The sequence below is a fragment of the Pseudomonas sp. 18-147 genome, assembly GCF_051048045.1.
Lineage (GTDB): Bacteria > Pseudomonadota > Gammaproteobacteria > Pseudomonadales > Pseudomonadaceae > Pseudomonas > Pseudomonas aeruginosa.
On sequence record NZ_CP182296.1, the window covers coordinates 4,191,777 to 4,247,371 of the forward strand.

General features: G+C 66.7%; 50 protein-coding genes and 1 pseudogene (2 of these 51 cut by a window edge). 25 read left to right on the forward strand and 26 right to left on the reverse strand.

Going from position 1 to position 55,595, the window contains the following annotated elements:
- Positions 1 to 467, forward strand: partial view of a hypothetical protein gene (locus tag ACM0M4_RS19830; protein ID WP_023104229.1) — the 3' end only. It extends 1,123 nt beyond the left edge of the window; the window shows 467 of its 1,590 coding nt (coding positions 1,124-1,590); the start codon falls outside the window, past its left edge; it ends in the stop codon at positions 465 to 467.
- On the opposite strand, the gene ACM0M4_RS19835 is transcribed toward ACM0M4_RS19830, so the two are convergent.
- Positions 433 to 2,049 carry an ATP-binding cassette domain-containing protein gene (locus ACM0M4_RS19835; protein WP_079741965.1) on the reverse strand — a complete coding sequence of 539 codons (1,617 nt, stop codon included), beginning with the start codon at positions 2,047 to 2,049 and terminating at the stop codon, positions 433 to 435. The genes ACM0M4_RS19830 and ACM0M4_RS19835 overlap by 35 nt on opposite strands.
- 196 nt (positions 2,050 to 2,245) lie before the next feature.
- Between ACM0M4_RS19835 and ACM0M4_RS19840 the strand changes: the two genes are divergently transcribed.
- Positions 2,246 to 2,581, forward strand: coding sequence for a hypothetical protein (locus ACM0M4_RS19840; protein WP_003100463.1), 336 nt, complete (start codon positions 2,246 to 2,248; stop codon positions 2,579 to 2,581).
- Here the strand turns inward: ACM0M4_RS19840 and ACM0M4_RS19845 are convergent.
- The gene (locus ACM0M4_RS19845; protein WP_003082973.1) at positions 2,539 to 3,150 is read right to left on the reverse strand and encodes a tRNA-uridine aminocarboxypropyltransferase; all 612 of its coding nucleotides are present in this window, start codon (positions 3,148 to 3,150) and stop codon (positions 2,539 to 2,541) included. The genes ACM0M4_RS19840 and ACM0M4_RS19845 overlap by 43 nt on opposite strands.
- Before the next feature lie 295 nt (positions 3,151 to 3,445).
- Between ACM0M4_RS19845 and bdlA the strand changes: the two genes are divergently transcribed.
- Positions 3,446 to 4,699, forward strand: coding sequence for a biofilm dispersion protein BdlA (gene bdlA, locus ACM0M4_RS19850; protein ID WP_003082971.1), 1,254 nt, complete (start codon positions 3,446 to 3,448; stop codon positions 4,697 to 4,699).
- 3 nt (positions 4,700 to 4,702) lie between these two features.
- Here bdlA and ACM0M4_RS19855 read toward each other — a convergent pair whose 3' ends face one another.
- Entirely contained in the window at positions 4,703 to 5,596 is an 894-nt protein-coding gene (locus tag ACM0M4_RS19855; RefSeq protein WP_221345417.1) for a LysR family transcriptional regulator, read from the reverse strand.
- Positions 5,597 to 5,802: 206 nt separating this feature from the next.
- Here ACM0M4_RS19855 and speB point away from each other — a divergent pair, with 206 nt between their 5' ends.
- The 7 genes from speB (at position 5,803) to ACM0M4_RS19890 (ending at position 14,057) form a co-directional block, all read left to right on the forward strand.
- Complete coding sequence (gene speB, locus ACM0M4_RS19860; RefSeq protein WP_003082966.1) at positions 5,803 to 6,762, forward strand: agmatinase; 960 nt, start codon at positions 5,803 to 5,805, stop codon at positions 6,760 to 6,762.
- Positions 6,763 to 6,776: 14 nt separating this feature from the next.
- Positions 6,777 to 7,196 carry a YybH family protein gene (locus tag ACM0M4_RS19865; protein ID WP_093945166.1) on the forward strand — a complete coding sequence of 140 codons (420 nt, stop codon included), beginning with the start codon at positions 6,777 to 6,779 and terminating at the stop codon, positions 7,194 to 7,196.
- A gap of 18 nt (positions 7,197 to 7,214) precedes the next feature.
- Complete coding sequence (locus tag ACM0M4_RS19870) at positions 7,215 to 8,726, forward strand: purine-cytosine permease family protein (protein ID WP_034082616.1); 1,512 nt, start codon at positions 7,215 to 7,217, stop codon at positions 8,724 to 8,726.
- Positions 8,727 to 8,819: 93 nt separating this feature from the next.
- Entirely contained in the window at positions 8,820 to 10,211 is a 1,392-nt protein-coding gene (locus tag ACM0M4_RS19875) for a sodium:solute symporter (RefSeq protein ID WP_003100479.1), read from the forward strand.
- 75 nt (positions 10,212 to 10,286) lie between these two features.
- Entirely contained in the window at positions 10,287 to 11,888 is a 1,602-nt protein-coding gene (locus tag ACM0M4_RS19880) for a 5-guanidino-2-oxopentanoate decarboxylase (RefSeq protein WP_003082958.1), read from the forward strand.
- 13 nt (positions 11,889 to 11,901) lie between these two features.
- Entirely contained in the window at positions 11,902 to 13,284 is a 1,383-nt protein-coding gene (locus tag ACM0M4_RS19885) for an FAD-binding oxidoreductase (RefSeq protein WP_221345418.1), read from the forward strand.
- Between the two features lie 44 nt (positions 13,285 to 13,328).
- Positions 13,329 to 14,057 carry an MBL fold metallo-hydrolase gene (locus ACM0M4_RS19890; RefSeq protein ID WP_003118669.1) on the forward strand — a complete coding sequence of 243 codons (729 nt, stop codon included), beginning with the start codon at positions 13,329 to 13,331 and terminating at the stop codon, positions 14,055 to 14,057.
- Between the two features lie 59 nt (positions 14,058 to 14,116).
- Here the strand turns inward: ACM0M4_RS19890 and ACM0M4_RS19895 are convergent, their stop codons facing one another.
- Entirely contained in the window at positions 14,117 to 14,251 is a 135-nt protein-coding gene (locus ACM0M4_RS19895) for a PA1414 family protein (RefSeq protein ID WP_003087006.1), read from the reverse strand.
- A gap of 154 nt (positions 14,252 to 14,405) precedes the next feature.
- Positions 14,406 to 15,278 (reverse strand): putrescine utilization regulator PtrR, encoded by an 873-nt coding sequence (gene ptrR / locus ACM0M4_RS19900; RefSeq protein WP_003082949.1) that lies wholly within the window; start codon positions 15,276 to 15,278, stop codon positions 14,406 to 14,408.
- Positions 15,279 to 15,382: 104 nt separating this feature from the next.
- Here ptrR and ACM0M4_RS19905 point away from each other — a divergent pair, with 104 nt between their 5' ends.
- Positions 15,383 to 16,576: an MFS transporter gene (locus ACM0M4_RS19905; protein ID WP_003105421.1), complete on the forward strand. Its 1,194-nt coding sequence runs from the start codon at positions 15,383 to 15,385 to the stop codon at positions 16,574 to 16,576.
- Here ACM0M4_RS19905 and ACM0M4_RS19910 read toward each other — a convergent pair.
- From ACM0M4_RS19910 to aphA, 3 genes are all read right to left on the reverse strand, one after another.
- Positions 16,536 to 17,447, reverse strand: coding sequence for a DMT family transporter (locus tag ACM0M4_RS19910; RefSeq protein ID WP_034082619.1), 912 nt, complete (start codon positions 17,445 to 17,447; stop codon positions 16,536 to 16,538). The two genes, ACM0M4_RS19905 and ACM0M4_RS19910, sit on opposite strands and share 41 nt — an antisense overlap.
- 200 nt (positions 17,448 to 17,647) lie before the next feature.
- On the reverse strand, positions 17,648 to 18,739 hold the full coding sequence (locus tag ACM0M4_RS19915; protein WP_003082943.1) for an extracellular solute-binding protein: 1,092 nt from the start codon (positions 18,737 to 18,739) through the stop codon (positions 17,648 to 17,650).
- Between the two features lie 10 nt (positions 18,740 to 18,749).
- A complete protein-coding gene (gene aphA, locus ACM0M4_RS19920) occupies positions 18,750 to 19,790 on the reverse strand; it encodes an acetylpolyamine amidohydrolase AphA (RefSeq protein WP_003105417.1) in 1,041 nt (346 codons plus the stop codon).
- 209 nt (positions 19,791 to 19,999) lie between these two features.
- On the opposite strand from aphA, the gene ACM0M4_RS19925 reads away from it, so the two are divergent.
- The 3 genes from ACM0M4_RS19925 to ACM0M4_RS19935 all read left to right on the forward strand — a co-directional run bounded on the left by ACM0M4_RS19925 (position 20,000) and on the right by ACM0M4_RS19935 (position 24,225).
- A complete protein-coding gene (locus ACM0M4_RS19925) occupies positions 20,000 to 22,423 on the forward strand; it encodes a DUF3772 domain-containing protein (RefSeq protein WP_003105416.1) in 2,424 nt (807 codons plus the stop codon).
- Between the two features lie 66 nt (positions 22,424 to 22,489).
- A complete protein-coding gene (locus ACM0M4_RS19930) occupies positions 22,490 to 23,431 on the forward strand; it encodes a class I SAM-dependent methyltransferase (protein ID WP_003086994.1) in 942 nt (313 codons plus the stop codon).
- 35 nt (positions 23,432 to 23,466) lie between these two features.
- Entirely contained in the window at positions 23,467 to 24,225 is a 759-nt protein-coding gene (locus tag ACM0M4_RS19935) for a nucleotidyltransferase domain-containing protein (protein ID WP_019726022.1), read from the forward strand.
- 19 nt (positions 24,226 to 24,244) lie between these two features.
- On the opposite strand, the gene ACM0M4_RS19940 is transcribed toward ACM0M4_RS19935, so the two are convergent.
- The gene (locus ACM0M4_RS19940) at positions 24,245 to 25,837 is read right to left on the reverse strand and encodes a UvrD-helicase domain-containing protein (RefSeq protein ID WP_003133277.1); all 1,593 of its coding nucleotides are present in this window, start codon (positions 25,835 to 25,837) and stop codon (positions 24,245 to 24,247) included.
- A gap of 533 nt (positions 25,838 to 26,370) precedes the next feature.
- Between ACM0M4_RS19940 and ACM0M4_RS19945 the strand changes: the two genes are divergently transcribed.
- Positions 26,371 to 26,598: a hypothetical protein gene (locus tag ACM0M4_RS19945; protein WP_003082927.1), complete on the forward strand. Its 228-nt coding sequence runs from the start codon at positions 26,371 to 26,373 to the stop codon at positions 26,596 to 26,598.
- A 130-nt stretch (positions 26,599 to 26,728) separates the two neighbouring features.
- Here ACM0M4_RS19945 and ACM0M4_RS19950 read toward each other — a convergent pair whose 3' ends face one another.
- On the reverse strand, positions 26,729 to 27,361 hold the full coding sequence (locus ACM0M4_RS19950; protein WP_054375884.1) for a TetR family transcriptional regulator: 633 nt from the start codon (positions 27,359 to 27,361) through the stop codon (positions 26,729 to 26,731).
- 92 nt (positions 27,362 to 27,453) lie between these two features.
- Here ACM0M4_RS19950 and ACM0M4_RS19955 point away from each other — a divergent pair, with 92 nt between their 5' ends.
- Positions 27,454 to 28,119, forward strand: coding sequence for an O-methyltransferase (locus ACM0M4_RS19955; RefSeq protein WP_016561711.1), 666 nt, complete (start codon positions 27,454 to 27,456; stop codon positions 28,117 to 28,119).
- Between the two features lie 77 nt (positions 28,120 to 28,196).
- Complete coding sequence (locus ACM0M4_RS19960; protein ID WP_003112418.1) at positions 28,197 to 28,604, forward strand: ester cyclase; 408 nt, start codon at positions 28,197 to 28,199, stop codon at positions 28,602 to 28,604.
- A gap of 27 nt (positions 28,605 to 28,631) precedes the next feature.
- Here the strand turns inward: ACM0M4_RS19960 and ACM0M4_RS19965 are convergent, their stop codons facing one another.
- Complete coding sequence (locus ACM0M4_RS19965; protein WP_115288830.1) at positions 28,632 to 31,919, reverse strand: acetyl-CoA carboxylase family protein; 3,288 nt, start codon at positions 31,917 to 31,919, stop codon at positions 28,632 to 28,634.
- Between the two features lie 204 nt (positions 31,920 to 32,123).
- Between ACM0M4_RS19965 and ACM0M4_RS19970 the strand changes: the two genes are divergently transcribed.
- Positions 32,124 to 33,044, forward strand: a complete 921-nt coding sequence (locus tag ACM0M4_RS19970; RefSeq protein WP_003082907.1) for a LysR family transcriptional regulator — start codon at positions 32,124 to 32,126, stop codon at positions 33,042 to 33,044.
- Positions 33,045 to 33,059: 15 nt separating this feature from the next.
- On the opposite strand, the gene ACM0M4_RS19975 is transcribed toward ACM0M4_RS19970, so the two are convergent.
- The 8 genes and pseudogenes from ACM0M4_RS19975 to ACM0M4_RS20010 form a co-directional block, all read right to left on the reverse strand.
- A complete protein-coding gene (locus tag ACM0M4_RS19975; protein WP_003082903.1) occupies positions 33,060 to 33,401 on the reverse strand; it encodes a hypothetical protein in 342 nt (113 codons plus the stop codon).
- Between the two features lie 387 nt (positions 33,402 to 33,788).
- On the reverse strand, positions 33,789 to 36,026 hold the full coding sequence (locus tag ACM0M4_RS19980; RefSeq protein ID WP_054375883.1) for a lipase family protein: 2,238 nt from the start codon (positions 36,024 to 36,026) through the stop codon (positions 33,789 to 33,791).
- On the reverse strand, positions 36,023 to 36,814 hold the full coding sequence (locus tag ACM0M4_RS19985) for a hypothetical protein (protein WP_023086457.1): 792 nt from the start codon (positions 36,812 to 36,814) through the stop codon (positions 36,023 to 36,025). The genes ACM0M4_RS19980 and ACM0M4_RS19985 overlap by 4 nt, the downstream gene beginning before the upstream one ends.
- 143 nt (positions 36,815 to 36,957) lie before the next feature.
- Positions 36,958 to 37,749: a hypothetical protein gene (locus ACM0M4_RS19990; RefSeq protein ID WP_054379966.1), complete on the reverse strand. Its 792-nt coding sequence runs from the start codon at positions 37,747 to 37,749 to the stop codon at positions 36,958 to 36,960.
- Between the two features lie 143 nt (positions 37,750 to 37,892).
- Positions 37,893 to 38,683: pseudogene (locus ACM0M4_RS19995) on the reverse strand (hypothetical protein).
- Positions 38,680 to 39,528 carry a DUF4123 domain-containing protein gene (locus ACM0M4_RS20000; RefSeq protein ID WP_034039505.1) on the reverse strand — a complete coding sequence of 283 codons (849 nt, stop codon included), beginning with the start codon at positions 39,526 to 39,528 and terminating at the stop codon, positions 38,680 to 38,682. Before ACM0M4_RS20000 ends, ACM0M4_RS19995 begins: the two are co-directional and overlap by 4 nt.
- Positions 39,525 to 41,600: a type VI secretion system tip protein VgrG gene (locus tag ACM0M4_RS20005; RefSeq protein ID WP_023104221.1), complete on the reverse strand. Its 2,076-nt coding sequence runs from the start codon at positions 41,598 to 41,600 to the stop codon at positions 39,525 to 39,527. Before ACM0M4_RS20005 ends, ACM0M4_RS20000 begins: the two co-directional genes overlap by 4 nt.
- A gap of 305 nt (positions 41,601 to 41,905) precedes the next feature.
- Positions 41,906 to 42,538 (reverse strand): response regulator, encoded by a 633-nt coding sequence (locus ACM0M4_RS20010; protein WP_003449647.1) that lies wholly within the window; start codon positions 42,536 to 42,538, stop codon positions 41,906 to 41,908.
- A 145-nt stretch (positions 42,539 to 42,683) separates the two neighbouring features.
- On the opposite strand from ACM0M4_RS20010, the gene ACM0M4_RS20015 reads away from it, so the two are divergent.
- The gene (locus ACM0M4_RS20015; protein ID WP_014603138.1) at positions 42,684 to 44,306 is read left to right on the forward strand and encodes a two-component system sensor histidine kinase; all 1,623 of its coding nucleotides are present in this window, start codon (positions 42,684 to 42,686) and stop codon (positions 44,304 to 44,306) included.
- Positions 44,307 to 44,332: 26 nt separating this feature from the next.
- Here the strand turns inward: ACM0M4_RS20015 and ACM0M4_RS20020 are convergent, their stop codons facing one another.
- Complete coding sequence (locus ACM0M4_RS20020; protein ID WP_003082897.1) at positions 44,333 to 44,749, reverse strand: hypothetical protein; 417 nt, start codon at positions 44,747 to 44,749, stop codon at positions 44,333 to 44,335.
- Between the two features lie 15 nt (positions 44,750 to 44,764).
- Positions 44,765 to 45,019: a hypothetical protein gene (locus ACM0M4_RS20025; protein WP_025324820.1), complete on the reverse strand. Its 255-nt coding sequence runs from the start codon at positions 45,017 to 45,019 to the stop codon at positions 44,765 to 44,767.
- A 666-nt stretch (positions 45,020 to 45,685) separates the two neighbouring features.
- Here ACM0M4_RS20025 and ACM0M4_RS20030 point away from each other — a divergent pair.
- Complete coding sequence (locus ACM0M4_RS20030; RefSeq protein ID WP_054375768.1) at positions 45,686 to 46,540, forward strand: sulfurtransferase; 855 nt, start codon at positions 45,686 to 45,688, stop codon at positions 46,538 to 46,540.
- A 24-nt stretch (positions 46,541 to 46,564) separates the two neighbouring features.
- Here ACM0M4_RS20030 and ACM0M4_RS20035 read toward each other — a convergent pair whose 3' ends face one another.
- Positions 46,565 to 47,404: an alpha/beta hydrolase family protein gene (locus ACM0M4_RS20035; RefSeq protein WP_003158261.1), complete on the reverse strand. Its 840-nt coding sequence runs from the start codon at positions 47,402 to 47,404 to the stop codon at positions 46,565 to 46,567.
- A gap of 111 nt (positions 47,405 to 47,515) precedes the next feature.
- Here ACM0M4_RS20035 and ACM0M4_RS20040 point away from each other — a divergent pair, with 111 nt between their 5' ends.
- The 3 genes from ACM0M4_RS20040 to ACM0M4_RS20050 all read left to right on the forward strand — a co-directional run bounded on the left by ACM0M4_RS20040 (position 47,516) and on the right by ACM0M4_RS20050 (position 50,290).
- The gene (locus ACM0M4_RS20040; RefSeq protein WP_003158260.1) at positions 47,516 to 48,109 is read left to right on the forward strand and encodes a TetR family transcriptional regulator; all 594 of its coding nucleotides are present in this window, start codon (positions 47,516 to 47,518) and stop codon (positions 48,107 to 48,109) included.
- Positions 48,110 to 48,330: 221 nt separating this feature from the next.
- Entirely contained in the window at positions 48,331 to 48,810 is a 480-nt protein-coding gene (locus ACM0M4_RS20045) for a hypothetical protein (protein ID WP_003082640.1), read from the forward strand.
- 205 nt (positions 48,811 to 49,015) lie between these two features.
- The gene (locus ACM0M4_RS20050) at positions 49,016 to 50,290 is read left to right on the forward strand and encodes an outer membrane protein transport protein (RefSeq protein ID WP_003082638.1); all 1,275 of its coding nucleotides are present in this window, start codon (positions 49,016 to 49,018) and stop codon (positions 50,288 to 50,290) included.
- Between the two features lie 58 nt (positions 50,291 to 50,348).
- Here the strand turns inward: ACM0M4_RS20050 and ACM0M4_RS20055 are convergent, their stop codons facing one another.
- The 3 genes from ACM0M4_RS20055 to ACM0M4_RS20065 all read right to left on the reverse strand — a co-directional run bounded on the left by ACM0M4_RS20055 (position 50,349) and on the right by ACM0M4_RS20065 (position 52,790).
- Positions 50,349 to 50,903 carry a glutathione peroxidase gene (locus ACM0M4_RS20055; protein ID WP_003082631.1) on the reverse strand — a complete coding sequence of 185 codons (555 nt, stop codon included), beginning with the start codon at positions 50,901 to 50,903 and terminating at the stop codon, positions 50,349 to 50,351.
- Positions 50,904 to 51,067: 164 nt separating this feature from the next.
- Positions 51,068 to 52,267 carry an MFS transporter gene (locus ACM0M4_RS20060; RefSeq protein ID WP_003116033.1) on the reverse strand — a complete coding sequence of 400 codons (1,200 nt, stop codon included), beginning with the start codon at positions 52,265 to 52,267 and terminating at the stop codon, positions 51,068 to 51,070.
- Between the two features lie 73 nt (positions 52,268 to 52,340).
- On the reverse strand, positions 52,341 to 52,790 hold the full coding sequence (locus tag ACM0M4_RS20065; protein WP_010895547.1) for a MarR family winged helix-turn-helix transcriptional regulator: 450 nt from the start codon (positions 52,788 to 52,790) through the stop codon (positions 52,341 to 52,343).
- Positions 52,791 to 52,920: 130 nt separating this feature from the next.
- Between ACM0M4_RS20065 and ACM0M4_RS20070 the strand changes: the two genes are divergently transcribed.
- Positions 52,921 to 54,741 (forward strand): acyl-CoA dehydrogenase C-terminal domain-containing protein, encoded by a 1,821-nt coding sequence (locus ACM0M4_RS20070; RefSeq protein ID WP_003109278.1) that lies wholly within the window; start codon positions 52,921 to 52,923, stop codon positions 54,739 to 54,741.
- A 32-nt stretch (positions 54,742 to 54,773) separates the two neighbouring features.
- On the opposite strand, the gene ACM0M4_RS20075 is transcribed toward ACM0M4_RS20070, so the two are convergent.
- Positions 54,774 to 55,334: a TetR/AcrR family transcriptional regulator gene (locus tag ACM0M4_RS20075; protein ID WP_003124996.1), complete on the reverse strand. Its 561-nt coding sequence runs from the start codon at positions 55,332 to 55,334 to the stop codon at positions 54,774 to 54,776.
- A 118-nt stretch (positions 55,335 to 55,452) separates the two neighbouring features.
- On the opposite strand from ACM0M4_RS20075, the gene ACM0M4_RS20080 reads away from it, so the two are divergent.
- Positions 55,453 to 55,595 carry the 5' end (the start) of an MFS transporter gene (locus ACM0M4_RS20080; RefSeq protein WP_034012712.1) on the forward strand. 1,363 nt of this gene lie beyond the right edge of the window, so 143 of the gene's 1,506 nt are visible here — the first part of the coding sequence; the start codon lies at positions 55,453 to 55,455; its stop codon lies beyond the right edge, outside the window.

The window sequence follows — 55,595 nt, forward strand, 5'->3', positions numbered from 1 at the left end:
GCCTCGACCCGCAGACCTTCAAGACCCGCGAAGTGCTACGCCTGGAGCGCCACCCGGAGCACTTCAACAACCTGCACGGCTGCCTGCTGGGCAATCGCCTGCTGCTCAACGCCAAGGTCTACAACTCGCCGCATCACGCCTACGGTACCCAGCGCCTGACCTGCTACGACCTGGAGAGCCGCGGCACGCTCTGGGGCGCGACCCTGTCCGCCCAGGTCAGCGCCTTCGCGCCGTTGCCCGGCGGACAATGGATCGCACTGGCGCTGGTCGATGGTCAGGTCGAGGTACGCGACCTCGCCAGCGGCGAATGTCGCTGGCGCTACCGCACGGCAGACGCCATACCGCTGTGCCTGGCAGTCAGCGACAAACTCCTCGCCATCGGTTTCAGCCACGGCGGAGTCAGCCTCCTGCAGGTCGCGGCGGATGGCCAGCTCATCGGTCCTCCAGGCGCCAACCCGCGGCAGTAGCCCGCAGTTCGCCATCCAGCGCCAGTCGCCGGAGAAACACCGGGTCGTGGGACACCACCAGCAAGGCCCCACGGTACTGCCCGAGCATGCTTTCCAGGGCCTGCCGCGCAGCCAGGTCGAGGTGGTTGTCCGGTTCGTCGAGCAGTAGCAGCTGCGCCGGCCGGTCGGCGTAGAGCACCAGGGCCAGGGCCGCCTTCAGGCGTTCGCCGCCGCTCAGCGTCGCGCACGGCTGGGCGAGCCGTTCAGCCGGCAAGCCGAGTTGCGCCAGGCGCGTGCGCAGCCAGCTTTCGCCGCGACTGCGATTGACCTCCAGCAACTGCTCCAGCACGCCTCGCCCGTGGTCCAGCACGCTCAGCCGCTGGTCGAGATAGGCGGCGCCCACCGTCACCGCGCAGGTTCCCGCCAGCGGCGCCCGTTGCCCGGCCAGAAGCCGCAGCAGGGTCGACTTGCCGCTGCCGTTCGGGCCGACCAGTGCCAGCCGTCGCGGACCGCTCAGGAGCAGGTCGATTTCGCGCAACGGCCCGCGCAGATGCGGCAGGACCGCGCCCTTCAACTCGACGATCCGGCGCTGTGCCGCCAGTTCGGCATCGGGCGAATCGAGCAGCAGCGGCGACGCCTCCTCGACCTCCCGGGCAGCCTCGCGCACCTCGCGGTCGAGACGCTCGCGCTCCGCCTGGTGGGCGTTGCGCAGCTTGCCGGCGCTGACCTCGCTACGTTCCCTGAACCCACCGAGCAGGATCTTCGCCTGGTTCGCCGTCTTGCCTTCGCGCCGGCCGCTGGCCTGGCGCCGCTCCTGGCGCTGCTGCTGTTCGCGCATGGCCAGGGTCTGCCGCTTGCGCTCCAGACGACGCTGGTCCAGGCGACGTTCGGCGGCCTCGCGCGCCTCCTCCCGGCTCTGCGCGTAGAAAGAATAGCCGCCGCCATAGCTGCGCAGGCCGAGGGTCGACAGCTCGACGATCCGCTGCATGCCCTCCAGCAGTTCGCGGTAATGGCTGACCAGCAGCAGGCCGCCGTCCCATGCCGCCAGGCGCGCCCGCAGCAAAGCGCGTGCCGGCCCGTCGAGAGGGTTGCTCGGTTCGTCGAGGATGAGAAAGTCGGCGTCGTCGAGGAATGCGCCGAGCAGCGCCACGCGCATGCATTCGCCGCCGCTCAGGCGTTCGCTCGGGGTGTCCGCGCGGAGATGGCCGAGCCCCTCGGCGGCCAGGGCGTCGGCCAGGCGTTGGCGGATGTCCCAGCGCTCGCCCAGGCATTCGTAGTCGGCGGCGTCGAGGCTACCCGCCTCGATCCGCGCCAGCGCCTCCAGCCATGGGCGGACGCCGGCCAGATCGGCGACGGTCGGGTAGTCGGCCGGTTCGAGCTGCTGCGCCAGGTAGCGCACGCGCCCCTGGCGCCGGACGCTGCCGCTGGACGGCTGCAAGTGTCCGGCGAGCAGGCGCGCGAGCAGCGACTTGCCGACGCCGTTGCGTCCCACCAGCCCGGTGTGCCGGGTGTCGAAGGTTTCGTCGAGATCGGAAAACAGAAGGCTGCCGTCCGGCAGCTGGAAAGAGACGCCATCGAGCGTCAGGGTCGACGTATTCGTCATGGATACCCCCTTGATGCCATGCATTCCCCCGGGCCCTCGGGCCAGGGACGGAAAACCGGCCGTGCAGACACGGCAGCATCAATTGCGCATCGGACGAACACCTCGTACGGAAGGAAAGACCGCGGCAGTCTACTCCGCCCATGCGGCCCTGCCAATCGGGCATACTTTTCGTTTCCGACAGACACGACCGACCGACATGGCCAGACCGCGCATCTCCGAACTCTTCGAACAGGAACCCTCGCGCTGGGGCGGCCGTGGCGACCCCTACCTCTGGCAGGAAATGGCCGGGCAACTGGCGGACGCGTCCTGGCCGGCTTCCGCAGCGGCCCTGGAACACCTGCTCGGCGAGACCTTCGAGCGCCTCAGCGGCCATCCGCTGGAATACGATGCCTTGATCTACCTCGCGCGCCACGCCCACGGCGGCATGTCCAGCGGCATGGTCAGCCCGGAGTTCTGGCGCGAAACGGCAATCCCGGAACTGCTCGACCGCTATCGGCGGCGGCGCTCCTGGCTGAGATGGTTGCGCCGATAGGTGTCCTCGCCCATCGCCGCGATCTGCCCCTCGATCAGGGCATCGAAGGGTTTCAGCAAGGCTTCGTGGGTACGCGGCGCCTCCAGTTCGTCGAGCGCCGCAGCGATTGCTTCGATGGTCGACAGCGCGCCCTCTCCCGGCGCCTTGCGCAGGCGATAACGCGACGCCATGCCTTCGGCCAGGCTCACCCGCGGCAGGGCCGCCAGGGCCGGGTTCAGGTGCAGGAGCTTGCGCGCCTTGCGCCAGGTGCCGTCCGGCACCACCAGCAGGAGGGGCTCGCCGGCGGCCTCGGCGGCCATCTCTGCCAGCGCACGCGCCTGCTCGCCGGGAAACAGCAGGCAGGCCCGGTAGCCCGGTACCCGCCAGGTCTCCTCGGCGAAACGCTCGCCAACCCGCAGCTCCGCATTGCACAAGCCGAGGACGGCCAATCCTGCGGTATTCAACGCGTGCCCGACCTCGCTGGGGTGCTGCAGGACCAGCACCCGCGTACGCGACGGCAAGGAGGGAATCAGCGCGCAGAGGCAATGGCTGGCGGGGCGAGCGCAACGCTCGCAGCGGATACGTGGCATGGGACGACTCCTGGAAGGGGCCCAGTGTGCCACAGGCGGAGGGGCTTCCTCTCACTCGCAAAAACGTCATATTTCCGACGAATGGCGGTAATTTGTTTCACCCATTAAGAATAACGACGAATTTTTGTCGTTCGATGAAAAAATACAATCGTCCCACCCTCTCAACTCCCGCCCATCGGCGCCGAAGACAGGGATGAGCCCCTCTCTCTATCCAAGGATTTTTCTCATGTTCACTCGCAAGTACCGACAGATGAACGCCGACTTGCAACAGCAACTCGCCGCCGAGCGCCTGCACATGGCGGCCCTGGACCGCTCCATGGCGCGCGTGGAGTTCGATCCGGACGGCAATATCACCGATGCCAATGAGAATTTCCTGACCCTGCTGGGCTACCGCCGCGACGAGATCCTCGGCAAACCGCATCGCCAGCTTTGCGACGGCGCCTACGCGCAATCGGAAGACTACCGGCGCTTCTGGGAACGCCTGCGGCGCGGCGAACACTTTTCCGGCCGCTGCAAGCGCATTACCCGCGAGGGCCGGCCACTCTGGCTGGAAGCCACCTACAACCCCGTACGCGACGGGCAGGGTCGACTGCTCAAGGTGGTCAAGTACGCCAGCGACATCGATGCCATCGTCCACCAGGAACACGAGATGCAGAGCAAGCTGGATGCCCTGTCCCGCTCGATGGCGATGATCGAGTTCGACCTCGACGGCAATGTCCTCGCGGCCAACGACAACTTCCTCGCCACCATGGGCTATGGCCGAGCCGAGCTGGCCAGCGCCAACCACCGTCAGTTCTGCGAACCGGGCTACCGCGACGGCCCGCAGTACGCCGACCTCTGGCGCCGCCTGAACCGCGGCGAGTACGTTACCGGGCAGTTCCGCCGGGTCCACCGCAACGGCCAGCCGGTCTGGCTGGAAGCCAGCTACAACCCGGTCTACGACGCCGACGGCAAGCTCTACAAGGTGGTCAAGTTCGCCAGCGATGTCAGCGACCGCATGCGCCGCTACCAGGCCGAGGCGGACAACGCCCACCAGGCCCATACCCTGTCCACCGAGACCCGCACGGTCGCCGAACACGGCGCGCTGATAATCCAGAGCGCGGTGGAGGAAATGCTCAAGATCGCGAATACCCTGGATGCTTCCTCGCTGAACATCGGCGAACTGTCACAGCACTCGCAACAGATCACCTCGATCGTCAACACCATCCGCGAGATCGCCGAGCAGACCAACCTGCTCGCCCTCAATGCCGCCATCGAGGCCGCCCGCGCCGGCGACCAGGGTCGCGGCTTCGCCGTGGTGGCCGACGAGGTGCGGCAACTGGCGGAACGCACCAGCAAGTCGACCAAGGAGATCGCCGACATGATCGGTCGCATCCAGACCGGCACCCGCAGCGTCATCGACGACATGCAGCACAGCCAGGAACAGGCGCGGCGCGGCGTGGAGCTGGCCAACGAGGCCGGCGCGGCGATCCTCGGCATCCGCGAGAGCACGCACAAGGTGGTAGAAGCGGTGCAGCAGTTCTCGCGCACCCTCAACGCCGATCTCTAGGGCTCAGGCCAGGCTCATCTGCGTCCGCAACTGGTCGCGGAAGGCCTGGATCAGCGGCTCGCGCGAGCGGCCGCGACGGAGGATCAGGGAGAATGGCGCCTGGTAGCCGAAGGTCGCCGGCAGCAGGGCGTGCAGGCGCCCCTGCTCGACCCACGGGTGAGCGTAGTGCTCCGGCAGGTAACCGATGTAGCCGCCGGAAAGGATCAGGATCAGTTGCGCCTCCATGCTCTCCACCGTTCCCGCGCTGTGCTTGAATCCGTGCCGAGCCAGCTCGGCCTGGCTCCAGTAGCCGCGGCCGACCATGCGTTGCTGGGTGATCAGATCGGCGGGAATTCTCCGCCCGTCGAACAGCGGATGCCGGTCGCTGCAGTACAGCCAGTGCTGTTCGCGGTACAGCGGCTGGTAGACCAGTCCGTTCATGCGACTGGAAAAGGCGCCGATAGCCAGGTCCTGGCGGTTCTCCAGCACGCTCAGTTGCAGTTCGTAGGGGCTCTGCACCAGCAGGTGCAGGTGAACCGCCGGGTGTTCGCGGCTGAAGGCGCCGATCACCTCGGCCAGCGGCAGCGCCGGGTCGCTCACCGTGGAATCGAGCACGCCGAGGTTCAGGGTGCCGCGCAGCTCGCCCTTCAACGCCAGCGCGTAGCGTTCGAAGCCTTCCAGTTCGCCGAGGATGCGCAAGGTTTCCTGGTGGAACAGCTCGCCCTTGCTGGTCAGGCTGAAGCCACCGCGGCCACGGTGGCAGAGCACGATGCCGAGCTGGTTCTCCAGCTGGCTCATGTAGGTGCTGATCGCCGAGGTCGACAGGTTCAACTCCTGCTGGGCGGCGGCGAAGCCCTGGTGGCGCACCACCGCGGCGAAGATGCGCAACAGGCGCAGGTCGGGCAAGGCGTTGGACACGGCGACTCCGGTTTGCGGGCGAGGATTTCGGACTGCGGGCCGAGGCAAAGGCCGCCGTCCAGGCTCGGCGGCGAAGTCTAGCCGCTTCGCCGTTAGTTTAGAAATCTCTGAACTGATTATTTGTAGCCAGCGATTTGACTCGCTACCGGCTGTGAAGAGAATCCATCCGACCCCTAAAACAACCACAACGACCGTGAGGCCACCCCGTGGACAAGAATCTCCACCAGCCCCTGGGCGGCAATGAAATGCCCCGCTTCGGCGGCATCGCCACCATGATGCGCCTGCCCCATGTCCAGTCCCCCGCCGAACTCGACGCCCTCGATGCCGCCTTCGTCGGCGTGCCCCTCGACATCGGCACCTCCCTGCGCTCCGGTACCCGCTTCGGCCCCCGCGAGATCCGCGCCGAATCGGTGATGATCCGTCCCTACAACATGGCCACCGGCGCCGCCCCCTTCGACTCGCTGAACGTGGCGGACATCGGCGACGTCGCGATCAACACCTTCAACCTGCTGGAAGCCGTGCGCATCATCGAGCAGGAATACGACCGCATCCTCGGTCACGGCATCCTCCCGCTGACCCTCGGCGGCGACCACACCATCACCCTGCCGATCCTCCGCGCGATCAAGAAGAAGCACGGCAAGGTCGGCCTGGTCCACGTCGACGCCCACGCCGACGTCAACGACCACATGTTCGGCGAGAAGATCGCCCACGGCACCACCTTCCGCCGCGCGGTGGAAGAAGACCTGCTGGATTGCGACCGCGTGGTGCAGATCGGCCTGCGCGCCCAGGGCTACACCGCCGAGGACTTCAACTGGAGCCGCAAGCAGGGCTTCCGCGTGGTGCAGGCCGAGGAGTGCTGGCACAAGTCGCTGGAGCCGCTGATGGCCGAGGTCCGCGAGAAGGTCGGCGGCGGCCCCGTCTACCTGAGCTTCGACATCGACGGCATCGACCCGGCCTGGGCGCCCGGCACCGGCACCCCGGAAATCGGCGGCCTGACCACCATCCAGGCGATGGAAATCATCCGCGGCTGCCAGGGCCTGGACCTGATCGGCTGCGACCTGGTCGAAGTCTCGCCGCCCTACGACACCACCGGCAACACTTCGTTGCTGGGCGCCAACCTGCTCTATGAAATGCTCTGCGTCCTCCCGGGCGTGGTGCGTCGCTGAGCCGTAGCGCGACCATGACCGACGACCGCGTCGAACAGGTGCTGGAGGCCGCCCGCCGACTGGTGGCGGCCTTCGCCCGCAACGATGCCGAGGCCTATTTCGCCGCCTTCAGCGAGGACGCCAGCTTCATCTTCCACAACTGGCCTCAGCCGCTGCGCGCGCGCGCGGCCTACCGCAAGTTGTGGGAGCGCTGGCGACGCGAGGACGGCTTCGAAGTGCTGGCGTGCGAATCCAGCAATACCTGCGTCAGCCTGCAAGGCGACCTGGCGATCTTCAGCCACGATGTCGCCACCCGGCTGCGCCTCCAGGGAACGGAAAGCCTGAACCGGGAACGGGAAACCATCCTGTTCCGCCTAGAACAACAAGAAGGCCGTTGGCTGGCCTGCCATGAGCACTTGTCGGCGATGCCGGAGTACCTGCCATCGACTAGCTAGCTCTCCCGGGAGAACGTCATGGATAACAACAATAACCAACACGCAATCACACGCATCGAAACCTTCGGGGTCGAACAGATTCCCGACCACGAACGCAACGCCACGCCGGTCGATCTGTTCCGCATGATCTTCGGCGGCGCCAATACCTTCGCCACCGCCGTGCTCGGCAGCTTTCCGGTGCTCTTCGGGCTGTCCTTCCAGGCCGGGCTGTGGGCGATCCTGCTGGGCGTCACGCTGGGCGCGCTGATCCTCGCCCCGATGGGCCTGTTCGGCCCGCTCAACGGCACCAACAACGCGGTCTCCTCCGGCGCGCACTTCGGCGTGCACGGGCGCATCGTCGGCTCCTTCCTCTCGCTGCTGACCGCCATCGCCTTCTTCTCGCTCTCGGTGTGGAGTTCCGGCGATGCCCTGGTCGGCGGCGCCCGGCGCCTGGTCGGCCTGGAAGAGAGCGAACTGAACCTGGGCCTGGCCTACGGCCTGTTCGCCGTGCTGGTGCTGACCGTATGCATCTACGGCTTCCGCTTCATGCTGCTGGTCAACAGGATCGCCGTGTGGGCCGCCAGCCTGCTGTTCCTGCTCGGCCTGTTCGCCTTCGCCGGCCCCTTCGACGCCGCCTACGCCGGCAGCGTGCAACTCGGCCAGCCGGGCTTCTGGGCCGCCTTCATCGGCGCCACCCTGCTGGCCATGAGCAACCCGATCTCCTTCGGCGCCTTCCTGGGCGACTGGGCCCGCTACATCCCGCGCCAGACCTCGCAGGCACGGATCATGCTGGCGGTGATCGGCGCGCAGCTGGCGACCCTGGTTCCCTTCCTGTTCGGCCTCGCCACCGCGACCATCGTCGCCGTCCGCGCGCCGGACTACATCGCTGCCAACAACTACGTCGGCGGCCTGCTGGCCATCGCTCCCGGCTGGTTCTTCCTGCCGGTATGCCTGATCGCGGTGATCGGCGGCATGTCCACCGGCACCACTTCGCTGTACGGCACCGGGCTGGACATGTCCAGCGTGTTCCCGCGCCTGCTCTCGCGGGTGCAGGCCACGGTGCTGATCGGGGTCGCCTCGATCGGCTTCATCTTCGTCGGCCGCTTCGCCTTCAACCTGGTGCAGAGCGTCTCTACCTTCGCCGTGCTGATCGTCACCTGCACCACCCCGTGGATGGTGATCATGCTGATCGGCCTGCTGACCCGTCGCGGCTTCTACCGCCCGGACGACCTGCAGGTGTTCACCCGCGGCCAGCGCGGCGGCGCCTACTGGTTCGAGCACGGCTGGAACTGGCGCGGAATGGGTGCCTGGATTCCCAGCGCGGCAGCCGGCCTGGCCTTCGTCAACCTGCCGGGGCAATTCGTCGGTCCGCTCGGCGAACTGGCCGGCGGCATCGACCTCAGCCTGCCGGTCGCCCTCGGCCTGGCCGCCCTGCTCTACCTGGCACTGCTGCGCCTGTTCCCGGAACCGCCTTGCGTCTATGGCCCGCGAGGACCGCGCTGGGTGCGCGCGCACGGCACGTGGAGGGCACCGGCGATAGCCACCGCCTGAGGTGGGGGACACACACGGCGGGACGCCAGCGTCCCGCGCTTCCGGCGCCTCGCCGGATACAACAATGACAATGAGAAACTTGGGAGACCTGATATGGCCCTCGACATATTCGTCGTTCTGATCTACGCCGCGGGCATGATCGCGCTGGGCTGGTACGGCATGCGCCGCGCCAAGACCCGCGACGACTACCTGGTGGCCGGCCGCAACCTCGGCCCCGGCTTCTACCTGGGAACCATGGCCGCCACCGTCCTCGGCGGCGCCTCCACCATCGGCACCGTGCGCCTGGGCTACGTCCATGGCATCTCCGGCTTCTGGCTGTGCGGCGCGATCGGCCTCGGCATCGTCGGCCTCAGCCTGTTCCTGGCCAAGCCGCTGCTGAAGCTGAAGATCTACACCGTCACCCAGGTCCTGGAGCGTCGCTACAACCCCGCCGCGCGCCACGCCAGCGCCCTGATCATGCTGGTCTACGCACTGATGATCGGCGCCACCTCGACCATCGCCATCGGCACCGTCATGCAGGTCCTGTTCGGCCTGCCGTTCTGGGTCTCGATCCTGATCGGCGGCGGCGTCGTGGTGCTCTACTCCACCATCGGCGGCATGTGGTCGCTGACCCTGACCGACATCGTGCAGTTCCTGATCATGACCGTCGGCCTGGTGTTCCTGCTGATGCCGCTGTCGATCAACGACGCCGGCGGCTGGGACGCCCTGGTAGCCAAGCTGCCGGCCAGCTACTTCGACTTCACCGCGATCGGCTGGGACACCATCGTCACCTACTTCCTGATCTACTTCTTCGGCATCTTCATCGGCCAGGACATCTGGCAGCGGGTGTTCACCGCCCGCAGCGAGACCGTGGCCAAGGTCGCCGGCTCCGCCGCCGGTATCTACTGCGTGCTCTACGGCATGGCCGGGGCGCTGATCGGGATGGCCGCCAAGGTCCTGCTGCCGGACCTGGAGAACGTCAACAACGCCTTCGCCAGTGTGGTCGAGCACAGCCTGCCGAACGGCATCCGCGGCCTGGTCATCGCCGCCGCCCTGGCGGCGCTGATGTCCACCGCCAGCGCCGGCCTGCTGGCGGCGTCCACCACCGTCACCCAGGACCTGCTGCCGCGCCTGCGCCGCGGCCGCGGCCAGTCCGACAACGGCGACGTGCACGAGAACCGCATCGCGACCCTGCTGCTGGGCCTGGTAGTGCTCGGCATCGCCCTGGTGGTCAGCGACGTGATCAGCGCCCTGACCGTGGCCTACAACCTGCTGGTAGGCGGCATGCTGATCCCGCTGATCGGCGCGATCTACTGGAAGCGCGCCACCACCGCCGGCGCCATCACCAGCATGACCCTGGGCTTCCTTACCGTGCTGGTGTTCATGATCAAGGACGGCCTCGACGCCAATACGCCGATCTACTACAGCCTGGCGGTCGGCCTGCTCAGCTTCGTCCTGGTCAGCCTGTTCTCGCGGCGCCCGACGGGTGTCGCCAGCGCCGCCTGAACCAGGCACAACCCCGACAGGCGAGGGACTTTCCCTCGCCTTTTCCATTCCCGAGAACATGAAAAAGGAACGGCCATGACCACCTGCGGCGAATTCCTCGTCAAGCAACTCGAAGCCTGGGGCGTCGAGACCGTCTTCGGCATCCCCGGCGTGCATACCGTAGAGCTCTATCGCGGCCTGCCCGGCAGCCGTATCCGCCATGTCACCCCGCGCCACGAGCAGGGCGCCGGCTTCATGGCGGACGGCTACGCACGGGTCACCGGCAAGCCCGGCGTGTGCTTCATCATCACCGGCCCGGGGATGACCAACATCCTCACCGCCATGGCCCAGGCCTACGCCGACTCGATTCCGATGCTGGTGATCTCCAGCGTCAACGAACGCGCGCGCCTGGCCCACGGCAACGGCTACCTGCACGAGCTGCCGAACCAGCGCAACCTGGTAGGCAACGTCTGCGCCTTCAGCCATACCCTGATGAGCGCCGAGGAGCTGCCGGCGGTGCTCGCCCGCGCCTTCGCCGTGTTCGACAGCGAGCGGCCGCGGCCGGTGCACATCGAGCTGCCGCTCGACGTCATCACCGCGCCCGCCGAACACCTGGCCCTGCGCCCACGCACCCTCGCCAGCCGCCCGGCGCCGGCCCTCGCGCCCTTGCGCGAGGCCGCGGCGCGCCTGCGCAACGCGAAAAAGCCACTGCTGCTGCTCGGCGGCGGCTGCGTCGAGGCCGCCGCCGAAGCGCGTGCCCTGGCCGCCGCGCTGGACGCGCCGACCGCCCTGACGATCAACGCCAAGGGCCTGCTACCGGCCGACCACCCGCTGCTGCTGGGCAGCAACCAGTCCTGCGTGCCGGTACGCGAGCTGGCCGCCGAGGCCGACGTGGTGCTGGCCATCGGCACCGAGCTGGGCGAAACCGACTACGACGTGGTGTTCGACGGCGGCTTCGCCCTCGATGGCGAGTTGATCCGCATCGACATCGACCCGCAGCAACTGATGCGCAACTACACGCCGAGCCTGGCCATCCACAGCGACGCCCGGCTGGCCATGCGCGTGCTGCTGGCCGAACTGCCGGGCGGCGAGGCCTCGCCGGACAGCCCCGGGGCCCGGCGCGCCGCCGCCGTGCGCCAGCGCCTGGCCGAAGACTTCGCCGGCTGGTCGCACTATCGCCAGCTGTTCGCCGCGATCCTCGCCGAGTGGCCGGACGCCCGCTTCGTCGGCGACTCGACCCAGACCGTCTACAGCGGCAACCACCTGGTCGATCTCGACGAGCCGCGCCGCTGGTTCAACGCCTCCACCGGCTACGGCACCCTCGGCTATGGCCTGCCCGCCGCCATCGGCGCCAAGCTCGGTGAGCCGGGACGCCCGGTGGTCAGCCTGATGGGCGATGGCGGCCTGCAGTTCACCCTGCCGGAACTGGCCAGCGCGGTGGAAGCCAAGGTCGGCATCGTCGTGCTGCTGTGGAACAACCACGGCTATGGCGAGATCAAGCGCTACATGGAGCGGCGCGAGATCACTCCGCTCGGGGTCGATATCTACACCCCGGACTTCCTCGCCATCGCCCGCGGCTTCGGCTGCGCCGCCGAACGCGCGCGCGATCTCGAGCACCTGCGCGAACTGCTGCGCGGCGCCCCGGCGGACCGTCCGCTGATCGTCGAGGTGCTGCAAGCCGCGCCCTTCCATCCCTGACCCGGAGCCCGCCATGGACGATTCCGAACTCTACCGCTCCCTCTGCGAGATCCTCGGCGCCCGTGGCGTGCGCGACAGTGCCGCGCTCGCCGGGCAGGACCCCGGCTACCATCCGCAGAACCTCGCCGGAAGCTTCCTGGTCCTGCCGGAAAGCACCGACCAGGTCGCCGCCGTGGTGCGTCTGTGCCACCAGGCGGGACGCGCCCTGGTACCCCAGGGCGGACTCACCGGCCTGGTCGGCGGCGGCGCCGCACAAGCCGGCGACGTGCTGCTCTCGCTGCGCAGGCTGAACCGCATACACCGGCTGGATGCGGCCAGCCAGACCCTCGACCTCGACGCCGGCGTCACCCTCGAACAGGCCCAGGCGCTGGCCGCCGAGGCCGGACTCGACCCCGGCATCGATCTCGCCGCGCGCGGCAGCGCCAGCGTCGGCGGGCTGGTCGCGACCAACGCCGGCGGCATCCGCGCCTTCCGCTTCGGCACCATGCGCCAGCGCGTGCTCGGCCTGGAAGCGGTACTCGCCGACGGCAGCGTCTACAGCGACCTGCGCGGGCTGCTGAAGAACACCACCGGCTACGACCTCAAGCAGTTGTTCATCGGCGCCGAAGGCACCCTCGGCATCGTCACCCGTGCGGTACTGCGCCTGGAGCCGTTGCAGCGTCCCGGCGCCACCGCCCTGCTCGGCCTGCCCGACGTCGACGCGGCGATCACCATCGCCGCGCGCCTGCGCCGCGAGCACGCCGAACGCCTGTTCGCCTGCGAGATCCTCTGGCACGACTACCTGCAATGCACCGCCGCACCCATGGGCGACAGCGCGCCGAGCCTGGCGCCCTGCCCTCTCTACCTGCTGGTGGAACTGGCCGAGGACCGCCACCTGGATGCCGGCGAGGCGCTCACCGCCCTGCTGGAAGACTGCTTCGAGGACGGGCTGGTGGAAGACGCCCTGCTCGCCGCCAACGAAACCCAGCGCCTGGCCATCTGGCGCCTGCGCGAAGACTCCGACGCGGCCATCCACGCCGGCGTCGACAGCCTGTCCTTCGACGTATCGCTGCCGGTGCCGGCCCTGGCCGGCTACGTCGAGCGCATCCGGCGGCGCCTGGACGACCTGGTGAAGGGCATGCAGGTCTTCCTCTTCGGCCATTTCCTCGACGGCAACCTGCACGTCATGCTCGCCGCCGACGTCCCGCTGCTGCCGCTGCACCAGGCGGTGGAGGAAATCCTCTACGGCGAGTTGGGCGAATGCGCTGGCGTGATCTCCGCCGAGCACGGCATCGGCCTGGAGAAGAAGGAAGCCCTGGGACGCTACGCCGATCCGCTGAAGCTCGCGCTGATGGCGCAGATCAAGGAACTGCTCGACCCCAGCGGGCTGTTCAACCCGGGCAAGGTCATACCCTGAACGCCTATCCTTCTGGGATAGCCTTTCCACCGACAGAGACCGCGATGAGAATCGTCAGCCGCGACCGCTGGTTCGAAACCCGGCACTTCTACAACGGTATCAGCCTGATCCACGAGCCCTACGTGCGCCCCTTCTATCGCTGCAACATGTGGCATGTCCAGGGCCGCGAGCGCGACGTGCTGGTGGACAGCGGCTCCGGTCTGGTCAGCCTGCGCGAGCAACTGCCCTGGCTCACCGAACGACCGCTGCTGGCGGTGGCCAGCCACACCCACTTCGACCATATCGCCGGCCACCACGAATTCGCCGAGCGCCTGGCGCATCCGGCCGAGGCGGAGATCCTCGCCGCGCCGGACGGCGACAACACCCTGGCGCGCGCCTATGTCGGCGACGAGATGTTCGAGGCGCATCCGGAGTGCCCGCTGTGCTACGCCGAATACCGGGTGCGAGCAGCGCCGGCGACCCGACTGATCGACGAAGGCGACGTGCTCGATCTCGGCGACCGCGTGCTGCAGGTGCTGCACACGCCCGGGCACTCGCCGGGCGGCATCAGCCTGTGGGAAGCGGCAACACAGACGCTGTTTTCCGGCGACATCGTCTACGACGGTCCGCTGGTCGAGGACGCCTATCATTCCAACCTCGACGACTATGCCTCCAGCCTCGCGCGCCTGCGCGAGCTACCGGTGCGCACCGTGCATGGCGGGCATTTCGCGAGCTTTTCCGGGGAGCGTTTGAGGGAAATGATCGTCGCCTGGTTCAGGAACCACGATCGATAGACCAAAACCGGGACTCTGGCCAGCACCGCAGGCGGAGGCCAGAGCGTCGGGGAACCGGCTCAGCGACGTTGCCGCGCGGCGAGGCGCCGGCGTTGCTCGTCGTTTTCCACCGGGATGGGTTGCATGCGCGGGGGCTCGATCAGGCCAAGGGCGACACCGAGTTGCCACGCCAGGTTTTGCAGCCAGAGTTTCATGACAGGCCCCTTGTCCAAGGGAAGGAGAATCGGGCGACCTGACAAGTCAGGTCGCCCTAGGAAAGAGTAGACCGGCGTCCCACTCTCCGCACGTTCCACTCCGTCCTTGGAAACAACTTTACTGCGGGAAACCGGCCCCGGACCCTGACCTGAATCAAGCCAACGCCGATTCCCGCCCTTGCAGGAGACCGATCCAGGCCTTCAGGTTGGCGCCGACCATGCCCTTGCGCCAGACCAGCCAGGTATTCGCCCGGGCGAACGGTTCGGCCAGCGCATGCACCGCCACCGACTCCCGCCCCGGCAGGCTTTGCAGCATCGACACCGGCATCAGCGCCACCCCGCCGCCGGCCACCACGCAGGCCAGCATGCTGTGGTAGGACTCGATCTCCATCACCCGGCCCATGCTCACTCGCGCGCTGGCGAACCAGGACTCCAGCAGCAGGCGATAGGAGCAGCGCGGGCGGAAGGCGATCACCGCGCTGCCGGCCACGTCCTCGGGACCGCGCACCGGCGGGTGGCCATTCTCGGTGACCAGCACCATGCGCTCCTCGAACATCGGCAGGCCCTCCAGACCGTCGAAGTCCAGCGGGCCGTCCACCAGCACGGCATCCAGGCGCCCGCCCAGCAGCGACTCGACCAGCTCGCCGCTGGGCGCGGTCTGCAATTGCAGGTTCACCGCCGGATAGCGCCGGTGGTATTCCGCCAGGCGCGGCGGCAGGTGGATCGCCGCGGTGCTGTACATCGAGCCGAGGGCGAAGTCGCCCACCGGTTCGCCCCCCTGCACCGCCGCGCGCGCCTCCTCCTGCAGGGCGAACAGCCGCGCGGCGTAGTCCAGCAGGACCTTGCCGGCCGGCGACAGTTGCAGGCGCTGGCGTTCGCGGAGGAACAGGTCGACGCCAAGCTGTTCCTCCAGTTGCCGCAGGCGCGTCGACAGGTTCGACGGCACCCGGTGCAGGCGTTCGGCGGCGCGGGCGATGGAGCCTTCCTCGGCGACCGCCTGGAAAATCCTCAACTGGCCGAACTCCACGACTAATTCTCCAAAACAGAACAAGTAATTCACGATTATTCATTTTTACAGAATTTCCGCAAGACCTAACCTGCTGCCATTCATCCCCCGGCAGGAATCCGCACATGTCCCGTGATTTTCTTCGTTCGCCGCTGGTCGGCCTGCTCGCCTGCCTGCTGGCACTGGTGGTCGCCATGGGGGTCGGGCGCTTCTCCCTGACCCCGCAACTGCCGCACCTGATCCGCGAAGGCCAGCTCGACCTGACCGGCGCCGGCCTGCTGGCCGCCGCCAACTACCTCGGCTACCTGGTCGGCGCGCTGGACGCGCTGTTCGCCCGCGAAGCGCGGCAGGCGCGCTTACGCCTGCTGGTCGGGCTATGGGCCTGCTTCGGCCTGACCCTGGCCTCGGTCTGGGCCGAGGGCTTCTGGCCGCACGCGCTGCTGCGCTTCGGTCTTGGCGTGGCCAGCGCCTGGGTACTGATCATGGTCACCGCCCTCAGCCAGCGCCTCGCCGCGGAAAGCGGTCGGGCCCGGCTGGGCGCGCTGGTGTTCGCCGGCCCCGGCATCGGGGTGATGGTCACCGGCCTGCTGGCGGCATTGGGCAACGCCCTGGGCCAGGACTCGGTGTTCATCTGGAAGCTCTTCGCCGACCTCGCGCTGGTCCTGATCCTCATGCTCCTGCCGCTGCTGCCGCGCCCGGCCGCACGCAGCGCCGGCCACGACGCGCCTGCCACGGCAAGCGAGAACGCCGGCCTCGGCCGCCTGACCTGGGCCTACGGACTGGTCGGCCTCGGCTACATCATCCCGGCCACCTTTCTCTCGCAGATGGCCGCGGCGCGTTTCCACGGGCAATGGCAGGCCGACCTGTTCTGGCCCTGCTTCGGCCTGGCCTCGGCCACCGGGGTAGTGCTGATCAGCCTGCGCCGGCAGCGCCCGGACGGCACCCGCCGCTGGCTGGTCGGCGCGCTCTGGCTACAGGCCCTCGGCGTGCTCGCCTGCCTGCTGCCGGGGATCGGCGGACTGGCCCTGGGGGTAGTGCTGACCGGCCTGCCGTTCCTCGCCGGCATGCAACTGGTGATGCAATACGCCCGCGAACTGGCGCCGCATACGCCGCAGCGCAACGCCGGCCAACTGACCACCGGTTTCGCCCTCGGCCAGTTGCTCGGCCCGCTGCTGGCGGCGCTCAGCACGCATTTCGCCGGCGGCCTGCAACCGGCGCTGGCGCTCGCCGGGCTCGGCCTGGTCTTCGCCGGCCTGCTGTTGCGCCGGCCGCACTCGCTCAGCGTCGCAGCAGGCGTCGCAGCCACTGCTCGCCGCTGACCAGGGTGATGCCGGCGAGGACCAGCGCCGCGCCGGCGACGAAGTTCAGGCTGAGCGGCTCGCCCAGCAGCAATACGCCGAAGGTGACGCCGAACAGGGGGGTCATGAAGGAGAAGATCGCCAGGTTGTTCGCCAGGTAGCGACGCAGTAGCCAGAACCAGCAGAAGTAGCTGGCGAACGACACCACCACGCCCTGGAACAGCACGCTGGCGGTGCTCACCGGGGTCCAGCGGACCTCGCCGAACTGGCCGCTGAAAAGAGCGATCAGCAATAACCCGGCGCATGCCACGAACAATTGGTAGAACAGCGTCAGGCTTGGCGGTGCCTCGGACAGCCGGGTGCCGCGCACTGCCACCGTGGTCGCGCCCCAGGACATCCCGGCGAGCAGGCCGAAAGCGTCGCCGAGCAGCATCCGCCCATCCATTTCCGCCCACGACAGGCCTCCGCCGAAGGCCACCGCTATGCCGCCGAAGCACACCGCCACGCCCAGCCACTGCAAGGGCCGCAGGCGTTCGCTGGGAAGCAGGAAGTGCAGCCCGAGGGCAGAGAAGATCGGCGCGGTATAGAGGAACACCGACATGTGCGAAGCCGTGGTGTATTGCAGGCCGAGGGCGATGAACAGGAACTCCAGGGCGAACAGCGTGCCGGTCAGCAGGCCGGCGCTCAGGGTGCCCTGGCGCAAGCCCTCCCAGCCGCCGCGCCAGCACATCAGCAGGCCGACCAGGGCGGCGGCGATGCCGGAACGGATGGCCGCCTGCATGACCGGCGCGATGTCCGTCGCCGCCCACTTGATGGTCACCTGCTGGATGCCCCAGATCACGCAGAGCAACAGCATGGTCTGGAAGGCGAAGGCATCGGCGGACTTACGCATGGCGGACTCACAGGCAGGCATGGAAGGAAGCGGCCGCCAGCGGCGACCGTCGGGCAGCGCCATTATGGACAAGCCGGCGCGCCCGGTCGAAGCCTGGAAGCGACCTCCAGCGGGCCGTGGGCGGCGGTTCCGGCCTGCTTGCCTGGCCTGGCCTGGGGGACGCTATCCGTCCTGCGAACCCGCCATCTGGCCGCGGCCGCTCACTTGCCGGTCTTGATCTTGCTCCAGGTCCGCGTGCGCAGCCGCTCCAGCTTCGGCGGCAGCATTTCCACCGAATACAGCCTGGCCTGCACTTCTTCCGGCGGGTAGACGTTCGGGTTGTCGCGCAACTCCGCCGAGATCAAGCCGTCCGCCGCCTTGTTCGGGTTGGCGTAGGCCACGTAGTCGGAGATCGGCGCCACCACCTCCGGGCGCAGCAGATAGTCGAGGAAGGCGTGCGCCTGCTCGACGTTCTTCGCGTCGCGCGGGATCGCCAGCACGTCGAACCAGGCCGCGGCGCCCTCCTTCGGGATGCGGTACTCGATGCGTATGCCGTTCTTCGCTTCCCTGGCCCGGTTGGCCGCCTGCATCGCTCCGCCGGACCAGGCGATGGCCACGCAGACGTTGCCGTTGGCCAGGTCGCTGACGAACTTCGAGGAACTGAAGTAGGTGATGTACGGGCGCAGCTTCGCCAGGTGCTCCTCGGCTCGGCGGTAGTCTTCCGGTTGGTGGCTGTTGGGCGACAGGCCGAGATAGTGCAGCACCTCGGGGATCACCTCGGTGGGCGAGTCGAGGAAGGCCACGCCGCACTGTTGCAGCTTCGCCAGGTTCTCCGGCTTGAACACCAGGTCCCAGGAGTCCAGCGGCGCATCGTCGCCGAGCACCGCGCGGACCTTGTCGAGGTTGTAGGCGATGCCGTTGGTGCCCCACATGTAGGGCATCACGTAGCGGTTGCCGGGGTCCTTGCCGGCGAGCACCTTGAGCAGGGCCGGGTTGAGGTTCTTCCAGTTCGGCAGCTTGCTCTTGTCCAGCGGCTGGAACACCTCGGCCTTCAGGTAGTTAGGCAGGAAGCTGTCGCTGGGCACCACCAGGTCGTAGCCGGAATGCCCGGACAGCAGCTTGGCCTCCAGCACCTCGTTGCTGTCGTAGACGTCGTACTTCGGCGCGATGCCGGTCTGCGCCTGGAAGTTCTTCAGGGTGTCCGGGGCGATGTAGTCGAACCAGTTGTAGATCCGTACTTCCGGCGCGGCCTGGACCAGCCCGGCGGAAACGGCCAGCGCGAGGCCGGCCAGCAGCTTGCGAGTCGATTGCATGCTTCGCTCCTCAGCGGGCCGCGCCTTCGTAGCCCTGCAGCACGTTGACCGCGTTGATGCCGATGGCTTCCACCGCATAGCCGCCTTCCATGATGAACAGGGTCGGCAGGCCCAGCCGGGCGATGCGCTCGCCCATCCGCAGGTAGTCCGGCGAATCCAGCCTGAACTGGGAGATCGGGTCTTCCTTGTAGGTGTCCACGCCAAGGGAAATCACCAGGGCATCCGGGGCGTAGCCGGCGATCCGCACGCAGGCGTCGTCGAGCGCCGCCGACCAGAGGTCCCAGCCGCTGCCATGGGCCAGCGGATAGTTGTGGTTGCAGCCCTCGCCGGCGCCTTCGCCGCGCTCGTCTGCGTAGCCGAGGAAGTACGGGTATTCGACCCGCGGATCGCCATGGATCGAGGCGAACAGCACATCGTCGCGGCGGTAGAAGATATCCTGGGTGCCGTTGCCATGGTGATAGTCGACATCGAGGATCGCCACGCGCCGGGCACCCTGGTCGAGGAACGCCTGGGTGGCGATGGCGGCATTGTTGAGGAAGCAGTAGCCGCCCATGAAGTCGCCACCGGCGTGATGGCCCGGCGGACGGCAGAGGGCGAAGGCGCTGCGGGCGCCCTGGCGCATATGCTCCTGGGCGGTCAGCGCGACCTGGGCGGAGCTGTAGATGGCCTGCCAGGTGCCGGCGGTGATCGGCGCCTCGGTGTCGAAGCTGTAGTAGCCCAGCTCGCCCATCAGCGCCGTGGGGATCGGCCCGTCGCGGCGCAGGCGGCGGCCGGGGAAGGTGGTGGACACCAGGTCGCCGCTGTGGCCTTCGGCGGTCCAGCGGGCCCAGGCGCCCTGGAGGAAGTCCAGGTAGGCGGCGTCGTGGATGCGCAGCAGCGGCTCGCGGCCGAAATCCTTCGGCGCGATCACCTCGCCAAGGTTCTGCGACTTCACCCGGGCCAGCACGGTGTCGGCCCGGCTGGGCATTTCGAAACAGGGTTGCAGCTTGCCGTCGACCAGTTCCGACTGGCCGAAGTGCAGACGATGATCGTCGCTGTAGACGCTCAGCATGGAGAGACCTCGCAGGTTTCTTGTTCTTGGTGGAGGGATTCTGCCCAGCGCGCGGTCGCGGCAAAACGGCGGCGGCGGCCAAAAAGGGATCGATATGGCCAGAATCCATGTCCCTTTAGCGCCGCCTGGCGATTATCGACGCGGGGAATTACTCGGCGCCCGCGCCGGTCCATACTGCTTGAGCCAGTCAGGATCGAAAGGGGGATTCGATGAGGCGCGCCAGCCTGCATATGTTGCTCTGCCAGTTCGCCATGGCCCTGGGCCTGCTCCTGAGCCTGGGCAGCGAGGCCTGGGCCGCCAGGCCGGCTCCGCAGGCGGCCGTCGACCTGGAAGCGCCGCCCGCCCTGGCCGAGGACGCCAGCCTCGACCAGCTCAACGCGCAACTCGACCTGATCCGCCAGCGCGTTACCGCCGACGCCAGCGACGACCTCCTCGCCGAGTTGCGCCAGAGCGCGCTGCAAGTCCAGCGTCAGGCCGACGCCCTGCTCGCGCTACGGGTGGCCGACATCGAGCGGCTCGACGATCAGTTGAAAGTGATCGGCCCGCCGCAGCCCGACGAGGCGGAAAGCCTCGCCGCCCAGCGCCAGGCCCTGACCCGGCAGAAGAACGCCCTGCTCGATGACGAACGCCAGGCCACCCAGCTCGGCCAGTCGTCCCGCGACCTGGCGGCACAGATCGTCAACCTGCGCCGCAGCCTGTTCAACTCGCAGATCAGCAGCCGCGCGGCGACACCGTTCAGCCCGAGCTTCTGGTCGACCCTGATCCGTCCCACCGACGACGACCTGCGCCGGCTGGACAAGCTGAAGGCGGAGGCCCTGGTCGCCTTCGACAGCGCCATCGCGCCCGGACACCGCTGGGCCTTCGCCGGAACCCTGCTGGCCACCGTGCTGGTCTGGAGCTTCGGCCGCCGCCTGCTGGAGCGCATGCTTACCTGGGCGATGATCCGCTGGCTGCCGGAAGGCCGCCTGCGGCGCAGCGCCCTGGCCCTGGCGGTCGGGCTGGCGACCATCCTGACCATCGTCGGCGCGGTGTCGCTGATGCGCTGGGGCCTGGAAAGCAACGCCAGCCTGAGCCCCGACATGGCCAGCCTGACCGATCAACTGGTGAGCCTGGCGACCTTCTGCGCCTTCATCGCCGGCCTCGGCCGCGCCCTGCTGATGCTGCCGCGACCATCCTGGCGGCTGCCGGCGATCCCGGACAGGATCGCCAGCGCCCTCGGCCCGTTCCCGGCGATCCTCGCGGTGGCGCTGATGCTGGTGGCCACCGAGGAACGGATCAACAGCGTCACCGGCACCAGCCTGGCCCTGACCGTCGCCCTCAACGGCCTGACCGCGCTGGTCACCGCGCTGATCTTCGCCGCCGCCCTGCTGCGCTACCACCATGTGCGGCGCAAGCACGACCTGGAGCGGCCAGGCGGGATCGCCGGGCTGATCCCCTTCGTCGCCTCGGTATGGATCGCGGCGATCCTCCTCGCCCTGTTCACCGGCTACCTCTCGCTGGCCTACTTCCTCACCGGCAAGCTGCTGTGGATCAGCGTGATCGCGGCCACCACCTACCTGCTGATCGCTTTCTTCGGCGACATCTGCGAAACCCTGCTCTCGCCCAAGCATCCCAGCGGCCTGGCGCTGGCCAATGCGCTCGGCCTGTCGCCGCGCCACCAGGCCCAGGCCAGCACGGTGCTGGCCGGCGTCGGCCGCACCCTGCTGCTGCTCACCGCGCTGCTGCTGGCCTTCCTTCCGGTCGGCTCGAGCCCCAGCGAACTGCTGCAGGGCTTCGCCCAACTGGGCGAAAGCAGCAAGACCCTGGGCAACCTGAACATCGTCCCGCAGGACATCCTGGTCGCCCTGCTGCTGTTCGTCGGCGGCCTGTTCGCCCTGCGCATCGTCAAGCGCTGGCTGAGCGAGCGGTTGCTGCCGGAAACCAACATGGACGCCGGCATGCGCGCCTCGCTGGTGACCCTGGTCGGCTACCTCGGCTTCGTGCTCCTGGCGATGCTGGTGATGTCCACCCTGCGCATCAACCTGACCAGCCTGACCTGGGTGGTCAGCGCCCTCTCGGTAGGCATCGGCTTCGGCCTGCAGGCCATCGTGCAGAACTTCATTTCCGGCCTGATCCTGCTGACCGAGCGGCCGGTGAAGGTCGGCGACTGGGTCAGCCTGGGCGGGGTCGAGGGCGATATCCGGCGGATCAACGTGCGCGCCACCGAGATCCAGATGGGCGACCGCTCCACGGTGATCGTGCCGAACTCGCAGTTCATCTCCCAGACCGTGCGCAACGTGACCATGGGCAATGCCCTCGGGGTGGTCGGGGTGAACCTGACCCTGCCGCTGGACACCGACGCGATGAAGGTCCGCGAACTGCTCCTGCAGGCCTTCGCCGAACACCCGGCGATCCTCGACGCACCGGCGCCCTCGGTGACGTTCAAGGATCTCGCCAGCAACGGCCTGGTGCTCAACGCCAGCGGCTTCGTCAACAGCCCGCGTTCGGTGGCCGGCGCGCGCAGCGACCTGCTCTTCACCATCCTCGACCGCTTGCGCAGCGAAGGCATCGCGCTGTCCTCGCCACAGAGCCTGCTGATGATCCAGGATGGCGGCCCGGCCAGCGCCGCGCCTGCGCCCGCGACGCCCGATTGAAGCGAAGGGGCGGACTGTCCGTCACGCAACGGGTAGAATCCGCCCCTTTTTCAACGCCGAACCGCCATGAATCGCGAAGCCCTCGATACCCTCCTCCAACACCTGCTCGCCGCGCTGTCCCCGGCGCCGGCGGAGACCCGCCGTCTGTTCCATGGTCGCGGCCGCTGCTGGCCGGGCCTGGAACAATTGACCGCGGACTGGCTGCAGGGCGTCCTGCTGGTGACTCTGTTCAAGGAGCCGCAGCCGGAGGAACTGGAGGCCTTGCGTCGGACCCTGGGGCAACTGACCACGGCGCCGGCCTGGGCTGCGAGCCAAGGCCGGCATCTGGTCCTGCAGCACCGCTACCGCCCAGACAGCGCCTGCGAATGGCTGTCGGGCGAGCCGCTGGAAACCTGGGACATCGTGGAAAACGGACTGCGCTTCCGCCTCGACCTGGGACGCAACCAGAACACCGGGCTATTCCTCGACATGCGCCTGGGCCGCCGCTGGGTGCAGGAGCAGGCCGCCGGCCGCCGCGTGCTCAACCTGTTCGCCTACACCTGCGGCTTCTCGGTGGCGGCCATTGCCGGCGGCGCCAGCCAGGTGGTCAACCTGGACATGGCCCGCGGCCCGCTCAACCGCGGCCGCGACAATCACCGCCTGAACGGCCACGACCTCGGCCGGGTGAGCTTCCTCGGCCACGAACTGTTCAAGTCCTGGGGCAAGCTGCGCAAGCTCGGCCCGTACGACCTGGTGATCGTCGATCCGCCGAGCTTCCAGAAAGGCAGCTTCGTCCTGACCCAGGACTACCGCAGGATTCTCCGCCGCCTGCCGGAACTGCTGGTGCCCGGCGGCACCCTGCTGGCCTGTATCAACGACCCGGCCATCGGCCCCGACTTCCTCCTCGAGGAAACCGCCCGCGAGGCGCCGTCGCTGCACTTCGTCGAACGCCTGGAGAATCCGCCGGAGTTCCCCGATGTCGACCCCGCGGCGGGCCTCAAGGCGCTGCTGTTCCGCAACGCAGGCTGATCGACGCGCGGGCGGCGTGTCGCTAGGCTGTCGGCATGGACATGCCCGATGGCTTCATCCCCCTGCCGCCACGCGTCGAACCGCAGGCGGCCTTTCGCCCCCTGCTCGACGACCTGCGCCGAACCCTGGCCCGGCCTCCGTTCGAGCGGGCCGTGCACAGCATCTACCTGTACGGCAGCGTCGCCCGCGGCGAGGCCATCACGGGGCGCTCCGACCTCGACCTGACCCTGGTCCTGCGCGACCCGCCCAGCCCCGAACTGACCGCGCAACTGGAAACCGCGCGCCTGGCATTGCAGGCGCGCCACCCGGAAGTCAGCAAGATCGATTTCGATATCGGCCACCTGGACCAGGCCCGCGATCCGGCCAACCGCGATAGCTGGGGCTATTGGCTCAAGCACCGCTGCCGCTGCCTGTGGGGCGAAGACCTGGCCAGCGACCTGCCGCCCTTGCGTCCGGCGAAAGCCATCGCCCTGGCCCTCAACGGCGACTATGCGCAGGTGCTGGAAGACTATGCGCGACGCCTGGAAAGCGCGTCCTCGGAGGAGGAGCGCCGCCGCCTGCAACGAGAAGCGGCGAAGAAGCTGATCCGCTCCAGCGACATCCTTCGCGGGGAGACGGAGAGCGTCTGGCCGGAAACCCTGGAGCATTACCTGGCGCTGTTTCGCGCGCGGCACCCCGGACAGGCGCCGGCCCTGGAATATTTCAAGGCCGTGCTGGACGGCCAGGTCGAAGACCCAGCGGCGTTCATCGAGCGCCTGCGCGCATTCAGCGCCTGGATGCAGCGCCAGGCGTAGCCCGCCGAGACGGTCGTCCTCAGCGTCGGGCCAACAGGGCCGTGGCGCCCTGGGCCTTGCGCGTGTACCAGAGCACCCGGCTGACGCCACGGGTGATCGCCACGTAGGCCAGGCGCAGGCTTTCGTCCTCCATGGCCTGGTCGTAGCTGTTGCGGAAGAAACCCGAAGCCGCGTACAGCGCGTTGCGCAACGGATGCTTCTCGCCCGGCAGGCAGTCGTCGACGACGATCGCCACTTCGGCCTGGAGGCCCTTGGCGCGATGGATGGTCATGCCCTTCACCGGCAGCGCGCGATCCAACTCCGCCTGGATCGCCTGCAACGGCTCGTTGCGCCGGCTCAGCAACAGCACCGCGGTGCGCTCGCTGCTTTCGCGAGCGGCGGCGTGCTCGCACTGGGCGCGGATTTCCGCCAGCAGCTTCGGCAGTTGCGCACGCAGGTCGAAACGCTGCACCAGCTTCACGCCATGGTCGCCCGGCTGGATCGGGCGGAACGCGCGGCAGGTCTTGTCCTGCTTGAAACGCACCCCGGCCAGCACCTTCTCGCCGTCGCGAATGATCGGTTCGACGGAGCGGTAGTTGGTTTCCAGCACCAGCAGCGCGCTCTTGCGTCCCCGCCCACGCGAAGGGAAATGTCGGTCGAAGTCGATGAACAGCTCCGGCGAACTGCCGCGCCAGCCGTAGATTGACTGCCAGTCGTCGCCGATGGCCATCAGGCTCGGCGCGGTGCCCTGGGTCGCCAGGCGACGGTGCAACGCCTGTAGCCAGAGGACGATCTGCGGCGAGACATCCTGGAACTCGTCGATCAGCAGATGGGTGAACGGCGCCAATGCCGTTTCCGCCAGAGCCCCGCCGGCCATCCGCTCGCCGAGCTGCTGGAACGCGGCGTCGAAGGTCATCAGGCCCTCCTCGCGCAACAGTGCCTGGAACCTCGCCCAGAACAGTGCCATGGCTTCGACGAAGATCTTCTCGCGCAACCCGCATTCCAGCTTGCCGCTGTCCAGGCGTTCGACGCGCAGGCCCAGGCTCTCGGCGAACCCGGCCTGGGCATGGAAGGCTTCGTACAGCGGCAGCGCCTGGAACTCGCCGGCCAGCTTGAACGGCTCCAGCGGCGCCTTCGGCTGCCGCCGCGCGCCCTCTTCCGGCTCCGCCGGCGGCGGCAGTTCCAGCAGTTTGTGGGTCTTGGCGCGGAACGCCGGGCTTGCCGCGTAGCACTGCTGGTAGGCCTGCTTCAGCAGGCGCTGCTGGGCCGGACGCAGGCGTCCGGCGGCAAGGGGGTTGTCCGGCTCGGCGGCGGGGTCGCGGTCGTCCAGTTGTTCGAACCAGCGCGGATTGCCGAGCACCTCGCGGGCCAGGCTGCCGAGCGCCGAATGGAAAGTGCGCACGCACTGCCGCGCCTGGGCCGCGTCGAACGGGTATTGCCAATGGGCGAGCACGCGCAGCAATTGTTCGCGCAACTGCGCGCAGGAGGCGTTGGTGAAGGAAATCACCGTCAGCCGCTGCGGCTCGACGCCCAGGTGGCAGAGCATGAACACCACCCGCAGGACCAGGGTGGTCGACTTACCCGAGCCGGCACCGGCAAAGATCCGCGCCAGCGGCTGGCGGCAGAGGATCATCGCCCACTGTTCCTCGGACGGCGGGCTGACCACGCCGAGCGTCGCGGCCTGCGCCACCTGCTCGCGCATGGCGCGCTCCTGGGATTCGTCGACCTTCAGTGCGGCAGCCGGATAGATTCCCTGCGGCGCGCCCCGCGAGGCGGCAGCGGGCTTGCGCGGGGTCCCCCGAACGGCGCCCTTCGCAGGCTTGCCGGCGGCCTTGGCCGGAGCCTTCGCGGCGTTCTTCCTGGAGCGGGCCTTGGCCGGCTGCAACAAGGCTTCGCGAGCCTCGCGCTCGGCCTGCAGGTAGGCGGTGGTACGCGGGAAACAACGCGCCAGGGCGCTGGAGAGCATCGACTTGTAGCGCCGTACGGCAGACAGCATCGGGGACCGGTCCAGACAAAGCATGTGGCTGAATCATAAGTGTTTTCCGCCCTCGGCCGACAGTCGGACGGGGACCGCCCATCGCGCCAGGGCAACCCTTGCGCGACCGCACCGGTCTACCCTTCGGGCCCTGCCGGCCTGCCAACTCAGCGAAAACAAGGAGCCTACCCATGAGCGATTGGGCAATCACCTACAGCAAGGACGAAGCCACCGAGCGCCAAGTCCTGCCGTTCCCCCACAAGCCGAGCCCCGAAGAGGTCGCCGAGCACCTGCTGGAATGGGCCGAGGCCAACCTCAAGCCGGGCCACTACAGCACCGGCAAGCTGGAAAGCGACGAGCCGGCGGAACTGCTGCTGCGCCGCTTCGGCATCGTCGTCACCGGCATCGCCGAAGCCTGATCCCTCCCGCGACCGGCAGACGCCGGTCGCTTCCGCCGATAAACGCCTGCTCCGCCAAGCCTACGCACGCGCCAGCCGCGTACCTGGGCCGCTGGGCCAAGCGACGGTTTTGCTCCGGCCACACAGCATCTCAGCGCTCGCCAAGGGCGGCGAGATAGGCGCAGAGCATATCGGCCAGGGCCTCAGCGTAACGCTCGATCTCCGCCTCGCTGCGCGGCTGTTCGGAGAACTGCTTGCCGACCGCGCCGAGGGTGGTGGTGAGCAAGTCGCCGGCCAGGCTGCGCTCGGCCTCGGCGACCTCCGGCAAGGCCTCCCGGAGAAACGCCTGGAACACCCGCGCGCCCTCCGCCTTCACCTCCCGCGCCTCGTCGGCGTCGCGATACAGCGGCGCCGCGTCGCTCAGCGCCACGCGTATCGCCGCCTCTTCGCACTCCGAGCGCACGAATGCCAGCACCAGCCGGCGCAAGCGCTCCAGCGGCGGCCGGGTGGTGTCCTCGAGGATCTCGCCGAGCAGACGCGTGGTGCGCCGCCACTCGTCGCTTTGCAGGCGGAAGAGGATCGCCGCCTTGTTCGGGAAATACTGGTACAGCGAACCGATGCTCACCCCGGCGCGCTCCGCCACCCGCGCGGTGGTGAAACGTTGCGCGCCTTTGCTGGCCAGAACCTGAACAGCCGCCTCCAGGATGCTCGCCACCAACTCGCTGGAACGGGCCTGCTGCGGCTGCTTGCGCGAGGAAATACGCGGGTTTCGCTTGTCGCTCATGGAAGGCTCCGGAATGCGAATGGCGGAATGCGATGAATCCGTCGCATTCTAGGTCCACGCACTTACGCGCTCAAACATTCCCGGAGCCATCCATGAATACCCTCACCAACGCCCCGCTCGCCGATCTCCTGCAACGCCTGTTCGCCGAAGCCGAAGCCAGCGCACCGGGCGACAGTCCCGCCCTCGCCGACCTCTCGGAGGCCGAACTGAAGCGCCTCATGGGCAGCAAGACCGAATACCGCGAGTTCTACGGTCGCCTGAAGGACCTGGCGCTGCCCGTCTCCCGCGAAACCGGCAGCCTGCTCTACATGCTGGCGCGCAGCAGCTCGGCGCGCAGCATCGTCGAGTTCGGCACGTCCTTCGGCCTGTCCACCCTGCACCTCGCCGCGGCGCTGCGGGACAACGGCGGCGGCCGCCTGATCGGCAGCGAGTTCGAACCCTCCAAGGCCGAGCGGGCACGGCGCAACCTGGCCGCCGGGGAGCTGCTCGACCTGGTGGAACTGCGCGAGGGCGACGCCCTGCAAACCCTCGCCAAGGACCTGCCGGACAGCATCGACCTGGTCCTGCTGGACGGCGCCAAGGCGCTCTACCCGGAGGTCCTCGCCCTGCTGGAAAGCCGCCTGCGCCCCGGCGCGCTGGTGATCGCCGACAACGCCGAGCATAGTCCCGAGTACCTGGCCCATGTCCGCTCGCCGGCCAACGGCTACCTGTCGACGCCCTTCGCCGAAGATGTCGAGCTGTCCATGCGCCTGGGCTGAAGCCTAGCGACTGACGGCGTCTCGCGGGTTTGCTAGGGTCTGGCTCATGCCGCCCGGACAGCTCGAAGGAGACCCGCATGACCCGTGACCGACTCGCCGAGCGCTACCGCGCCTACATCGACTGCCTGAACCGCCAGGACTGGGCGCGCCTGGGCGACTTCGTCCATGACCGGGTGCGCTACAACGACGTGCAGATCGGACTCGACGGCTACCTGCGGATGCTCGAAGGCGACTTCCTGGCAATCCCCGACCTGCGCTTCGAGATCGAACGCCTGCTCGTCGATCCGCCGGGCGTCGCCTGCCGCCTGCACTTCGACTGCACACCCAGCGGCCGGCTGTTCGGCATCCCTGTCAACGGCCAGCGGGTACGCTTCGCCGAGAACGTCTTCTACGAATTCGAAGACGAGCGCATCGCCGGCGTCTGGTCGGTGATCGACAAGGCGGCGGTCGCCGCGCAGGTTCAGGTGGCGCCGCCGTCGTCCTGAGGCGCCAGGGCACTGCGGGCCGACCATCTACCAGGTATCCACGAACGGCCGCTTGCGCCCCGCCCTCGGCGCCGGTTCTCCGGCGACGGCCAGGCCGCGCAGGAGCCAGGCGCGGGTCTCCGCCGGGTCGATCACCGCGTCGATCTCCAGGTAGCTGGCCATGTTCAGCGCCTTGCCGTTGCGGTAGGCCTTGTCCACCATGCCGCGGAACAGCGCCTCGCGCCGCTGGGGATCTTCCTCGGCCGCCAGCTCCTTGGCGAAGCCCAGCCGCACCGCGCCTTCCAGGCCCATGGCGCCGAACTCGCCGCTGGGCCAGGCGACGGTGAACAGCGGCGAATGGAAGCTGCCCGCCGCCATGGCCTGGGCTCCCAGTCCGTAGCCCTTGCGCAGGACCACGGTGAAGAACGGCACCGTCAGGCTGGCGGCGCTGACGAACATCCGCGAGACGTGGCGCACCGTGGCCTGTTTTTCCGCCTCCGGGCCGACCATGAAGCCAGGGGTGTCGCAGAGCGAGACGATCGGGATGTCGAAGGCGTCGCACAACTGCATGAAGCGCGCGGCCTTGTCGCCAGCCGCGGCATCGATGGCGCCGCCGAGATGGCCAGGGTTGTTGGCGATCAGGCCGAACGCCCGGCCCTCGATGCGCAGCAGCGCGGTGACCAGGCCGGGAGCGAACTGGCGCCGCAGTTCCAGCACGCTGCCCCGGTCGGCCAGGACCTCGATCGCCTGGCGGATGTCGTAGGCGCGCAGGCGGTTCTCCGGCACCAGGTGGCGCAACTCGCGCTGGTCGGCGCAACTCCAGTCGGCCAGCGGGCCCTGGTAATAGCCGAGGTAGCGCTTGGCCACCGCGACCGCTTCGGCTTCGTCCGCCACCAGTACGTCGATCACTCCGTTGGGCCCCTGCACGCCCGTCGGACCGACCTCCTCGGCGGCGAAACGGCCCAGGCCGCCGCCCTCGATCATCGCCGGGCCGGCCATGCCGATGGTCGCGTCGCGGGTGGCGATGATCACATCGCAGCAGCCCAGCAACGCGGCATTGCCGGCGAAGCAGCGACCGGAGACCACTCCCACCAGCGGCACCAGCCCGGAGAGCCGGGCCATGCCGACGAAGGTATGGCAATCGAGGCCGGCGACGCCGACGAAATCGGTATCGCCCGGGCGCCCGCCGCCACCCTCGGCGAACAGCACCAGCGGCAAGCGCCACTGTTCGGCCAGGCCGAGCAGGCGGTCGGTCTTCTTGTGGTTCATCACCCCCTGGGTGCCGGCGAACACCGTGTAGTCGTAGGCCAGCACCAGGCAACGCGCGGCCTGCGCGCCGAAGCTGGCGGCCCCCACCGTACCGGTGCCGGCGACCAGGCCATCGGCGGGGCTCAGCTCCAGCAACTCCTCGGCGGAGCGCCGGCGACGCTGGGCGGCCAGGGCGAAACCGCCATATTCGCTGAAGCTGCCCTCGTCCAGCAGGTCGAGCACGTTCTCCCGCGCGGTACGCTGTCCGGTCTTGCGCCGCCTGGCCAGCGCCTGCGGACGACGCTCGTCGCCCAGCGCTGCCTGGCGCTCGAGTACCTCGGCGAGATCGGCGCGGATATGCGCCAGGTCCAGCGCCTGTTCGGTCGGTGCCTGCTCGTCGTCATCCTCCGTCGGTTCGACGAACAGCAGCGTCGCGCCCTCCTCCAGCGGCTCGCCGAGGCTCGCCGCGAGCCGCCGGACGATACCGCCGCCGGGTGCCTTGACCTCGAACTCCATCTTCATCGCTTCCAGGATCGCGACGCGCTGTCCGGCACGCACCCGTTCGCCCTCGGACACCTCCAGAGCGACCAGCACCCCGCTGCTCGGCGCAGGCAGCGGCAGGCTGCCGAGTGGCGCCTCGACCCGCGCAGGCGCGGCGTCCTCGGCGAGCGGGCACTCGGCGCGGAGCCGCGGATGGCTCGCCGGGATAGGCGCCAGCAGTGTCTCCAGGTGGCTTTCGACGAAGCGGGTGTCGACCCGGTTGGCCTGTACCGCCGGATGCAGCAGAAGGTTGCGCAGCAGGTCCAGGTTGCTCGCCACGCCCTCCAGGCGGAACTCGCAGAGCGCCCGGTAGGCCCGGCGCAACGCGGCGGGATAATCCGCACCGCGCACGACCAGCTTGGCCAGCAGCGAATCGTAGCTGGGGCTGACCCGATAGCCGGCATAGCCGTAGCCGTCCACCCGCAGGCCGGGACCGCTCGGTGGTTCGTAGGCGCCGATAGTGCCCACCGCCGGACGGGCGCTGCCGTCGGCCGCCAGGGTCTCCAGGTTGATCCGCAGTTGCACCGCGCAGCCGCCGATCGCCGGCGGTCGCTCCAGGCCGAGGGCGGCAAGCTCCATGCCGGCGGCGAGACGCAACTGGGCGTGCAGCAGGTCGACCCCGGTGACTTCCTCGGTGACGGTGTGCTCCACCTGGATGCGCGGATTGGCTTCCATGAAATAGAAGCGCCCGGGGCGCTCGTCGTCGACCAGGAACTCGAAGGTACCGATCCCCCGATAGCGCACCGCGCCGGCCATGCGCAGGGCGCAATCGATCAGCGCCTCGCGAGTGGCCTCCGGCAGGTCCGGGCTGGGGGCGATCTCCAGCAGCTTCTGCTGGCGCCGTTGCAGGCTGCAATCGCGCTCCCAGAGGTGGCTGACCGCACCGCTGCCGTCGCCGAGCACCTGCACCTCGATGTGCCGCGCCCGCGCTACCCGTTGCTCGACGTATAACTCGTCCCGGCCGAACGCCGCCTGCGCCTCGGCACGGCAGCGGCGGTAGGCATCGGCCAGTTGCGCAACCTCCTCCACCGCGCGCATGCCACGTCCGCCGCCGCCGGCAAGGGCCTTGAGCATCACCGCGGCGCCATCGCCCAGCCCTTCCAGGAACGCCTCGGCCTCTTCGACGCTGACCGCACGGTTGATCCCGGCCACCAGCGGCACCTCCAGGCGCTCGGCCAGGGCGCGCGCGGCAGCCTTGTCGCCGAACAGGTCGAGCACTTCCGCTTGCGGCCCGACGAAGTGGATGCCCGCGCGCTGGCAGCGACGGGCGAATTCGCCGTTCTCGGCGAGGAAACCGTAGCCCGGATGGATCGCCTCGCAGCCCTCCTCCAGGGCCAGCGCGACCAGCCGATCCATGTCGAGATAGGCCGCCACGCCACGGCCGGCCAGCGGCAGCGCGACATCGGCCTTGCGCACGTGCAGGGACGCGGCATCGTCTTCCGCGAACACCGCCACCGAGCGGATACCCAGGTCGGCGCAGGCGCGGGCGATGCGAATGGCGATCTCGCCGCGGTTGGCGATCAGCAAGGCGTTGAAGGGAGCGGTCACGGCAGGTTCTCCGGGGAGCGGGTCAGGCGGCCGGCGAAAGGAGCTGGCCCGGCGGCGCGTTGGTCATCGTCGCAGGCATCTTAGGCAGCCGAAGGAAGCGGCAGAACTGAGGCTTATTCATCGACATCCATGAAGCCTATACATGGTTCTATCGGCGAGCATGCCTGCTAGGCTGGCGCCTTCCCCAGACAGGCGCGCGCAAACATGAATCAGCCACATGAATGGTCGCCCCTCAGCCGTTTCGATCTGAACCTGTTCCGGGTCTTCGAAGTGGTCTATCGAGAACGCAACCTGACCCGCGCGGCGGGCCTCCTGCATCTCAGCCAGTCGGCCGTCAGCCACGCCCTGGCGCGCCTGCGCGACCAGCTCGGCGACCCGCTGTTCGTCCGCCAGGGGCGCGGGGTTGCGCCGACGCCGCTGGCCGAGCGACTGGCGCCGGGCATCCATGACGCCCTCGCCGGCCTGCACCGCAGCATGAATCGCTGCCAGACGTTCGACCCTCGGCGCGACGCGCGGACCTTCCAACTGAACATGCCGGAGCAACTGGAGCCGCTGGTGCTCCCGGCGATCCTCGCCCACCTGCGCCAGGCCGCGCCGCGCATCGAGATACGCTGCAACAGCCTGCACTGGGCGGACCTGAAGGCGGAACTGGGCGCCGGACGCATCGACCTCGCCATCGAGATCGCCCGGCCCACCGACGCCGCCCTGCGCCGCCAGCACCTGCTCGACGACAGCCTGTGCGTGATGGCCGGGCCGGGCTTCGCCGGCGACCTGAGTGCGGAGGAGTACCTGGCGGCGGACCATGTCGCGGTGACCTCGCGGCGACGCGGCATCTGCATCGAAGACCTGGCCCTCGGCCACCTCGGCCTGACCCGCCAGGTGCGCCAGCGCTGCCAGCACTACCTGTCGGCGGCGTTGCTGGTGGCCCAGGGCGGCTACCTGCTGACCCTGACCCGAGGCTACGCCGAACTGATCAACCGCGGCCTGGGCAACCGCCTGCTGCCGATGCCGCTGGCCCTGCCAGCGGTGACTCTGAATCTCTACTGGTCGCGCCAGGCCGACGACGAAGCCGGCAGCCTCTGGCTGCGCGGCGAACTGGCGGAGCTGGCGACGCGCCTGCGCTGAGCGCGGGCGCTGCGACTAGGGCTTCGCCGCCTTGGCGCGGGCCTTCTGCAGCCACTGCCCGGCCTTCGCCGAACACTCCGTGACATAGGTCGTATCGATCGCGCAGCGCTCCCCGGTGGCCTTGAGCAGGTAAGCGGCATCGGCTACCTCGTAGTCGGTGTGCCGGCGCGGCGTACCGTTCGCCTGGGATTCGCGTTCGTCCTCGCGGATGTCGCAGTACAGCGCATTGCTGCGGGCGAACAGTTCGAGGCACTCGGCATCCTTGCCCAGCAATGGGTTGGCGCTGTCCTCGGCGGACTTGGAGCAGCCGCCGAGCAGCAGGCAGGCGCAGGCGATCGTGGCAAGCGGGCTACGCATGTGTCCGTTTCCTTGGCCATGGAGAGAGCGCCATTAAAACAGCCCCGGCGCCTCGGCGCCTCGGCGCATCCGCCATCGCCTCAGAGCCGCTCCCGCGCGGCAAGCCGTGCCCAGCCAGCCATTTCTCCCAGCGGCAGATGGCGGCCGAGCGGCTAGCCTGTCCGATGGTCCTCGGCCTGGAGATGACCCACAAGCCACGCCTGCTGCGCTTCTTCACCGCGCTTCAAACCGATGCCCTGAAAGACGGGCGTCGCCAGCACGTGTCGGTATTGCGCGAACGTCGCTACGACGCGCGCCTGCCCATGTGGCTTGGAACAGGTCCCAGGCAAAAAGCCGAGGGGAGGCGGATATGGATAGAGCCCTCGATAGGGTTTGTTTGACTCCGCTCTATCCAAGCATATCGATGTCCAGATCGAACACCGCTCCAGGGGCATGGCCGCCTACCAGGGTAGCGATCGCGCGCTCATTGCTGTCGGCATCCGGCGGGGCCATCGCGAGTTGTTCATGCGAGCGATTGAACGAGTGCGCCAGCCAGCGCTCCAGGCTCACCGCCAGCGCCTCGGGCCGCTCGGCAACCCGGCCGTAGACCTTGGCCTCGCTGACACGTTCGACACTCAATGCTTTCAGTCGCACAGCGGTCTGTTGCAACCTGCCGATTTCAGCGCGCAATGGCCCCGTTATCTGTTGTTCCCTGGCAGAACCGTAGGCCGCCGCCTCCTTTTCCCGCAACTGCGCCTTGAAGTCCTGCAGCGCTTCCCCGACCCGCTCATACTCGGTCGGAGTCACCACGGTGCGGCCTTCCTCCAAGGCCTCTTGTGCACGGCGCAAGGAAGCCCAGCAATGTGGAATGTAACTGGCGACCATCTTGTGATCGGCATTATCCAGCATCTGCCGCAGCAGCCCGCCCCGCTCCGGCAAGCCATTCCTTGCAGACAGTGCCTTGGCGCAAACCGCCGCGCCGCCGCGCTCGGTAATGCTTTCGCAGCCGGGCGTCCACAGGATCGCGGACTTGTGGCCATCGGCAAACGACACGGGCATGAAATGACGCAGTTTGCCGTGGTGCGTGTAAGGCTCGCCGACGATGTTGACGGGACTCAGGAGCACCACCGCCCCTCCGATGGCCGGGTTGAAGAGCATCAGCAGGACGCCCGCCCCCGACATGCGCCAGGACGTTTTCATCCAGGCCGCCGGGACACTGGGCACCGGATCGTTCTGGTTGACCATGCGGTGATGTACCAGAGGCCTGGCGTTTTCCACGAAGGTCTTGTCGCCTACGCGCGGGCTGCCGTAGGTGTAGAGCACGATTTGATATTTCTCCGGTCTTTGCCGCAACATCTCGGCGATCAGCAGTGCAACTGCGCCACCAAGGCTGTGACCGGTGAGCAACAGCTTCTGCCCGCTGTAGAACTTATCCAGGTAGGTTGTAAAAAAATTGAAGGCCACCTTGGCCGACTCGTAAAAGCCGTTGTGTACCTTGCCGCTGGTTTCCTCGAACGGCGTCTGCGCAGCATCCACATCGCGCAGAACGTCAGCCATACTCGCGGTGCCGCGTACTACCAGCAGGATCAGCTCATCATTGTGGGTGATATAGGCTTGCGTATCGGTACCACCCCTTGTATCCGAGTCATCCAAGTAGTGGAGCCTGGCCGGATGTTCCTGATCCACCCCAAGCTCGGGGCTGTTCACTTCGGGGTAGAACTCGGGGTCGAACGGTATGACCTCCAGGCGCCTGGAGTAGGCCACGTCTTCATACAGGGGGTAGTAAGCCTTCCCGCCGGCCTGAGTTGCGTCCACTTGCCACAGCTCATCGGACCTGACCAGGGCATCGCCGAACCAGTTACCGACACTGGGTTGCGCCGGAAAGCTCACGCTGTCGGTTTCCACCGGTTGCGTATCGGGCTCCTGGCCAAACGGGCTATAGCTCAGGGACGACATCAGCGCCAACTGGTACAGGTTGAGGTAGCAGAACGCTTCGCCCGTGGACAGGAGCGGAGTCAGCGCCCGCAAGGGGCGCACCTCCAGCACATGGTGCCGGTTCGGCAACAGCGCGATACCGCGAACCCGGGGAGGCCTGGGAGCAAATCCCAACTCCGCCATGGCGGCCGAGGGACGGCGCATCAGCGCATGCACCTGGTGCCGAGGCGGAAAGTACCGGAGCGCCAGGGGCGGAAGATGGGCCCGGTGCTCCACCAGTTCGCTCACCTCGACCTGGCAGAAAGAATCGGCCTGGCCTTGGGCGGGGTTGGACCGGGTGCGGGCGCCGTCAGGGTTTACAAAGCGGGTCTTCTCGGCACGTACTTGCAGCTCAGTGATGGGGAGCGGGTAATGTGGCCTCTTTTGTAAAAACGTGTAGCTCTTCTCACTCCCTTGATAGGCTTGAGCGAGCTTAAGAACCACCGGCCCGCAATAGTGCCGATTGACTCGGCCTGTCCCTGTTTCGTCCAGAACACCAAGGTAGACAACCTCCTCAGAATCGCTGACTTCATAAGCCAGGCCGGCATAGGGCCTGCCATCCCCCCGCTCATCCACCAGTTGAAAACTGGTCGAGTGGGTGCGTCGCGGGCAGGCATGGATACGTTCACTGAAGAACGGCTTTTCCCACTCCTCCATCGGCCCAGGGGTCATGGGGTCACCGCCTTGTTTTCCGTACAACCGGGATAGAGGGTGCAGTTGCGTCCATCCGGCATTCTGAAGGAGCTGAAGTCCTTATAGTTTCCATAGCAAAATGCGTATTGATCTTCAAAGTTATCACCCAAGCAGCGTTTCCACCCTCCAGGTACCTTGACCCACGTGTCGCCGATAGCTGGCAGCTCTTCGTCAGCCAGCTTGATCCTCAACCTCACCGTCTTGCCGGGCAGTTGGTCCAGGGTGTAAGCCACGAAAGGTTTCGCTTTGCGCCGTACACCCGTCTCATCCATCCTTTTGCAATCGAGGAGCTTTCTCAGAACACGGGTCTTCCCGGCTGTACGAAACAGCCACTGGCATTGCCCGGCAAACTCGCTTTCCCCGGCCGCATTGAAAGTGCCTTTTTTCACCTCGACCAGCTTGTCTCGTACGACGATCAGGGCCGAGTCACGCCCGAAATCCCTCCAACTCTTGCCATACCAGCCATAGATATAGAAATCGATGTTTTGCAGTACCAAAGGGCAGCCACTGACCGTACGACGTAATAATATCTTCGAATCCCGTTCATATTTTTCCCGACCCGAGTTGTAGCCAACTTGGGTATCCTTTCCCCCCGGCACCGTGCAGGTTTCACCTTTGGCCGGCACATAAGTTGCCGTGGCTTCGTAAGTGAACTCAGGTGGCAGGTCCGCCGTAACGGTAAAACTGTTGGACGTGCCCAGGGCAGTGCAGCCCTGGGCCAGCGCAAGGCAACTGGCAAGGGTCATGCTTTTAAGGGTGCGGTTCATCTGGAGGCGTCTCCTTGCCAATAACTGCAGTCTTGGACGTTATTCGTCCACGGGTTGAAAGTTGCTGGAGTGCGAGCGCAGCGGGCAGGTATAGATACGCTCAGCGAAGAATGGCTTTTCCCATTCCTCCATCGGCCCAAGAGTCATGGGGTCACCGCCTTGTTTTCCGTACAACCGGGATAGAGGGTGCAGTTGCGTCCATCCGGCATTCTGAAGGAGCTGAAGTCCTTATAGTTTCCATAGCAAAATGCGTATTGATCTTCAAAATTATCACCCAAGCAGCGTTTCCACCCTCCAGGTACCTTGACCCACGTGTCGCCGATAGCTGGCAGCTCTTCGTCAGCCAGCTTGATCCTCAACCTCACCGTCTTGCCGGGCAGTTGGTCCAGGGTGTAAACCACGAAAGGTTTCGCTTTGCGCCGTACACCCGTCTCATCCATCCTTTTGCAATCGAGGAGCTTTCTCAGAACACGGGTCTTCCCGGCTGTACGAAACAGCCACTGGCATTGCCCGGCAAACTCGCTTTCCCCGGCCGCATTGAAAGTGCCCTTTTTCACCTCGACCAGCTTGTCTCGTACGACGATCAGGGCCGAGTCACGCCCGAAGTCCCCCCTAGCCTTGCCGTACCAGCCATAGATATAGAAATCGATGCTCTGCAGTACCAGAGGGCAGCCGCTGACCGTGCGACGTAACAAAATCTTCGAATCACGTTTGTACTTTTCCCGGCCCGAGTTGTAGCCAATTTTGGTATCCCGCCTACCCGGCACTGTGCAAGTCTCACCTTTGGCCGGGACATAGGCCGCCGTGGCTTCGTAAGTAAACTCAGGTGGCAGGTCCGCCGTAACGGTAAAACTGTTGGACTTGCCCAAGGCAGTGCAGCCCTGGGCCAGCGCAAGGCAACTGGCAAGGGTCATGTTTTTAAGGGTGCGGTTCATCTGGAGGCGTCTCCTTGCCAATAACTGCAGTCTTGGACGTTATTCGTCCACGGGTTGAAAGTTGCTGGAGCGCGAGCGCAGTGGGCAGGTATGGATACGCTCAGCGAAGAACGGCTTTTCCCATTCCTCCATCAGACCAAGAGTCATGGGGTCACCGCCTTGTTTTCCGTACAACCGGGATAGAGGGTGCAGCTGCGTCCATCCGGCATTCTGAAGGTGCTGAAGTCCTTGTAGTTTCCGTAGCAGAATGCATATTGATCTTCAAACCCTTTCCCCATACAGCGCTTCCACCCACCAGGAACCTTGACCCAGGTATCCTTCATATAGGGGCGCTCTTCATCAGCCAACTTGATCCTCAACTTCACCGTCTTGCCGGGAAGTTGGTCCAGGGTGTAGGCCACGAAAGGTTTCGCTTTGCGCCGCACGCCCGTCTCATCCATCCTTTTGCAATCGAGGATTTTTACGATACGGCGCAATTTTCCTACCGTGCGGAATAGAAACTGGCACTGCCCGGAGAACTCACTTTCCCCGGCGGCATTAAAGTACCCTTTTTCACTTCGACCAGCTTTTCGCGCACGGCAATCATTGCTGAGTCTCGTCCGAAATCCCCCCAATCCTTGCCATACCAACCATATACATAAAAATAGATATTCTGCAGTACCAAGGGGCAGCCACTGACCGTACGGCGTAACAATATCTTCGAATCCCGTTCATATTTTTCCCGCCCCGAGTTGTAGCCAATTTGCGTATCCTTTCCCCCCGGCACCGTGCAGGTTTCACCTTTGGCCGGCACATAAGTTGCCGTGGCTTCATAAGTGAACTCAGGCGGCAGGTCCGCCGTAACGGTAAAACTGTTGGACGTGCCCAGGGCAGTGCAGCCCTGTGCCAGCACAAGGCAACTGGCAAGGGTCATGTTTTTAAGGGTGCAGTTCATACGGGGGCGTCTCCTTGCCAGAACCGCACCTCCTGATACACACGCTCGAAATGCGTCGTGGGGGTTTCGTCAGGCAGGGGTGACCAGGACCTGGGCAGAGCGTCATCCGATGCGAACAGGCGTTGAAGCAGTAGAAAGCGGATCTGTTCAGGCGCCCGCCAGCCCCATGTGCGGGCCAGTTCCAACTGCGCCCGAAGCCAGGCGTCGGCATCCCGCTGCCCGGCCAATTCCGCAAACGGCTCCGTCCACTCGGCAATCAGGTAGCGCCAGGCGTTGTCGAACTGAATACCTGCCGCCGTCTCCGAAGCCGTGGGGACAACGAGCCACGCCGGTTCGGCCGGCACGGGATGGTCGCCAGGGGCAGGGTTGTCGGCATGGAGCCATCGCCCGGCCAGCCAGTAGCACGCGCTGGAGATCGGTCCAAGGAACGCCGGTCGCTGCTCCGGCTGCAGGTGTGCCAGGGCGCGACCCAGCACGCGACTGTCGTGAAAGCGATAAAGCGCCTGGTTCGGCCGCTCGCCCGTTACCAGGCGAGTGCGCCAATGCCGGGCCAGCGACTCCAGATCACTGCTCACGCTGCTGGCCAGCCAGCCCCAATGACGTTCGGGCGACTTGAGCAACGCCTGAATGACCGGATGGTCCAGCGCATCGAGCCGGAACAGGTAGGGACCTATCGCCGCCAGCGAACTGGCAGGCGTACCGCTATACAGATTGCCGTACTGATGGGGTTCGCGCCCTTCGAGCAAGGCATCGCGCTCGTCGAGATGGCCATCGGAGTCCAGTACCAGGTACAGGTATCGGCCCAGCTCGCCTTGTTTCTGCAGCCATTGTTCGGCCGTGGTCATGCGGCACCTCCAACACGGCACAGTCCATCGCGACAGATTTCGCAGAGCGGGCAGAAGTCCGCGGCGCGTTGCCTGGCGGCAGCCACGAGAGGCAGCGAATTGGCGACGACGGTCTGTGCTGCTTCGGCCAGAGCCTGGAGTGCCTGCTGCGGTGCGATGCCGGCCATCGGGGCTCCGCCCTGCACGATCGGCACGCTGCTGAAAATCCCTGCGGAGTTGATGACGATATGCTGTCCACCGGCCTTGAGTGTCAGGTTCACGCCGGCATCGACTAGCACATTGGTGGCGGTGACACGGGCCTGTGATCCGGCCTGCACGACCCAGGTACCGTCCACGGCGATGCTGCCGGCGCCGCTGATGGAAAGCAGTTCGTTGCCGCCGATCCGGGTGTGGCGCTCACCCTGGGTGGTATGCAGCTCATCGCCCTTGATCAGGCTGGAACTGTTCATGTTCACCTGCTCAAAGCGGTCGTTTTCGACCAGGCTGCGGCTGTCCCGGCTTATCCGTTCGTGACGGTCATTGCCGATGCTGGTGTGACTGTCGTTGAGGATCAGTTGCTCGATATCACGCTGCGCGCGCAGGAAGATCTTTTCCTGGCCTGCCCGGTCTTCGATCGAAAGTTCGTTGTAGCCGCCGCTGTTCGGCGTACTTCGGCTACGCAATACGGTTCTGCTTTTGTTCGCCGGCAGCGCGTAGGGCACAGGCGTGGTCTTGTTCGGCACGACACCGGTAATCAGCGGGCGGTCCGGGTTGCCTTCGAGGAAGCTCACCACCACTTCCATGCCAATGCGCGGAATGGTCACCGCGCCGAAACGCTCGCCTGCCCAACTGGAAGCAACCCGCAGCCAGCAACTGCTTTTGTCGCTTCCCAGTTCCCGTCTGTCCCAATGCAGCTCGACCTTCACCCGCCCGTATTCATCACAGAAGATCTCCTCGCCGGCCGGACCGGTGACCCGAGCGGTCTGGCACCCCGGCAGGGGTCGGCGCGTCAGCAGCGGCGGCCGGAAAAACACATCCCATGGAATGGCGGTGAAGGTATTGCGATAACCCTGGGTGAAGCCGTCTTCTGCCTGGCTATCCCCGGTCACGGACTCTTCGAGTGACTGGGGTTGCCGACCAGAGTGCGTGACGCTCAGCAACAACCACAGTTCGTTGCATGTCTTGCGCGGATGTTCGGTCAGCTTGAAGAAGTGACCACTGCGCAACGTCGGCTGATCGCTCTGGCCTTCGGCCAACTGGTAATCGACACGATGCCGTTCCAGAGCCTGTCTGGCCAACACCTGTCCACGCTCCAGCGTGGTGATCGGCGAAGGATAACGATAGTCCTCGAGGGCCGGCTCGAACTCCGCGGTGAACTGGCTTTCCAGCAACAGGCTTGGCCGCTTCAGGTCGTAGTCGCGGCGAGTCACCTTGCTGGTGCGGGAACTGAAACGCTGGGAAAACCGATTGACCACCGGATGATCGGCGACCGTCCCAGTATCCTGGCGGTATGGCGTACATCCCAGCAAGGGGAACCAGGCCTGGTCCTCGGTGAACACCAGCAGGTGATTATCCGCTGAATGCTGGTGGTGCCAAGCGATGCCGTCCTCGGCACACAGCCGCTGGATGAAATCGAAATCGCTTTCACCGTACTGGGTGCAGTATTCGCGTTCCGGGCTGGAGTGGACATTGAAGACGTAGACATCAGGCTGGATACCATGGCCTGCCAGCACCTGAGCGATGATCTGCGGTACTGTCAGGTGCTGGAAAATGCGCTGGTTGAAGCTGAACTGCAGGTAGTGCAATACCGGCACCAGGGTCAGGTGATAGCGCGCCAGGCGCCTACCGGCTTCGCCCACGTACACGTCTTCGATATGCCCATGGATCCCTTCGCCGCTCAGGCCGAACTGGAGAAATGCCGGTTGACCGAGCAAACCCTCCAGGTCGAAATCGGGGTTCTCGCTGACCAGTTCGATACGGACGGCATACAGGGTGCTGATGGCTTCGGTGCCATCGAAAGCCAGTACCTTGAAGTCGTTGCGTACGGAGGGGATCGATAGCGCAAAGTGCGCACTATTGGCTGGCGCGAACATTTTGCTTTTCCTTAAGCTGGACAGCGCACTTGTAAAAATGCAGCTGCGCGGGCATGGAGCGAGGACTCTAGCAAGTCGCCCTTCGAACGTATGCGCAGAAAATTCTGAAAACGCTGTCTGACCAGAAGTGGTTCTGTCGGGACCTGCTGCCGTCTCACTCAGGCAGTCAAGCGACTGTCAAGCCATGCTCGCAACGCTACTGAACGTGCCGAGCCGCATGGTCTTGGCCTGTTAGGACCAAGGCCCCATGCCGGCGGCAGGACAAGGCGCACGACGTCTGATCGGCGCCGGGCCCATCGCTGCCGCTACTCCCCGTCGCCATGCCCCAGAGCCGCCCGGTACTTCACCGCCGCCGCGGTCCGCGACGGCACGTCCAGTGCCCGCAGCAGCGACGACACATGGATGCGCACCGTGTAGTGGGAGATGTCCAGGGCGCGGCCGATCTCCTTGTTGCTCTTGCCCTGGGCCAGCAGGCGCAGGACATCCAGTTGGCGCTCGGTGAGCCCCTCCAGGCGCGGGCTGGGCTGCAGCGGCAGGAGACCGGAGGGTTCGTAGCGCACCAGCACTTCCCCGGCGCGGATGGCCAGAATCGCCTGGCCGAGTTCCTCGGGCGCGATGCTCTTGCCGAGGAAGCCGTCGGCCCCTGCATTCATCACTTCGCCGATGAGCTGCGGGTCGTCGACCATCGAGACGACGATCAGGGTGGTGCGCGGGAACTGGCGGCGCAGGTCGGCGAGCATCTCGATGCGGGTCAGGCCGGGGAAACGCAGGTCGAGGATCAGCGAATCGGGCTGCTCGCCTTCGCCAGCCAGGCGCAGGACCCCGGCGAGATCGCCGGCCTCCTCGATCCTGGCCTCGGGCAGCAGGCGCTGGAGGATACTCAGCATGCCCTCGCGAAACAGCGGATGATCATCGGCGACGATGATGCGGCCAGTCATTCTTGTAGTCTCCAGGAGTCGCAGTTTCCGCCGCGCATGCTACCTTAGCCCGCTACCGCCGCGCCCACCCTTCGTCCGTCTTCGTGACGAAGGGGGCGAAACAGAGGAAAAGGCGCGCGGCGCTCCCATGCACACGGAGGTGCACATGAAGTTCGAGAAGAATACCGAGCTGGACCAGGCCAACCTGCGACTGATCGTGGCCACCTGCGCGATTCTCTACGTGGTGCTGATCGGCCTGCTGCCCGGCCTGAAGGTCGAGACCTACCTGCCGATCGTTGCCTACTACGGCCTGTTCCTGATCGCCTCCATATTGCTGCGCCAGGCCATCGTGCGCTGGCCGGGGCACTACCCGGCGCGGCGGATCTTCTGCATGCTGCACGACTACGCCGGCACCTCGTTCGGCCTGATCGTGGGCGGCGAGGCAGCGCTGCCGCTGTACGCGGTGATGGTCTGGATCAACCTGGGCAACGGCATGCGCTACGGCTCGCGCTACCTGGCCATCGCCACCGCCCTGGCGCTGCTCGCGCTACTGGTCATCTATCGACTGACCCCGGCCTGGCAGGCTCAGCCGTTCATGGTGCTGATGCTGATGACCACCAGTACCGTCATTCCCTTCTACGCGCACCTCCTGCTGGAGCGCACGCGCAAGGCCACCGAGGAAGCGTTGCAGGCGAACCAGGAGAAATCGCGCCTGCTGGCCCAGGCCAGCCACGACCTGCGCCAGCCGATCCACTCCATCGGCCTGTTCACCGCCTGCCTGCGCGACGCCCGCCTGGGCGACGAGGAACGGCGCCTGGTGGACAACATCGACCGCTCGCTGCTCAACGTCTCGCAACTGTTCCGCTCCATCCTCGATCTCTACACCCTCGACAACGGCCGGCTCCAACCCAAGCAGGAGAACGTCCACCTGGGCGAGTTGCTGCGCGACCTGGTCCGGCGCAACGCCGAAGCGGCGCGCTGGGCCGGGGTGGAACTGCGCCTGCGCCCTTGCCGCCTGTGGACGCGAACCGATCCGGGGCTGCTGTCGACCATGCTGCAGAACCTGCTCTCCAACAGCCTCAAGTACGCCGCCGAGCGCCCGCTGCTGATCGGCGTGCGGCGGCGAGGCGACGGCCTGGCCGTAGCCATCTACGACCAGGGCCGGGGGATCGCGGAGGAACACCTGCCGCGGGTGTTCGAGGAGTTCTACCGGGTACGCGAGACGCGCGACCGCGACGTCGAGGGAATCGGCCTGGGGCTGTCCATCGTCCGCCGCCTGGGGCAGTTGACCGGGATCGAGGTGACGCTGCGCTCGCGGGTCGGACGCGGCACCGCGGTGACCCTGCACGGCCTGCCGGCGGTCGCCGCGCAAGCCCTGCCCCGCCGCGACGATCCCCTGCAGGCCGGCCTGCTCACCGGCTTGCGGGTGTGCCTGGTGGAAGATGATCGCAACGTCCTGCGCGCCACCTCGGCGTTGCTCGAACGCTGGGGCTGCACGGTCCAGGCGGAAACCGAGGCGGACGGCTGGCGAACCGATTGCGACATCCTCGTCGTCGACTACGACCTCGGCCCCCACGCCTCCGGCGTCGAGTGCATCGAGCGGGTACGGCGGCAACGCGGAGAGGCGATACCGGCGCTGGTGATCAGCGGCCACGACATCGAGCGTATCCAGGCCAGCGTCGAAGACACCGACATCGCCCTGCTCTCCAAGCCCGTGCGCCCCACGGAATTGCGCGCCACCCTGCGCGCCCTGCGCGAGCGCCCGGTGGCCGCCAGCCACGCTTCCTGAGATAAGGCAGGTCGAGGAACGCAGGCCTACGGCGGGCCGTACTTGATGCCAGCGCAGCCGTGGGACAGCAGCAACTCGCCGTCGTCGGCCTCGAACTGGGTGATCCGCTTGCTCTTGTCGACGGTGACGGAAATGATGCAGCGATTGGGGTGGTTGACGGTATCCCAGTAGTTGGTGTTCACCATCACGTTGCCCTGCATCTCCGAGCTGGAGCCCACCACTTCATAGCGGGAATAGCTGGTGTCGGTGTACCACTGCATCACCACCTGCGAGCCGTCAGCGGTGCGCTCCATGTTCTGCGGCGTACCGAAGAAGGCTATCGCTTCCTCGGCGGAACGGCCCTTCCACTGGCTGCGGGCGTAGACCTCGGGCAGCGTGTCCATCTGGATACAGCCGCCCAGGGAAAGCGACGCCAGTAACGGCGCGATGAATATCCGGCGCATGGGTTGACTCCGTGTCTAGGGGTTCTTCGGCGGGTTGCCAGGCAGCAGGTCGAAGGTTCGCAGGCCCGGCGCGGCGTCCTGCCCGGACGCTTGCGCGCGGTTCGCCTGCTCGGCCACGGCCATTCCGCTCTGTGCGCCGACGGGTTTCCTCGACGCCGCAAGCGAACGCCCACCGGCAGAGAACGACTCGCGCGCCGGCTCGTCGCCGCTTCCGAAGCACCACCAATCGCAGGCCTCCGGGCCGGTGGCGAGTACGGATTGCCGAGTCATGGTTCCTTCCAAGTCGCGTGCGTCCTGCACAACCGGTTTCCGCGAAACGCGGGGATCAAGGGCGGGACTATAGCGTCGCGGCGAAGAAGCTCGAATAGCACAGAGGTACTATTTTCTCGGCTCGTCCGATCGGGAAGTCACCTCGGTGAGTTCCGGTCGAAGCTGCGCCATGCCATCGACCAACTCTGCGCCCCGGAAAACGCTGGATGCGTTCCCCTGCTTTCTCGGTCTCCAACAGCACCCTCGCGACCGAACACTGCACGGCCATGGCTGGAAGACAAGTGAAACCAGCCACTTGCTTAAATACCTAAGGGAAAGAACATCCTACCGGAAAATCGGCATGGGAGGTGTGAACCTTATTCAGGACGGGACAGAGGCGAAAAAAAGCCCGGCGCAAGCGTCGGGCCAAGCCAATCGGACAAGCGTCCCGAGGGATAGAACACAGGAGCGGGTATCTCGGAACGAGCCGATTCTGCATGTCTGGACAAATCCCCCGCTGCCGGGCGAGGCTGATGACCGAGTAGGAATCTTCCTCGCCTGGAGCCAGCCCTTTCCTTTCGCCATTTCTCCACCTCGCCGCGCGACGCCGGGATGACGCGACGCGGTCCAAGGGGCATGATCCACCCATTCGCCACCGGCTTTGCTTCCCGACCCAAGGAGTCCGCGATGTCGTCCGCCCAACTGCTAACCGCGCAACAACTGGCCGCCCGCCTCAGCGAACCCGACCTGCTGGTCCTCGACTGCCGTTTCGCCCTCGAAGACCCGTCCTACGGTGCCCGCGTCTATCAGGAGAACCACATTCCCGGCGCGCATTTCGCCGACCTCGAACGGGATCTTTCCGCTCCCGTGCGCAAGGGCGTGACCGGTCGCCATCCGCTGCCGGATCCCGCCGAGCTAGCGCTCAAGCTACAAGCCTGGGGCCTGCGCCAGGATAGCCAGGTGGTGCTCTACGACGACGGCCCCGGCGCATTCGCCGCCCGCGCCTGGTGGCTGTTGCATTGGCTGGGCAAGCGCGATGGGGTCTACCTCCTCGATGGCGGCCTGGCGGCCTGGAAGGCTGCGGGACTGGCACTGACCAATGGCGAAAGCAACCTTCGACCCGGCGATTTCCAGGGCCAGCCCGATGCCTCGCTGCTGATCGACGCCGCCACCCTCCAGGCCCAACTGGGCCAACCCGGACTGGCGCTGCTCGATGCTCGCGCGCAGCCGCGCTTCCGTGGCGAAGTCGAGCCCATAGATCCGGTCGCCGGGCACATTCCCGGTGCCCAGTGCGCCGCCTTCACCGACAACCTTGGCAGCGACGGCCGCTTCCTTCCGCCGGAACAATTGCACCAGCGGTTCTCCGCCCTGTTGCGCGGTCGCCCGGTGGACGAGCTGGTCGCCTACTGCGGCTCCGGCGTCACCGCCTGCCACAACCTGTTCGCCCTGAGCCTCGCCGGCTTCCCGCTTCCGCGCCTCTACGCCGGCTCGTGGAGCGAGTGGATCACCGACCCGGGCCGCCCGGTCGCCACCGGCGACTGACGACGCCATACGCTCGGACGCGGCTTACGCCGCGTCGGGCAGCTTCCTGAAGTAGTCGAGCAACTCCTTCTGCAACGCCTCGTTGCGGAACAGCCCGAAATGCCCGACCGCCCCCTCGGCCCGTCCCTTGCGACGCAACTCCAGGTGCGCCGCGGCATAGACCTGGTGAAGCTTTTCCGCCGCAGCCCACGGCACGTAGTCGTCGTCCTCGAACAGGAAGCTGGCGACGGGGATGTCCAGCGCCTCGTAACCCTGCCGCTGCAATCCGAAGCGCGGTGCCAGGAGGTAGTCCGGCTGCCGCACCCAGCGCGCCCAGTCGCGCATGAAATGACTCGGCATATCCAGGCTGCCGAGGCCGAAGAAACGACTGGGAAAGCGTCGGAGCAGTCCGGTCAGTAGCGGCACCGCCACGCAGAACAGGCCGAACATCTGCCAGCGTTGCCTGCCTCGCCAGCGCCTCCAGTACGGAAACGAACCGGCGACGAACGCGGCGCCGCTCAATCCGCTGGCCTGACCAGCCAGACCGAGCAACTGCGCGCCGATGCTGTGGCCGACGAAATAGCGCGGTAGCTCCGGCGCGCGCGCTCGGCACCAGGCCAGCGCCGCATCGATGTCCTCGCGTCCCCAGTCGGCCAGGCGATAGCTAGCCACGGCAGGGTCGTCGCCTTCGCTGCCGCGGTAGCTGAACAACAGCACCTCATAGCCGGAAGCCACGGCCAGGACGGCGAAGCGCTGGTAGAAGGCGCGCCTGACGCCGAGCGCGCAGGCCACCACGATGCTCCCCTGCGCATCGCCGACGGCCGGGAAGTGGTCGCCGGCCAGGCGCACACCGTCACGGCAGGCGATCTCCACTGCGGTACTCATTCGCTCCCTCCTTTGCCGTGCGGGTTCGAGCAGCCGGGACGGACGCAATGCTCGACGGATCGCCAGGCGTGCTAGCATGAACATACCGACGGTATGTAAGAAGGCAGCAGTATGAATGTCAAGAGCAGGCAGCAGGAAAATGCCGAGGCGACCCGCGAGGCGCTGCTGGAAAGCGCCCTCTCCGCCTTCATCGAACATGGCTATGGCGGCGTCTCCATCGACGCCATCGCCCGCGAGGCGCGCGTGACCAAGGGCGCGTTCTACCACCACTTCGGCAGCAAGCAGGAACTGCTCGCCGAATGCTACGAACGCCAGGTACGGACGATCGCCGAGGACCTGGACAGGGTGCCGGCGCATGTCGACAAGTGGGCGGAGGCCGCCGCACTGGCCGAGGCCTTCATCGACAGCGTGATGGCGCGCGGCAAGCGGCAACTGTCGCTGCAGGAGGTGATCACGGTCGTCGGCTGGGAGCGATGGAAACGCATCGACTCGCGCCACACGCTGCGCTACGTCGGGCGCCTGGTGGACGAACTGGCGGCCAGTGGCGAACTCAAGGACTACCGCCGGGAAACCCTGGTCGGCCAGCTCTACGGCTTCCTTACCCAGGCCGCGATGAGTCTTCGCGATGCACGCAGCAAGCGGCAAGCGGCCAATGAAGTGAAAGCCATCATCCGCGACTTCCTCTACAGCCTGCGCAGGGGCTGAGAATGCCGCCCAGCACAAGCGAAGCAAGGACGCGCCGGTTTAATTTCCAGCGGGCATATCAGCTGTTCTCTAAAGCTGGAAACAATTTAAAAACAGTCCTTTACAGCTGACTTGTTTCACTACACTTCAAATCAAGCGGCTAAGTCCGCTATCGGCGGGGCCATCGGAATAGAAGCTGCCAAACTGCCCGGCCCCGCCGATCCACCTTGCGCGAGGCCGTCATGGGTATTTCCGCCAACGATCTTTGCCAGCACGTGATACGCCCGACCCTGGACTACCTGTCCTGCCACAGCCCCGCCGCCGAAGCGCTGCTGCTGGGCGCGGCGGCCTGCCAGTCGGCGCTGGGGAGCGCCCTCGACGACCGCCGTGGCCACGGCCTGTACCGGATCGCCAGCGAACGCCACCAGCAGCTCTGGGACCAGTACCTGGCGCTGGACCCGGAGCGCGCCAGCCGGGTCCGCGGCCTGGCCAGCCAGCATGCCTTCCTCGCCGCGCCGCACCTGGAACTGACGGTGAACCTGCGCTACAGCACGGCCATCGCCTGGTCGCTGGTGGAAGCCGCGCGACTGCCACTGCCCGACCAGCACGACCACCTCGCCCAGGCTCGCGTGTGGCGCCAGGTATTCCAGCCGCACGGTCGCCTGCACGAGTTCATCGACGCCTGGCAACGCTGCATCGGCAGCCTCAGCCAGGTCGCCTGACGGCGAATGGAAAAATCCCGCGTCCGAAACAGACCAACCGGTCAGAAAATTTTTTACATACAGACACGAACGGTTGCGCTACCTTCGCTTCACTGGCACCGGAGCCAACCGCTCTGTTCCGCACCCTGCGGAACTTCGGAACACTGGCGCCGGTCTGGGAATCTTGGTAGTTTGCGCGCCGTTATACACAGGAGTTGCTCCAACAATGAAAACAATATGGTTTAAAACCTCTCTCGCACTGACCATTAGCGCTGTCTCCACCTACACCCTCGCCAACGGCATCGCCATCAACGAACAGAGCGCCAGCGGCGCCGGCACCGCCTACGCCGGCCGCGCCTCGTCCGCGCTCGATGCCAGCACCATCTACGGCAACCCGGCCGGCCTGTCCAAGCTGAAACGCACCGAAGTCAGCGGCGGTCTGGCCATCGTCAAGGCCAAGGACGACATCAGCCAGGCCCACAGCACCGCCCAGGGCAGCAACAAGGGCGACTCGGTACCGCTGGCCGCCGTACCGTTCGGCTACTTCTCCACGCCGATCAACGAAGATTTCACTTTCGGCCTGGGCATCTACGTGCCCTACGGCATCATCAACGATTACGAAAACGGCTTCATGGGCAGCTCCCACGGCTCCTATAGCAAGGTGCAGGTGATCACCGTGCAGCCGACCATCGCCTGGAAGATCAACGACAAGGTTTCCGTCGGCTTCGGTCCGACCTTCAACCGCATCGACGGCCAGTTGAAGAACACCCTGGCCACCAATGGCCTGCTCGGCAGCAACGGCGATACCAAGATCAACATCAAGGGCGACGACACCGCCATCGGCTACAACGTCGGCGTGATGGTCGACCTGACCGACGACACCACCTGGGGCCTGACCTACCACTCCAAGGTCAAGTACCACCTGGGCGGCAACACCGAAGTGAAGAACGCTCCGGGTGCCCTGGGCCTGAACGGCAAGTACGATGCCAAGCTGGACATCACCCTGCCGGAATCGGTGGATACCTCCATCACCCACAAGTTCGACGACAAGTGGACGGGCTACCTGGGCGCCGTCTGGACCCGCTGGAGCCGCCTGGAGAAGATCGAGGTGCGCAACAGCGGCGTACCGGCGCTCGGCCAGGCCCTGGGCTTCAACACCATCGGCGAAGACCTGAACTGGCGCGACACCTGGTCCTTCTCGGTAGGTACCTCCTACCAGGCCACCCCGGAGTGGGTGCTGCGCACCGGCTTTGCCTACGAGCCGTCGCCGACCTCCAACGAGGACCGCAACGTACGCATCCCGGTGGGCGACCGCAAGGTCTTCACCGTCGGTGCCGGCTGGTCGCCGAACCAGGACCTGACCGTCGACGTGGCCTACGCCTACCTGTGGGAAACCACCGCCGGCGTCAACCAGGAAGGCAGCGCCCTGCAGCCGGCCTACAGCGCCAAGTACGACAACAGCGCGCATGGCCTGACCGCCCAGGTCACCTATCGTTTCTGATCGCACGCGCCAACGAAGAAGCCGGGCAATGCCCGGCTTTTTCATGCCTGGCCGCCCCTCAGGGCTGGCTGGCGATGGCCTTCTCGATGGCGGCCTGGAGCTGCGGATCGTCCGGGGTGGTCTTGCTGGAGAACTGCGCGACCACCCTGCCCTGGCGATCCACCACGTACTTGTAGAAATTCCAGCGCGGCGCCTGGCCGCTCTGCTCGGCCAACTGGCGGAACAGCGGGATCGCCTCGTCGCCGCGCACGTGCTGCGGCTGGGTCATGGCGAAGGTCACGCCGTAGTTGCCATAGCAGATCTTCGCGGTCTCGGCGGTATCCGCGGCTTCCTGCTTGAAGTCGTCGGAAGGTACCCCGAGCACTTCCAGGCCCTGCCCCTTGTAACGCTGGTAGAGCGCCTCGAGCCCCTTGAACTGCGGGGTGAAGCCACAGTGGCTGGCAGTGTTGACCACCACCAGCGGCTTGCCGGCGTAACGCTGGCAAAGATCGATGCTTTCCTTGGAACGCAGCTTGGTCAACTGGCCCTGCAACAGTTCCGGGCAATCGGCGGCCCAGCCGCTCAGCGGCAGCCCGGCGAGCGCCAGGACGGACAACAGCACGCGAGGTTTCATGGAATGGCTCCTTGGCGACGAATGTCCCAGCTTACCCTTCCCCGCGCCTATCGCCACCTATCAGCATGCGCCCATGCCCAGTTCCAGCAGCGCCAGTCCGCCACGCTGCCAGCCCCACCAGGCGAGTCCCAGCAGCGCCCCGGCGGCGAGCAGCCAGGCCAGCTTCACGCCGCGCCTCCGGCCACCTGCAGGCGCGCCACCGGACGCTCGCGCACCGGCCAGTTGAGCAGCGCCGCGAGCAGGCTTAGCAGGATCGACAACTGCCAGACCAGGTCGTAGCTGCCGGTGCGGTCGTAGACCACCCCGCCCAGCCAGCCGCCGAGGAAGGCGCCCAACTGGTGGAAGAGGAACACGATGCCGCCGAGCATCGACAGGTTGCGCACGCCGAACAGGGTCGCCACGGTGCCGTTGGTCAGGGGCACCGTGGACAGCCACAGCAGCCCCATGGCCACGCCGAAGGCGTAGGCGCTGTAGACGCTCAGCGGCAGCCAGAGGAACAGCACGATCACTACCCCGCGCACCAGGTACAGCGCGGTCAGCAGGCGCGGCTTCGACCAGCGCCCGCCGAGCCAGCCGGCGATGTAGGTGCCGAACACGTTGAACAGCCCGACCAGCGCCAGCACCGTGGTGCCGACCTGCGCCGGCAGGTGCTGGTCGACCAGGTAGGCCGGCAGGTGTACGCCGATGAACACCACCTGGAAGCCGCAGACGAAGAAGCCCAGCGCCAGCAGCCAGAACCCGGAATGCGCGCAGGCCTCGCGCAGCGCTTCGCCGAGGCTCTGTTCATGGCCCTGCGGCGGCAACGGGCGATCCTTCATCAGCCCGGCCAGCGGCACGATCAGCGCCACCAGCAGGCCCAGGGCGAGCAGGGCCGAGGACCAGCCCAGCCAGCCGATCAGGGCGAGGGTACCGGGCAGCATGGCGAACTGGCCGAAGGAGCCGGCCGCGCTGGAGATACCCATCGCCATGCTGCGCTGCTCCGCCGGCACTGCGCGGCCGACGGCGCCGAGGATCACCGAGAACGAGGTGCCGGAAAGGCCCAGGCCGATCAGCAGGCCGGCGCTCAGCGACAGCCCACTGGCCGACTGCGAGAGTCCCATCAGGACCAGACCGAGGGCGTACAGCAGGCCCCCCACCAGCACCGCCCGCGCCGCGCCGTAGCGGTCGGCGAGCGCCCCGGTGAACGGCTGGGCCAGGCCCCAGACCAGGTTCTGCAAGGCGATGGCGAAGGCGAAGACTTCGCGGCCCCAGCCGAAGTCGGCGCTCATCGGCGCGAGGAACAGGCCGAAGCCATGTCGCACGCCGAGGGACAGGGCGAGGATCAGGGCTCCGGACAGCAGGATCCAGAAGGCGGCACGCGGCATGGGTCGCTCCATCTACGGGTATATACCCGCTTTATCGTGAACGAAGCGCCTCGGCGAGAGGCTTCGTCGGTTGTCAGTCCAGTCGCTCCAGTTCCGCCAGCAACGCCGCCAAGGCGCCGCTGCGCTCCTCGCCAAGGCGCCCGGCGAGACGCCGCTGAGCATCTTCCCAGGCCGGCGTTCCGCGCTCCAGGGCATCCAGCCCGGCAGGAGTCAGCTCGACCAGGCGGTTGCGCTGGTCCTCGCCACCGGTCAGGCGCAGCAGGCCGTCGCCTTCCAGCACCCGCAGGTTGCGACCGAGGGTGCTGCGGTCGAGTCCCATGGCTTCGGCGAGTTCGGAAATGCTCGGCCGGTCCAGGCGCCGCAGGTGCCGCAGCAGGGAAAACTGCGCCACCTTGAGGCCGGTATCGGCCAGCGCCTCGTCGTAGAAGCGGGAAACGCTGCGGGCGGCGCGACGCAGTTTGGTACAGAGGCATTGGGTCGGTAGCATGGATGCGTGTATATACCCGTACCTCTCGTCGGTCAAGCGGATTGTCCGAACTGCCAACGCCGCCTGTTGCCCCTGCCAAGGCCGGACGCCGGGCGCTGGCCTATAACTCGCGCTGTCAGCGGCGACCGGGAGCACCCGGCGCCCTCCATCCATCGCCGAGGTAGCCATGCCCGTTTACAAAGCCCCGCTGCGCGACACGCGCTTCCTGCTCAACGAAGTCTTCGATTTCCCCGAGCATTACCGCAACCTGGTCAACGGAGCCGAAGCCACGCCAGACATGGTCGATGCGATCCTCGGCGAATGCGCGAAGCTCTGCGAGGAAGTGATCGCCCCGCTCTACCACAGCGGCGACGAGGAAGGCTGCCACCTGGAGAACGGCGAAGTACGGACGCCGAAGGGCTACAAGGAAGCCTACGAGGCCTATGTCGCCGGCGGCTGGCAGGGCCTCTCGCACCCGGTGGAGTACGGTGGCCAGGGCCTGCCGATGAGCCTCGGCGCGCTCAAACAGGAGATGATGGGCACCGCCAACTGGCCGTTCTCCATGTATCCCGGCCTCTCCCTCGGCGCGATGAACACCCTGATGCAGCACGGCACCGAGGAACAGAAGCAGACCTACCTGGTTCCGCTCACCGAGGGCCGCTGGGGCGGCACCATGTGCCTCACCGAGCCGCAGTGCGGCACCGATCTCGGCCAGGTGAAGACCCGCGCCGAGGCCAACCCCGACGGTAGCTACGCCATCAGCGGGACGAAGATCTTCATCTCTTCCGGCGAACACGACCTGACCGAGAACATCGTCCACATCGTCCTCGCCCGCCTGCCGGACGCACCGAAGGGCACCCGCGGCATTTCCCTGTTCATCGTGCCCAAGTTCCTTCCCGGCGAAGGCGGCGCGCTCGGCCCGCGCAACGGCGTGAGTTGCGGCGCGCTGGAGAAGAAGATGGGGATCAAGGCCTCGGCCACCTGCGTGATGAACTTCGACGGCGCCACCGGCTTCCTCATCGGACCGCCGAACAAGGGCCTGGAATGCATGTTCACCTTCATGAACAGCGCCCGCATCGGCACCGCCATCCAGGGGGTGGCCACCGCCGAGCTGGCCTACCAGGGCGCCCTCGCCTACGCCCGCGAACGCCGCTCCATGCGCGCGCTCTCCGGGACCAAGGAACCCGACCAGGTCGCCGACAGCCTGATGCACCACGGTGACGTGCGGCGCATGCTGCTGACCCAGAAAGCCATCGCCGAAGGCGGCCGGGCGCTGGTCTACCTGGCCACCCAGTACGCCGACCGGATGATCCAGGGCATCCTCAGCAACGACGACGCCGAATACGAACGCTGGGACGACAAGCTCGGCTTCCTCACGCCGATCCTCAAGGGCTGCCTGACCGAACTCGGCCTGGAAAGCGCCAACCTCGGCATGCAGGTGTTCGGCGGCCACGGCTATATCCGCGAACACGGCATGGAGCAGATCGTCCGCGACGCGCGGATCGCCACCCTCTACGAAGGCACCACCGGCATCCAGGCCCTCGACCTGCTCGGCCGCAAGGTCCTGCTGATGACCCAGGGCAAGGCCGTGCGCGACTTCACCAGGGGCGTGGCCCGGTTCGCCGTCGACCTGCTGAAGAACGAGCCGCGCATGCGCGGCCGCGCCCTGGTGCTGCTCAAGCTCTGCGCCCAATGGAACCTGCTGACCCTGCGCATTGCCCTCACCGCGCGCAAGCAACGCGATCTGGTGAGCACCGCCAGCCACGACTACCTGATGTTCTCCGGCTACGCCACGCTGGCCTATTCCTGGGCCCTCCAGGAAGCCGCTGCGCGCCGGCGACTGCGCCAGGGCGGCAGCGAGTCGGCGGACTTCTACAAGGCCAAGATCGCCACCAGCGAGTTCTACTTCGCCCGCCTGCTTCCGCGCGCCAAGGGCCACGCGGCGGCAATGGCGAAGCCGACGGGTTCGATCATGGACCTGAAGAGCGAGCACTTCGCCTTCGACTGAGGCGACCACCCGCAGCGCGCGCCAGCGGAGCCTCAGTCTCCGCTGGCGCCAGCCGGGGTCAGCAACAACGCACGAACGTCGTCGAGCATCGAGTCCCATTCCTCCTGGCCAATGTCCATCAGGCGGAAGTAGCGCAACATGAAAGCGCCCTCCACCGCCAGGAACGCCAGGCGCGCACGGCGTCCCTCAGGTGCGGACAGGTCCAGGCCTTCCAACCGGCTGCGATACCACTGGTTGCTGCCCTCCAGGTGCTCGGGCGTCTGGATCAGCGCCGCCATCAGCGCCGCCGCCTTGCTGCTGGACAGCTCGTCCGAACGCTGGGTCGCCTCGGCATGTGCGCGAACCCGCGTCAGTGGCGTCGGCTGCTTCCCTGCCACCGCTTCGAACAGGCTGTCGTAGGCCTTGCCCCAGCGCTCGAAGATCGCGTCGATCAGCGCATCCTTGGTACCGAAGCAGTACTGCACGCCGCCCTTGGTAATGCCCATTTCCTTCGCCACCGCATCGATGGTCAGGCCGGCCGCGCCTTCGCGGCCGATCACCGCCTCGGCGGCATCGAGCAACTGGTCACGGTCGATCGTTCGTCGGCGTCCCATGGCTACCTCTTGAGTTTAAATCCATACGTATGTATTTATATTTTCACGCGCCCGCCCGTGGCGCGCAATTCCCGTTATCCACGGCGAGCGATGAACCGTTCGCCACAGAGGTTATCCCATGTTCCGGCAGAACCGCTGGCTGGTCCTGGCCATCGTCTCCAGCGCCCTGTTCCTCATCATCATCGACATGACCGTGCTCTACACGGCCCTGCCGCGCCTGACCCACGACCTCGGCGCGACGGCCGCGGAGAAACTCTGGAT

What these genes read in the sequence shown, in the direction of transcription:
- ACM0M4_RS19835 (WP_079741965.1), bottom strand. Translation starts at nt 2,049, where the DNA reads ATGACGAATACGTCGACCCTGACGCTCGATGGCGTCTCTTTCCAGCTG.
- ACM0M4_RS19840 (WP_003100463.1), top strand. Translation starts at nt 2,246, where the DNA reads ATGGCCAGACCGCGCATCTCCGAACTCTTCGAACAGGAACCCTCGCGC.
- ACM0M4_RS19845 (WP_003082973.1), bottom strand. Translation starts at nt 3,150, where the DNA reads ATGCCACGTATCCGCTGCGAGCGTTGCGCTCGCCCCGCCAGCCATTGC.
- bdlA (WP_003082971.1), top strand. Translation starts at nt 3,446, where the DNA reads ATGGCGGCCCTGGACCGCTCCATGGCGCGCGTGGAGTTCGATCCGGAC.
- ACM0M4_RS19865 (WP_093945166.1), top strand. Translation starts at nt 6,777, where the DNA reads ATGACCGACGACCGCGTCGAACAGGTGCTGGAGGCCGCCCGCCGACTG.
- ACM0M4_RS19870 (WP_034082616.1), top strand. Translation starts at nt 7,215, where the DNA reads ATGGATAACAACAATAACCAACACGCAATCACACGCATCGAAACCTTC.
- ACM0M4_RS19875 (WP_003100479.1), top strand. Translation starts at nt 8,820, where the DNA reads ATGGCCCTCGACATATTCGTCGTTCTGATCTACGCCGCGGGCATGATC.
- ACM0M4_RS19880 (WP_003082958.1), top strand. Translation starts at nt 10,287, where the DNA reads ATGACCACCTGCGGCGAATTCCTCGTCAAGCAACTCGAAGCCTGGGGC.
- ACM0M4_RS19885 (WP_221345418.1), top strand. Translation starts at nt 11,902, where the DNA reads ATGGACGATTCCGAACTCTACCGCTCCCTCTGCGAGATCCTCGGCGCC.
- ACM0M4_RS19890 (WP_003118669.1), top strand. Translation starts at nt 13,329, where the DNA reads ATGAGAATCGTCAGCCGCGACCGCTGGTTCGAAACCCGGCACTTCTAC.
- ACM0M4_RS19895 (WP_003087006.1), bottom strand. Translation starts at nt 14,251, where the DNA reads ATGAAACTCTGGCTGCAAAACCTGGCGTGGCAACTCGGTGTCGCCCTT.
- ACM0M4_RS19905 (WP_003105421.1), top strand. Translation starts at nt 15,383, where the DNA reads ATGTCCCGTGATTTTCTTCGTTCGCCGCTGGTCGGCCTGCTCGCCTGC.
- ACM0M4_RS19910 (WP_034082619.1), bottom strand. Translation starts at nt 17,447, where the DNA reads ATGCGTAAGTCCGCCGATGCCTTCGCCTTCCAGACCATGCTGTTGCTC.
- ACM0M4_RS19915 (WP_003082943.1), bottom strand. Translation starts at nt 18,739, where the DNA reads ATGCAATCGACTCGCAAGCTGCTGGCCGGCCTCGCGCTGGCCGTTTCC.
- aphA (WP_003105417.1), bottom strand. Translation starts at nt 19,790, where the DNA reads ATGCTGAGCGTCTACAGCGACGATCATCGTCTGCACTTCGGCCAGTCG.
- ACM0M4_RS19925 (WP_003105416.1), top strand. Translation starts at nt 20,000, where the DNA reads ATGAGGCGCGCCAGCCTGCATATGTTGCTCTGCCAGTTCGCCATGGCC.
- ACM0M4_RS19930 (WP_003086994.1), top strand. Translation starts at nt 22,490, where the DNA reads ATGAATCGCGAAGCCCTCGATACCCTCCTCCAACACCTGCTCGCCGCG.
- ACM0M4_RS19935 (WP_019726022.1), top strand. Translation starts at nt 23,467, where the DNA reads ATGGACATGCCCGATGGCTTCATCCCCCTGCCGCCACGCGTCGAACCG.
- ACM0M4_RS19940 (WP_003133277.1), bottom strand. Translation starts at nt 25,837, where the DNA reads ATGATCCTCTGCCGCCAGCCGCTGGCGCGGATCTTTGCCGGTGCCGGC.
- ACM0M4_RS19945 (WP_003082927.1), top strand. Translation starts at nt 26,371, where the DNA reads ATGAGCGATTGGGCAATCACCTACAGCAAGGACGAAGCCACCGAGCGC.
- ACM0M4_RS19950 (WP_054375884.1), bottom strand. Translation starts at nt 27,361, where the DNA reads ATGAGCGACAAGCGAAACCCGCGTATTTCCTCGCGCAAGCAGCCGCAG.
- ACM0M4_RS19955 (WP_016561711.1), top strand. Translation starts at nt 27,454, where the DNA reads ATGAATACCCTCACCAACGCCCCGCTCGCCGATCTCCTGCAACGCCTG.
- ACM0M4_RS19960 (WP_003112418.1), top strand. Translation starts at nt 28,197, where the DNA reads ATGACCCGTGACCGACTCGCCGAGCGCTACCGCGCCTACATCGACTGC.
- ACM0M4_RS19970 (WP_003082907.1), top strand. Translation starts at nt 32,124, where the DNA reads ATGAATCAGCCACATGAATGGTCGCCCCTCAGCCGTTTCGATCTGAAC.
- ACM0M4_RS19975 (WP_003082903.1), bottom strand. Translation starts at nt 33,401, where the DNA reads ATGCGTAGCCCGCTTGCCACGATCGCCTGCGCCTGCCTGCTGCTCGGC.
- ACM0M4_RS19980 (WP_054375883.1), bottom strand. Translation starts at nt 36,026, where the DNA reads ATGACCCCTGGGCCGATGGAGGAGTGGGAAAAGCCGTTCTTCAGTGAA.
- ACM0M4_RS19985 (WP_023086457.1), bottom strand. Translation starts at nt 36,814, where the DNA reads ATGAACCGCACCCTTAAAAGCATGACCCTTGCCAGTTGCCTTGCGCTG.
- ACM0M4_RS19990 (WP_054379966.1), bottom strand. Translation starts at nt 37,749, where the DNA reads ATGAACCGCACCCTTAAAAACATGACCCTTGCCAGTTGCCTTGCGCTG.
- ACM0M4_RS20000 (WP_034039505.1), bottom strand. Translation starts at nt 39,528, where the DNA reads ATGACCACGGCCGAACAATGGCTGCAGAAACAAGGCGAGCTGGGCCGA.
- ACM0M4_RS20005 (WP_023104221.1), bottom strand. Translation starts at nt 41,600, where the DNA reads ATGTTCGCGCCAGCCAATAGTGCGCACTTTGCGCTATCGATCCCCTCC.
- ACM0M4_RS20010 (WP_003449647.1), bottom strand. Translation starts at nt 42,538, where the DNA reads ATGACTGGCCGCATCATCGTCGCCGATGATCATCCGCTGTTTCGCGAG.
- ACM0M4_RS20015 (WP_014603138.1), top strand. Translation starts at nt 42,684, where the DNA reads ATGAAGTTCGAGAAGAATACCGAGCTGGACCAGGCCAACCTGCGACTG.
- ACM0M4_RS20020 (WP_003082897.1), bottom strand. Translation starts at nt 44,749, where the DNA reads ATGCGCCGGATATTCATCGCGCCGTTACTGGCGTCGCTTTCCCTGGGC.
- ACM0M4_RS20025 (WP_025324820.1), bottom strand. Translation starts at nt 45,019, where the DNA reads ATGACTCGGCAATCCGTACTCGCCACCGGCCCGGAGGCCTGCGATTGG.
- ACM0M4_RS20030 (WP_054375768.1), top strand. Translation starts at nt 45,686, where the DNA reads ATGTCGTCCGCCCAACTGCTAACCGCGCAACAACTGGCCGCCCGCCTC.
- ACM0M4_RS20035 (WP_003158261.1), bottom strand. Translation starts at nt 47,404, where the DNA reads ATGAGTACCGCAGTGGAGATCGCCTGCCGTGACGGTGTGCGCCTGGCC.
- ACM0M4_RS20040 (WP_003158260.1), top strand. Translation starts at nt 47,516, where the DNA reads ATGAATGTCAAGAGCAGGCAGCAGGAAAATGCCGAGGCGACCCGCGAG.
- ACM0M4_RS20045 (WP_003082640.1), top strand. Translation starts at nt 48,331, where the DNA reads ATGGGTATTTCCGCCAACGATCTTTGCCAGCACGTGATACGCCCGACC.
- ACM0M4_RS20050 (WP_003082638.1), top strand. Translation starts at nt 49,016, where the DNA reads ATGAAAACAATATGGTTTAAAACCTCTCTCGCACTGACCATTAGCGCT.
- ACM0M4_RS20055 (WP_003082631.1), bottom strand. Translation starts at nt 50,903, where the DNA reads ATGAAACCTCGCGTGCTGTTGTCCGTCCTGGCGCTCGCCGGGCTGCCG.
- ACM0M4_RS20060 (WP_003116033.1), bottom strand. Translation starts at nt 52,267, where the DNA reads ATGCCGCGTGCCGCCTTCTGGATCCTGCTGTCCGGAGCCCTGATCCTC.
- ACM0M4_RS20070 (WP_003109278.1), top strand. Translation starts at nt 52,921, where the DNA reads ATGCCCGTTTACAAAGCCCCGCTGCGCGACACGCGCTTCCTGCTCAAC.
- ACM0M4_RS20075 (WP_003124996.1), bottom strand. Translation starts at nt 55,334, where the DNA reads ATGGGACGCCGACGAACGATCGACCGTGACCAGTTGCTCGATGCCGCC.